At 60.0% G+C, this 56,336-nt stretch carries 53 protein-coding genes (1 of these 53 only partly in view); 35 read left to right on the top strand and 18 right to left on the bottom strand.

All coding sequences use genetic code 11. The features are described from left to right. Positions 1 to 917: the beginning of a transglutaminase family protein gene (locus ACYQ6M_RS01735; protein ID WP_460071772.1), read on the bottom strand. 2,416 nt of this gene lie to the left of the window's left edge; the window shows 917 of its 3,333 coding nt (coding positions 1-917); it begins with the start codon at positions 915 to 917; the stop codon falls past the left edge of the window. 604 nt (positions 918 to 1,521) lie between these two features. On the opposite strand from ACYQ6M_RS01735, the gene ACYQ6M_RS01740 reads away from it, so the two are divergent. The 3 genes from ACYQ6M_RS01740 (at position 1,522) to ACYQ6M_RS01750 (ending at position 4,861) form a co-directional block, all read left to right on the top strand. Next, a complete protein-coding gene (locus ACYQ6M_RS01740) occupies positions 1,522 to 2,613 on the top strand; it encodes an ABC transporter substrate-binding protein (RefSeq protein WP_460071774.1) in 1,092 nt (363 codons plus the stop codon). Between the two features lie 136 nt (positions 2,614 to 2,749). Continuing rightward, positions 2,750 to 3,604, top strand: coding sequence for a tryptophan 2,3-dioxygenase (gene kynA, locus ACYQ6M_RS01745; protein ID WP_460071776.1), 855 nt, complete (start codon positions 2,750 to 2,752; stop codon positions 3,602 to 3,604). Positions 3,605 to 3,724: 120 nt separating this feature from the next. Next, a complete protein-coding gene (locus ACYQ6M_RS01750) occupies positions 3,725 to 4,861 on the top strand; it encodes an ABC transporter substrate-binding protein (RefSeq protein WP_055656303.1) in 1,137 nt (378 codons plus the stop codon). Positions 4,862 to 5,253: 392 nt separating this feature from the next. Here ACYQ6M_RS01750 and ACYQ6M_RS01755 read toward each other — a convergent pair whose 3' ends face one another. Then, positions 5,254 to 6,312 (bottom strand): NAD-dependent epimerase/dehydratase family protein, encoded by a 1,059-nt coding sequence (locus ACYQ6M_RS01755; protein ID WP_460071778.1) that lies wholly within the window; start codon positions 6,310 to 6,312, stop codon positions 5,254 to 5,256. 559 nt (positions 6,313 to 6,871) lie between these two features. Between ACYQ6M_RS01755 and ACYQ6M_RS01760 the strand changes: the two genes are divergently transcribed. The 19 genes from ACYQ6M_RS01760 to hypE all read left to right on the top strand — a co-directional run bounded on the left by ACYQ6M_RS01760 (position 6,872) and on the right by hypE (position 26,475). Continuing rightward, positions 6,872 to 8,611, top strand: a complete 1,740-nt coding sequence (locus ACYQ6M_RS01760) for an ABC transporter substrate-binding protein (protein WP_031270305.1) — start codon at positions 6,872 to 6,874, stop codon at positions 8,609 to 8,611. 175 nt (positions 8,612 to 8,786) lie between these two features. Further along, positions 8,787 to 9,851, top strand: coding sequence for an ABC transporter ATP-binding protein (locus ACYQ6M_RS01765; protein ID WP_460071780.1), 1,065 nt, complete (start codon positions 8,787 to 8,789; stop codon positions 9,849 to 9,851). Between the two features lie 12 nt (positions 9,852 to 9,863). Further along, positions 9,864 to 10,955 (top strand): ABC transporter ATP-binding protein, encoded by a 1,092-nt coding sequence (locus tag ACYQ6M_RS01770; protein ID WP_062487254.1) that lies wholly within the window; start codon positions 9,864 to 9,866, stop codon positions 10,953 to 10,955. After that, positions 10,952 to 11,818 carry a carbohydrate ABC transporter permease gene (locus ACYQ6M_RS01775; protein WP_023003068.1) on the top strand — a complete coding sequence of 289 codons (867 nt, stop codon included), beginning with the start codon at positions 10,952 to 10,954 and terminating at the stop codon, positions 11,816 to 11,818. The genes ACYQ6M_RS01770 and ACYQ6M_RS01775 overlap by 4 nt, the downstream gene beginning before the upstream one ends. An 11-nt stretch (positions 11,819 to 11,829) precedes the next feature. Further along, complete coding sequence (locus ACYQ6M_RS01780; protein WP_023003069.1) at positions 11,830 to 12,627, top strand: carbohydrate ABC transporter permease; 798 nt, start codon at positions 11,830 to 11,832, stop codon at positions 12,625 to 12,627. Continuing rightward, entirely contained in the window at positions 12,624 to 12,905 is a 282-nt protein-coding gene (locus ACYQ6M_RS01785; RefSeq protein ID WP_023003070.1) for a DUF2160 domain-containing protein, read from the top strand. Before ACYQ6M_RS01780 ends, ACYQ6M_RS01785 begins: the two co-directional genes overlap by 4 nt. Positions 12,906 to 13,072: 167 nt before the next feature. Continuing rightward, positions 13,073 to 13,468, top strand: coding sequence for a BlaI/MecI/CopY family transcriptional regulator (locus ACYQ6M_RS01790; RefSeq protein WP_023003071.1), 396 nt, complete (start codon positions 13,073 to 13,075; stop codon positions 13,466 to 13,468). Further along, positions 13,455 to 14,639, top strand: coding sequence for a M56 family metallopeptidase (locus ACYQ6M_RS01795; RefSeq protein WP_023003072.1), 1,185 nt, complete (start codon positions 13,455 to 13,457; stop codon positions 14,637 to 14,639). The genes ACYQ6M_RS01790 and ACYQ6M_RS01795 overlap by 14 nt, the downstream gene beginning before the upstream one ends. Before the next feature lie 225 nt (positions 14,640 to 14,864). Then, positions 14,865 to 17,255 carry a carbamoyltransferase HypF gene (gene hypF / locus ACYQ6M_RS01800; RefSeq protein WP_460071784.1) on the top strand — a complete coding sequence of 797 codons (2,391 nt, stop codon included), beginning with the start codon at positions 14,865 to 14,867 and terminating at the stop codon, positions 17,253 to 17,255. A 309-nt stretch (positions 17,256 to 17,564) separates the two neighbouring features. After that, entirely contained in the window at positions 17,565 to 19,445 is a 1,881-nt protein-coding gene (locus ACYQ6M_RS01805) for an NAD(P)H-dependent oxidoreductase subunit E (protein WP_460071786.1), read from the top strand. Then, complete coding sequence (locus tag ACYQ6M_RS01810; RefSeq protein WP_062487256.1) at positions 19,442 to 20,170, top strand: 2Fe-2S iron-sulfur cluster-binding protein; 729 nt, start codon at positions 19,442 to 19,444, stop codon at positions 20,168 to 20,170. Before ACYQ6M_RS01805 ends, ACYQ6M_RS01810 begins: the two co-directional genes overlap by 4 nt. Further along, complete coding sequence (locus tag ACYQ6M_RS01815) at positions 20,167 to 20,736, top strand: NADH-quinone oxidoreductase subunit B family protein (RefSeq protein WP_055656289.1); 570 nt, start codon at positions 20,167 to 20,169, stop codon at positions 20,734 to 20,736. The genes ACYQ6M_RS01810 and ACYQ6M_RS01815 overlap by 4 nt, the downstream gene beginning before the upstream one ends. An 11-nt stretch (positions 20,737 to 20,747) precedes the next feature. Beyond that, positions 20,748 to 22,190 (top strand): Ni/Fe hydrogenase subunit alpha, encoded by a 1,443-nt coding sequence (locus tag ACYQ6M_RS01820; protein ID WP_082809895.1) that lies wholly within the window; start codon positions 20,748 to 20,750, stop codon positions 22,188 to 22,190. Between the two features lie 207 nt (positions 22,191 to 22,397). Then, complete coding sequence (locus tag ACYQ6M_RS01825; protein ID WP_168685147.1) at positions 22,398 to 22,856, top strand: hydrogenase maturation protease; 459 nt, start codon at positions 22,398 to 22,400, stop codon at positions 22,854 to 22,856. Beyond that, the gene (gene hypA / locus ACYQ6M_RS01830; RefSeq protein WP_460071790.1) at positions 22,849 to 23,190 is read left to right on the top strand and encodes a hydrogenase maturation nickel metallochaperone HypA; all 342 of its coding nucleotides are present in this window, start codon (positions 22,849 to 22,851) and stop codon (positions 23,188 to 23,190) included. The genes ACYQ6M_RS01825 and hypA overlap by 8 nt, the downstream gene beginning before the upstream one ends. Next, positions 23,190 to 24,011 carry a hydrogenase nickel incorporation protein HypB gene (hypB, locus tag ACYQ6M_RS01835; protein WP_460071792.1) on the top strand — a complete coding sequence of 274 codons (822 nt, stop codon included), beginning with the start codon at positions 23,190 to 23,192 and terminating at the stop codon, positions 24,009 to 24,011. Before hypA ends, hypB begins: the two co-directional genes overlap by 1 nt. Before the next feature lie 12 nt (positions 24,012 to 24,023). Then, positions 24,024 to 24,293 carry a HypC/HybG/HupF family hydrogenase formation chaperone gene (locus ACYQ6M_RS01840; protein WP_023003083.1) on the top strand — a complete coding sequence of 90 codons (270 nt, stop codon included), beginning with the start codon at positions 24,024 to 24,026 and terminating at the stop codon, positions 24,291 to 24,293. Further along, the gene (hypD, locus tag ACYQ6M_RS01845; RefSeq protein ID WP_460071794.1) at positions 24,290 to 25,441 is read left to right on the top strand and encodes a hydrogenase formation protein HypD; all 1,152 of its coding nucleotides are present in this window, start codon (positions 24,290 to 24,292) and stop codon (positions 25,439 to 25,441) included. The genes ACYQ6M_RS01840 and hypD overlap by 4 nt, the downstream gene beginning before the upstream one ends. A gap of 44 nt (positions 25,442 to 25,485) precedes the next feature. Then, positions 25,486 to 26,475, top strand: a complete 990-nt coding sequence (gene hypE / locus ACYQ6M_RS01850) for a hydrogenase expression/formation protein HypE (RefSeq protein ID WP_209170159.1) — start codon at positions 25,486 to 25,488, stop codon at positions 26,473 to 26,475. 248 nt (positions 26,476 to 26,723) lie between these two features. Here the strand turns inward: hypE and ACYQ6M_RS01855 are convergent, their stop codons facing one another. From ACYQ6M_RS01855 to ACYQ6M_RS01890, 8 genes are all read right to left on the bottom strand, one after another. Beyond that, positions 26,724 to 26,999, bottom strand: coding sequence for an amphi-Trp domain-containing protein (locus ACYQ6M_RS01855; RefSeq protein WP_152505618.1), 276 nt, complete (start codon positions 26,997 to 26,999; stop codon positions 26,724 to 26,726). Then, positions 26,996 to 28,360, bottom strand: coding sequence for a metallophosphoesterase family protein (locus ACYQ6M_RS01860; RefSeq protein WP_460071796.1), 1,365 nt, complete (start codon positions 28,358 to 28,360; stop codon positions 26,996 to 26,998). The genes ACYQ6M_RS01855 and ACYQ6M_RS01860 overlap by 4 nt, the downstream gene beginning before the upstream one ends. 14 nt (positions 28,361 to 28,374) lie before the next feature. After that, the gene (locus ACYQ6M_RS01865) at positions 28,375 to 29,076 is read right to left on the bottom strand and encodes a histidine phosphatase family protein (RefSeq protein ID WP_460071798.1); all 702 of its coding nucleotides are present in this window, start codon (positions 29,074 to 29,076) and stop codon (positions 28,375 to 28,377) included. Beyond that, positions 29,073 to 30,173, bottom strand: a complete 1,101-nt coding sequence (locus ACYQ6M_RS01870; protein WP_055656270.1) for an HprK-related kinase B — start codon at positions 30,171 to 30,173, stop codon at positions 29,073 to 29,075. The genes ACYQ6M_RS01865 and ACYQ6M_RS01870 overlap by 4 nt, the downstream gene beginning before the upstream one ends. After that, positions 30,170 to 31,060 carry a GAK system ATP-grasp enzyme gene (locus tag ACYQ6M_RS01875; RefSeq protein WP_460071800.1) on the bottom strand — a complete coding sequence of 297 codons (891 nt, stop codon included), beginning with the start codon at positions 31,058 to 31,060 and terminating at the stop codon, positions 30,170 to 30,172. Before ACYQ6M_RS01875 ends, ACYQ6M_RS01870 begins: the two co-directional genes overlap by 4 nt. Next, entirely contained in the window at positions 31,053 to 32,687 is a 1,635-nt protein-coding gene (locus ACYQ6M_RS01880; RefSeq protein WP_460071802.1) for a phosphotransferase, read from the bottom strand. The genes ACYQ6M_RS01875 and ACYQ6M_RS01880 overlap by 8 nt, the downstream gene beginning before the upstream one ends. Next, on the bottom strand, positions 32,680 to 33,138 hold the full coding sequence (locus ACYQ6M_RS01885; RefSeq protein WP_460071804.1) for an NUDIX domain-containing protein: 459 nt from the start codon (positions 33,136 to 33,138) through the stop codon (positions 32,680 to 32,682). Before ACYQ6M_RS01885 ends, ACYQ6M_RS01880 begins: the two co-directional genes overlap by 8 nt. 208 nt (positions 33,139 to 33,346) lie before the next feature. Then, complete coding sequence (locus ACYQ6M_RS01890) at positions 33,347 to 34,216, bottom strand: MurR/RpiR family transcriptional regulator (RefSeq protein WP_023003093.1); 870 nt, start codon at positions 34,214 to 34,216, stop codon at positions 33,347 to 33,349. A gap of 175 nt (positions 34,217 to 34,391) precedes the next feature. Here ACYQ6M_RS01890 and ACYQ6M_RS01895 point away from each other — a divergent pair, with 175 nt between their 5' ends. The 7 genes from ACYQ6M_RS01895 to ACYQ6M_RS01925 all read left to right on the top strand — a co-directional run bounded on the left by ACYQ6M_RS01895 (position 34,392) and on the right by ACYQ6M_RS01925 (position 42,838). Further along, positions 34,392 to 35,162 carry an N-formylglutamate amidohydrolase gene (locus ACYQ6M_RS01895; protein WP_460071806.1) on the top strand — a complete coding sequence of 257 codons (771 nt, stop codon included), beginning with the start codon at positions 34,392 to 34,394 and terminating at the stop codon, positions 35,160 to 35,162. Further along, complete coding sequence (locus tag ACYQ6M_RS01900) at positions 35,155 to 35,751, top strand: TRAP transporter small permease subunit (RefSeq protein WP_460071808.1); 597 nt, start codon at positions 35,155 to 35,157, stop codon at positions 35,749 to 35,751. Before ACYQ6M_RS01895 ends, ACYQ6M_RS01900 begins: the two co-directional genes overlap by 8 nt. Next, the gene (locus ACYQ6M_RS01905; RefSeq protein WP_023003096.1) at positions 35,751 to 37,091 is read left to right on the top strand and encodes a TRAP transporter large permease; all 1,341 of its coding nucleotides are present in this window, start codon (positions 35,751 to 35,753) and stop codon (positions 37,089 to 37,091) included. Before ACYQ6M_RS01900 ends, ACYQ6M_RS01905 begins: the two co-directional genes overlap by 1 nt. A 118-nt stretch (positions 37,092 to 37,209) precedes the next feature. Further along, the gene (locus ACYQ6M_RS01910; RefSeq protein WP_023003097.1) at positions 37,210 to 38,259 is read left to right on the top strand and encodes a TRAP transporter substrate-binding protein; all 1,050 of its coding nucleotides are present in this window, start codon (positions 37,210 to 37,212) and stop codon (positions 38,257 to 38,259) included. Between the two features lie 123 nt (positions 38,260 to 38,382). Beyond that, positions 38,383 to 39,750: a glutamine synthetase family protein gene (locus ACYQ6M_RS01915; RefSeq protein ID WP_062487283.1), complete on the top strand. Its 1,368-nt coding sequence runs from the start codon at positions 38,383 to 38,385 to the stop codon at positions 39,748 to 39,750. 225 nt (positions 39,751 to 39,975) lie between these two features. After that, complete coding sequence (locus ACYQ6M_RS01920; protein ID WP_460071811.1) at positions 39,976 to 41,364, top strand: aldehyde dehydrogenase family protein; 1,389 nt, start codon at positions 39,976 to 39,978, stop codon at positions 41,362 to 41,364. Positions 41,365 to 41,674: 310 nt separating this feature from the next. Next, positions 41,675 to 42,838 carry an iron-containing alcohol dehydrogenase gene (locus ACYQ6M_RS01925; RefSeq protein WP_460071813.1) on the top strand — a complete coding sequence of 388 codons (1,164 nt, stop codon included), beginning with the start codon at positions 41,675 to 41,677 and terminating at the stop codon, positions 42,836 to 42,838. A 275-nt stretch (positions 42,839 to 43,113) separates the two neighbouring features. Here the strand turns inward: ACYQ6M_RS01925 and ACYQ6M_RS01930 are convergent, their stop codons facing one another. Further along, the gene (locus ACYQ6M_RS01930; RefSeq protein WP_460071815.1) at positions 43,114 to 44,151 is read right to left on the bottom strand and encodes a helix-turn-helix domain-containing protein; all 1,038 of its coding nucleotides are present in this window, start codon (positions 44,149 to 44,151) and stop codon (positions 43,114 to 43,116) included. Between the two features lie 134 nt (positions 44,152 to 44,285). Here ACYQ6M_RS01930 and ACYQ6M_RS01935 point away from each other — a divergent pair, with 134 nt between their 5' ends. Next, positions 44,286 to 45,359: an alpha/beta hydrolase family protein gene (locus ACYQ6M_RS01935; RefSeq protein ID WP_460071817.1), complete on the top strand. Its 1,074-nt coding sequence runs from the start codon at positions 44,286 to 44,288 to the stop codon at positions 45,357 to 45,359. Positions 45,360 to 45,453: 94 nt separating this feature from the next. Here ACYQ6M_RS01935 and ACYQ6M_RS01940 read toward each other — a convergent pair whose 3' ends face one another. Continuing rightward, positions 45,454 to 45,972, bottom strand: a complete 519-nt coding sequence (locus ACYQ6M_RS01940) for a hypothetical protein (protein WP_460071819.1) — start codon at positions 45,970 to 45,972, stop codon at positions 45,454 to 45,456. 232 nt (positions 45,973 to 46,204) lie between these two features. Here ACYQ6M_RS01940 and ACYQ6M_RS01945 point away from each other — a divergent pair, with 232 nt between their 5' ends. Then, positions 46,205 to 47,083, top strand: coding sequence for a PhzF family phenazine biosynthesis protein (locus ACYQ6M_RS01945; RefSeq protein ID WP_460071821.1), 879 nt, complete (start codon positions 46,205 to 46,207; stop codon positions 47,081 to 47,083). 22 nt (positions 47,084 to 47,105) lie between these two features. Here ACYQ6M_RS01945 and ACYQ6M_RS01950 read toward each other — a convergent pair whose 3' ends face one another. From ACYQ6M_RS01950 to ACYQ6M_RS01970, 5 genes are all read right to left on the bottom strand, one after another. After that, positions 47,106 to 48,683: a serine hydrolase gene (locus ACYQ6M_RS01950; protein ID WP_460071823.1), complete on the bottom strand. Its 1,578-nt coding sequence runs from the start codon at positions 48,681 to 48,683 to the stop codon at positions 47,106 to 47,108. A gap of 186 nt (positions 48,684 to 48,869) precedes the next feature. Then, positions 48,870 to 49,346, bottom strand: a complete 477-nt coding sequence (locus tag ACYQ6M_RS01955; protein WP_055656246.1) for a DUF6505 family protein — start codon at positions 49,344 to 49,346, stop codon at positions 48,870 to 48,872. Positions 49,347 to 49,350: 4 nt separating this feature from the next. Then, entirely contained in the window at positions 49,351 to 50,052 is a 702-nt protein-coding gene (locus ACYQ6M_RS01960) for a biotin/lipoate--protein ligase family protein (RefSeq protein ID WP_055656245.1), read from the bottom strand. Continuing rightward, the gene (locus ACYQ6M_RS01965; protein WP_055656243.1) at positions 50,049 to 51,158 is read right to left on the bottom strand and encodes an Mrp/NBP35 family ATP-binding protein; all 1,110 of its coding nucleotides are present in this window, start codon (positions 51,156 to 51,158) and stop codon (positions 50,049 to 50,051) included. Before ACYQ6M_RS01965 ends, ACYQ6M_RS01960 begins: the two co-directional genes overlap by 4 nt. A 1-nt stretch (position 51,159) precedes the next feature. Further along, on the bottom strand, positions 51,160 to 51,354 hold the full coding sequence (locus ACYQ6M_RS01970; RefSeq protein ID WP_023003109.1) for a DUF6494 family protein: 195 nt from the start codon (positions 51,352 to 51,354) through the stop codon (positions 51,160 to 51,162). Positions 51,355 to 51,446: 92 nt separating this feature from the next. Between ACYQ6M_RS01970 and ACYQ6M_RS01975 the strand changes: the two genes are divergently transcribed. Then, positions 51,447 to 52,211, top strand: coding sequence for a hypothetical protein (locus ACYQ6M_RS01975; RefSeq protein ID WP_208984239.1), 765 nt, complete (start codon positions 51,447 to 51,449; stop codon positions 52,209 to 52,211). A 16-nt stretch (positions 52,212 to 52,227) separates the two neighbouring features. Here ACYQ6M_RS01975 and ACYQ6M_RS01980 read toward each other — a convergent pair whose 3' ends face one another. Then, a complete protein-coding gene (locus tag ACYQ6M_RS01980) occupies positions 52,228 to 54,192 on the bottom strand; it encodes a 4Fe-4S binding protein (RefSeq protein WP_460071827.1) in 1,965 nt (654 codons plus the stop codon). Positions 54,193 to 54,398: 206 nt separating this feature from the next. Here ACYQ6M_RS01980 and ACYQ6M_RS01985 point away from each other — a divergent pair, with 206 nt between their 5' ends. From ACYQ6M_RS01985 to ACYQ6M_RS01995, 3 genes are all read left to right on the top strand, one after another. Next, complete coding sequence (locus ACYQ6M_RS01985; protein ID WP_208984238.1) at positions 54,399 to 54,968, top strand: DUF3305 domain-containing protein; 570 nt, start codon at positions 54,399 to 54,401, stop codon at positions 54,966 to 54,968. Next, positions 54,965 to 55,639: a DUF3306 domain-containing protein gene (locus ACYQ6M_RS01990; protein WP_460071829.1), complete on the top strand. Its 675-nt coding sequence runs from the start codon at positions 54,965 to 54,967 to the stop codon at positions 55,637 to 55,639. The genes ACYQ6M_RS01985 and ACYQ6M_RS01990 overlap by 4 nt, the downstream gene beginning before the upstream one ends. Positions 55,640 to 55,702: 63 nt before the next feature. Then, positions 55,703 to 56,311, top strand: coding sequence for a TorD/DmsD family molecular chaperone (locus ACYQ6M_RS01995; RefSeq protein ID WP_055656785.1), 609 nt, complete (start codon positions 55,703 to 55,705; stop codon positions 56,309 to 56,311). The last annotated feature ends 25 nt before the right edge of the window (positions 56,312 to 56,336 follow it).

The following is a 56,336-nucleotide window of genomic DNA, read 5'->3' on the forward strand; positions in this document are numbered from 1 at the left end:
CAGGCATCGTCGGAAAACGGCTTGGTGATGCGCGGATGTTCGGCGACGCGGGCCACCTTCATGTCGAAGGCAAAGTCGACCTCCGCCTTGCTTGCCATGCCGACAATCGGGGCGGCGTTGACGTAATGCGGCGTCGCGGCCAGCGGAATGTGGCTTTCGCCTGCCAGAAGGCCGGAGGTCGGATCGAGCCCGATCCAGCCTGCACCCGGCAGGAAGACTTCGGCCCAGGCATGCAGATCGGTGAAATCGTGATCGGTGCCGGAGGGGCCGTCCAGTGCTTCCAGATCCGGCTTCAACTGGATGAGATATCCGGAGACAAACCTTGCGGCAAAACCGAGATGGCGCAGCGCCTGCACCAGCAGCCAGGTGGAATCGCGACAGGACCCGGTTCCTTTCTCGAAGGTTTCTTCCGGTGTCTGTACGCCAGGCTCCATGCGTATGACATAATTGACGGTCTGGGAGACCTTGGCGTTCAGCCCGACGATGAAGTCGACGGTTCTCTGGCGATCCTTCGGGACCGTTTCCAGGAACGCGGTCATGTGCGGGCCGGTCGGGTCGAGGCGACGGTAAATCTGAAGATCTTCGCGAAGTTCCGGCGGATAGTCGAAGGGCCATTCCTCCGCGCTCTCCTCGATGAAGAAATCGAAGGGATTGTAGACGGCCATGTCGGCGACCAGATCCACTTCGATCTTGAATTCGCGTACAGGCTCGGGAAACACGAAGCGGGACAGCCAGTTGCCGTAGGGGTCCTGCTGGTGATTGACGAAGTGTCCTTCGGGCGAAACCTTCAACGAGTGAGACAGGACCCGGGTGCGGCTGTGAGGGGCCGGCCGCAAGCGGATAATCTGCGGGCTTAAGGTAACCGGACGGTCGTATCGGTAATGGGTCAGGTGATAAATGCTTGCACGAATTGACATTTACAGGGCCCCGGTATTTGTCCGTTTCAAAGCGCGAGTGTCAGGTTTTCACAAAATCAAACGCATAACCACGTCTTTCTGTAGGCAGTTTCGCCTCACGAATGGGCTGCAAGCATCTTGTGAAAGGAGAAGACCGGAAATCAGGTGAAATCTCGTGTCGCCGGTCAGGGTTCGTTAAACACGATGCAATCCTTCAGGCGAAGCCGGCTCTGACGAGCGCTTTTCCTGTGCTAATTTCGGATTGATTAACACAATCGGATCAAGGTGCCGGCTGCCAGCGAACGGCCAGCAGGCAGCAGCTCTGTTGCGGCCGGGTTTCAGGCAGGAATGCCTCAGGAGCCGGTTTCTGGCAATCTTTGGATATGCGCCAATAAAATGTGCGTAAGTGGTTGCCACTTCTGCAGAACATATGTGTGGTGGCTAATATGACGCCGGGGGTATGACCAGGCACTGTTTCGGTGCGATCGGCCGGCCCCACGTCAAGGTTCCGTTCGGCTTTCGAACATTCAACCGGTGCTGCGGTGGATGTTCGTGATCTGAAGCGGGGCCGTTCTTGCGTGAAGAGCTGCAAGACGGGTCGGGCAAGGATGAAGAGCGAAGGATAATGATGATCGTCAGACTGCTGTGCATGGTGTGGTTCTGGGTGGCAGCCGGCGTGGTCCAGGCGGCGGATTTCCGCGTGACCTTCATCAATCCGGGTGGCGAGACCGGTTTCTGGGGTGACGTGTCCAGAACCATGATGGCGGCTGCTGCCGATCTGAACGTCGACCTGGAAATCCTGCACGCCGATCGGCGTCCCTACGGTATGGAAGAGCTTCTCAGCCTCCGGCTGGAACAGGGGGAGTTGCCGGACTATTTCATTCTGGTCAACGAGAACCAGGCGGCTGCCCGCCTGATGCAGCTTATGGAGGGCAGGGAGAGCAAGGTTCTTTTCCTGCTCAACAAACTGACGCCGAAGCAACGGGCCGACCTGGAACGCAGGAACATCGATCTTCATGGTATTATCGCCTCGGTCGTTCCGGACAATGAAACGGCCGGTTACGAGATGGCACAGTCGTTGTTTGCCGAAGCGCGGCGGCTCAACCCGGAGGCAGGGGAAATCCGGTTGCTGTCCCTGACTGGCGATTCAACCACCCCTGCCGGATTGCAGCGGGAACTCGGCATGTTGCGGGCTGTGGCAGACAACAGCGACGTCAAACTGGTCCATGCCATTCCGGTCGACTGGAGCGAGGAACTTGCTTTCGCGCGGACGAAAAGCGTTTTGAACCGCACGCGAATTGACGTCGTCTGGGGTGCGAACGATGACATTGCTTTCGGTGCACAGCGTGCTGCAACCGACGTAGGGCTGACCATCGGCAAGGATATATTGTTCGCCGGGTTGAACTGGTCGAACCGCGGCATGAACGCGGTACGGTCCAACGAACTGACCATGACTCATGGCGGGCATTTCTTTGCAGGTGCCTGGGCGATCGTGATGCTGAGGGATCATTTCTTCAGAAGTGTTCAGGGTGAAGTCTTCGTCGATGTCGTGTTCAAGATGTCGCCGATCACCGCGCAGAACGTCGAGCTATATCTCAGCAGGCTTGGTGACGGGAATTGGGACAAGATCGACTTTGCCCGTTTCTGCAAGTCGTCTTCCAATCATAGCCACTACGATTTTTCAGCTGACGCCATTCTGGAAGCTGCCGGCAGTTGACCGGCGTGCCGGCTGGACGTGGACGGCTGTTGTTTCTTTTCTCGTAACACTTTGAATTCTCACCTATCCAAGTCTGCTATCCGGACGGTATAGATGCCTTGGAAGGGCCATTTGAAGAGCCCAGCGGGAGAGAGCCATGAGCGACGAAGCCGAACCGGGCAAAGCCTATAATCCGGAAACGGAAGGCGCCGAGATGCGCTTTGCGGACAAGATGTCCTATGGCGACTATCTGGGGCTGACGCAGATTCTGAATGCACAGGCCCCCTTGTCGGACGCCTCCGACGAACTGCTTTTCATCATTCAGCACCAGACGTCGGAATTGTGGATGAAGCTCATGCTGCATGAGCTGAACGCCGCTCGCGATTCCATTGCCGATGATCACATGCCGCAGGCGATGAAGCTTCTTGCCCGGGTCAGCCGGATCATGGAGCAACTGAATTCTGCCTGGGATGTGCTGCGGACAATGACGCCGAGCGACTATACCCAGTTCCGGGATGCCCTCGGCATGTCCTCGGGCTTCCAGTCGCTGCAGTACCGGCTGATCGAATATGCGCTGGGCAACCGGAACACGGCAATGATCCGGCCGCACGAGCACGACGCGCATAGCGTTGCCCTGCTGAATGCGGAGCTGGCCCGCCCCAGCCTTTACCAGGTCGTGCTGGCCTTTGCCCGCCGCCAGGGTCTCGATGTGCCGGAGGACGCCATTGCGGTACCTGCATCTGCTCCGCATCTTGAAGTTCCCCAGATCATGACGCTCTGGCAGAAGGTTTACCGGGATCCGTCCGCCCATTGGGCCCTTTACGAGGTCGGTGAGAAACTGGTTGATCTGGAAGACTACTTCCGCCGCTGGCGCTTCAATCATGTCACCACCGTGGAACGGGTGATCGGCTTCAAACGTGGCACCGGCGGAACAGGCGGCGTCAGTTACCTGAAGCGCATGCTGGAAGTCGAACTCTTCCCCGAGCTCTGGCATGTGCGCACGGCGCTCTGAAACAGACTGCGTCTCGTCATTCTTGGACGAATTGCATGTTTGCCATCGGCGTTTGTGCCGATAGAGTGTCGTTTCAAGAGCCCCGCAAGCGGGCTCAAGGGACTGAAGAGGGGATTTCCTATGTTGAAACAATTTGCTGCGGCCGCCAGCCTGGTGGCCATTCTGGCGGGAGCGGCACAGGCCGAACCCGTCAAGGTCGGCATGATCACGACCCTGTCCGGCGGTGGTGCAGGTCTTGGCATCGATGCACGTGACGGCTTCATGCTGGCGGTCAAACAGGCCGGCAACAAGGACCTGGAAGTGATCATCGAAGACGACCAGCGCAAGCCGGACGTCGCGGTTCAGCTTGCCGACAAGATGATCCAGTCGGACAAGGTCGACGTCTTGACCGGCATTATCTGGTCGAACCTGGCCATGGCCGTCGTGCCGTCTGTCACGGCCCAGGGCAAGTTCTATCTGTCACCGAACGCCGGTCCGTCCGCTCTGGCCGGCAAGGGCTGCCATCCGAACTATTTCAGTGTTGCCTATCAGAACGACAACCTGCATGAGGCCGCAGGCGCCTACGCCAAGGAAGCCGGTTTCAAGAAGAGTTTCATCCTCGCGCCGAACTATCCGGCCGGCAAGGATTCGCTGACCGGATACAAGCGCTACTACGACGGTGAACTGGCGGGTGAAATCTACACCAAGCTGGGCCAGACCGACTATGCGGCCGAGATTGCCCAGATCCGCGCATCGGGCGCCGATAGCGTGTTCTTCTTCCTGCCTGGCGGCATGGGTATTTCCTTCCTGAAGCAATATGCCGACAGCGGCGTCGGCCTTCCGGTCGTTGGTCCGGCCTTTTCCTTTGATCAGGGTATCCTGCAGGCAGTCGGGGATGCTGCGCTGGGCGTGAAGAACACGAGCCAGTGGAGCAAGGATATCGACAACGATGCCAACAAAGCCTTCGTTGAAAGCTTCCAGGCTGAATACGGTCGCCTGCCGTCGCTTTATGCGGCCCAGGGCTTCGACACGGCCAATCTGCTGCTGTCGGCCATGGCCAAGGCGGATGTGACGGACGCAGACGGCTTCCGCGCAGCGCTTGAAGCAGCTGACTTCCCGTCCGTGCGCGGCAAGTTCAGCTTCGGCCCGAACCATCATCCGATCCAGGACATCTATGTTCGCGAGGTGATCAAGGAAGGTGATGTCTACACCAACAAGATCGTCGGAACGGCCCTGACCGATCACGGTGATGCCTATTCAGCCGAGTGCAAGATGTAAGACCCGGCGGGTTCTCCAAGCTTTGCGAAAGGCGCAGTCTCCGGGCTGCGCCTTTTTCTTTTTTGAAATCGTGGGGCTTCCGGGTCCCGGCTCGCAGGAAGTATGGGGCTGGGTTCAATTACCTTTGCCGGCGAAATTACTCCTCTCCTAACTTCGGTCTTTCCAGGGCTTGCCCCTGTAATCCGCACCTTGACCATGCCAGCCGGGGCTGCGTTTTGGCCCAAGGGCAACGGCATGGATCCCATGGTCGAGCCACGGGATGACGGGGAGCGAGTGGGAGAATAGAGGGCATGGATACGGCGATGCTTTGCCCAGCGTCCGTCATTGCAGGGCTTGACCCTGTAATCCATGCCGTGACCTCAGCGAACGGAGACGGCGTGATCTGAAGCGAGCTACTTCCCGAACACACCTGTATCGATCATCTGCTGGAACATTTCTTCCATGGAGGTTTTCATCGGTCTGTAGGTTACGCCAAGGGCGCGTTTGCTTTTGGAATTGTCGGCGCGCCATTTCACGTCGACGTTGTTGGTGACGAATTTCCGTGAAATACCGCCGACGATCGGCCCGACCAGCCAGACGATCCATTTGGGTAGCGACTGGCGAGGCACCGGATAACGATCGCCGTATTTCTCGATCAAGGCCTTGCCGAGTTCCAGAATGTTGGTGTCGTGGCCGGAGATGATATGCCGTCCCTCGGCCTCTTCCCGGAAGCCGGCCTCCATGTGTGCCCTGGCAAGGTCACGCACATCCACGACGCCAAGGCCAAGTTTCGGAGCGCCCCGTTTCATGGTGCCGTCGCCCATCTGGCGGACGATGTTGAAACTTTCGGATGTCGGCCTGTCGTTAAGGGCCGGACCGATCACCAGCGACGGATTGACGGTGACCAGCTCGAAGCGATCTTGAGCCCTGGCGATCTTCCAGGCTTCCTGTTCCGCAAGCGTCTTGGAATAGCTGTAGGGCTGGTATTCGAGAGAGGCGGTGGTGTTCCAGACCTCCTCCGTCAGTTTGCCACCCGGGGCTTTTAAGCAGTCGACTGCATCCGTGTAGATGGCCGCGCAGGAACTGGTGACGACCACGCGTTTGACACTTGCAGTCCGCGCGGCGGTTTCCAAAACGCTCCGTGTGCCTTTCACTGCGGGCTCGATCAGTTCTCTCTGCGGGTCCTTGACCGATGTGGTGAAAGGGGAGGCCGTGTGGAAGACGATGGCACAGCCTGCCATCGCCTCGGCGTAGGAACCTTCCTCCAGCAGGTCGGCCCTGAAAAAACGCAAGGTGCCCGGAGATCCGGCCGCAATCTCCTGAAGGTGTGCGACCTTGTTCTTGCGGTCCGGGTCACGGACAGCAGCGTGCACCGTAATTCCGGCATCGAGCAATTCCTTCACCAGCCAGCCGGCAACATAGCCCGTGGCACCCGTTACCAAGACCGGTGCATCGGTGGAAAAAGAGGTCATCGGATCGGGTCATCCTTCCTTTGAAGGCCGCTCTTGCGCCGGCAGCTTGTCCAAGCAGTGAGATAGCCGCTGGATGGTGTGCGTCAACACAGGAATTTTTTCTGCCATAGATGCCCGTCCAGCAGCCAATGGGCGACAGACGATCGTGAAGACCTGCCCGGCGGACGTCGTATCCGGGGTGCAGACAGGCTGGGGACACGGGCGAGCAGGTCACGCTGCAGTGCAAAGTCAGTATTCGGATTTCGTTTTGCGATGCAAAACGAACCTCAATAGAAGTATGATGTAGAAAAATATGAAAGACTCGAAACCCGATTTCGTGCTACATCTGATGTCAAAATTGTGCCACACTGACGGTGCTGGTCGACAGGCGACCGGGTTTTCGGGTCGGGTTCAGGGGTCGCTCCTGTTCTTGAAAAGCCTTTGAAACCAATGTTTTGACACTCGTTTGAGTAGGCTTGATTATCTACTAAAAATTTAGTTTGACAACATGGCGATGCTGTGACCATCTATTCGTAGCCGGTTAATGACGGCGTTTAATATCTCACGGGAGGAGATGCAGATGCGTAAGTATCTACTCACCGCAGTCGCAGCTGGTGCTGTGCTTGCGGGGGCAGGGTCCGCTTTTGCCGATGAAGCAGCGGCGCAAAAGTGGATCGACCAGGAATTCCAGCCATCCGTTCTGTCAAAAGATGAGCAGCTTGCAGAAATGCAGTGGTTCATCAATGCGGCCGAACCGTTCAAGGGCATGGAAATCAACGTCTTGTCCGAAGGCATTCCGACGCACTCCTATGAGTCGGAAGTTCTGACCAAGGCCTTCGAAGAAATCACCGGTATCAAGGTCAATCACCAGATCCTCGGCGAAGGGGAAGTGGTGCAGGCCGTGCAGACCCAGATGCAGACCGGCCGGAACCTCTATGACGCCTATGTCAACGACTCCGACCTGATCGGCACCCATTCCCGTCTGCAGCTCGCCTACAACCTGACCGACTGGATGAACGGCGACGCCAAGGATGTCACCAACCCGGGCCTCGACCTGGAAGACTTCATGGGCACCCAGTTCACGACCGGCCCGGACGGCGACCTCTATCAGTTGCCTGACCAGCAGTTCGCGAACCTCTACTGGTTCCGCAAGGACTGGTTCGACCGTGAAGACCTGAAGGCAGCCTTCAAGGAAAAATACGGGTATGAACTCGGCGTGCCGGTCAACTGGTCCGCATATGAGGACATCGCCGAATTCTTCACCAAGGACGTCAAGGAAGTCGACGGCGTCCAGATCTATGGTCACATGGACTACGGCAAGCGCGCACCGGATCTCGGCTGGCGCATGACCGATGCCTGGCTGTCCATGGCGGGTGCGGGCGACAAGGGCGAGCCGAACGGCGTACCGGTTGACGAGTGGGGCATCCGCATGGAAGCCGGTACCTGTAACCCGGTTGGCGCTTCGGTTTCCCGCGGTGGTGCTGCAAACGGCCCGGCGGCCGTCTACGCGATCCGCAAGTGGGACGAATGGCTGCGCAACTACGCGCCTCCGGGTGCTGCCAGCTTCGACTTCTATCAGTCCCTGCCGGCTCTCAGCCAGGGCAACGTTGCCCAGCAGATCTTCTGGTACACCGCGTTCACCGCGGACATGGTGAAGCCGAAGTCCGAAGGCAACAACACGGTTGACGACGAAGGCACGCCGCTGTGGCGCATGGCTCCGAGCCCCCATGGTCCTTACTGGGAAGAAGGCCAGAAGGTCGGCTACCAGGACGTGGGTTCCTGGACCATCCTGAACTCCACTCCGGTGGATCGTGCGAAAGCAGCCTGGCTCTATGCCCAGTTCGTGGTTTCCAAGACGGTTGACGTGAAGAAGAGCCATGTCGGTCTCACCTTCATTCGCGACAGTACCGTGCGTCACGAGTCCTTCACCGAGCGTTCTCCGAAGCTCGGCGGCCTGGTCGAGTTCTATCGCTCGCCGGACCGTGTTGCCTGGTCCCCGACCGGCATCAACGTTCCGGACTATCCGAAGCTGGCCCAGATCTGGTGGCAGCAGATCGGTGACGTGAACTCCGGCGCGTTCACGCCGCAGGAAGCCATGGATCGTCTGGCACAGGAAATGGACATCGTCATGGCCCGCATGCAGCAGGCTGACGAGCGCGCCAACGTCTACGGTGGCTGCGGTCCGCGTCTGAACGAAGAGTCGGATCCGCAAGAATGGCTGAACAAGCCGGGCGCACCGAAGGCAAAGCTCGAAAACGAGAAGCCGCAGGGCCAGACCGTGAACTACGACGAGCTGGTCGCACGCTGGGCTGAAAAGTAAACCTGAGCGCGACGTGCAAGGGCATCGTGTCTGCCATGCAGAACATGATGCCCGGGCACCCATCACCCAACAAACCGGACCGGGGCGTCTCCCCGGTCCACCACCGATCCGAAGCGACAGGGCGCGAAATCGATGTTTCGCCACTTGCACCTGTCCGGACGCGGGCGAAAAATAAATGTCTCTAGAACTTAAGAACGTCAGCAAGCGCGTTGCAGGCATCACCCATGTCAAGGAAACGAGCCTGACGCTGCATCCCGGTCACTTCAATGTTCTGCTTGGGGAAACCGGCTCGGGCAAGACCTCGCTGATCAAGCTGATGGCTGGTCTCGACAGCCTGGCGACAGGGCAGATCGTGCTCAATGGCAAGGACGTGTCCCGCCTGTCCGCGCAAAAGCGCAACATCAGCCTGGTGCACCAGTTTTTCGTCAACTACCCGCATATGTCTGTCTTCGACAACATCGCCTCGCCGCTGAAGGTTGCAGGTGTTGCCAGGTCGGAGATCGAAGGCCGGGTGGAAGAAGCGGCCAAGCTGATGAAGCTGAACCCGTATCTCAACCGCAAGCCGCATGAACTGTCGGGTGGCCAGCAGCAGCGCACCGCGCTGGCGCGGGCCATCGTCAAGGAAAGCGATGCGGTCTTCCTCGACGAACCGCTCGCCAACCTCGACTACAAGCTGCGCGAGGAACTGCGCGACCAGCTTCCGGAACTTTTTGCAGGCCGCGGCGCGGTCGTCGTCTACGCAACGTCCGAACCTGAAGAGGCCCTTCTTCTGGGAGGGCATACGGCCCTCATGACCGACGGCAACGTGGTGCAGTTCGGCCCGACCGCCGACATCTATCGCAAGCCGAAGGATCTGGACGCAGCCAAGGTGTTCTCCAACCCGCCGATCAATGTCGCTCCGGTGACCAAGCGCGGTGACCTGGTGATCCTGAACGAGGTCACGAGCTGGCAGGCCACAGGTGCTGCGTCGGGACTTCAAGATGGCACCTACACCCTTGCCATCCGGCCCAATCACGTGATGCCGGTGGCAAGTGCGCATCATACCGTGAAGCTTGACGGACACGTACTGGTGACGGAGCTCAGCGGTTCGGAAAGCAGTGCCCATTTCGACATGGACGGCAACGCCTGGGTCTCTCTGTCACCCGGTGTTCATCCCTATTCCGTCGGCGAGGTCCACACTTTCTACCTGGATCCGAGCCATTGTTTCTTCTTTGCGCCTGACGGCCAGCTGGTCGCCTGAGGAGAGGACATCATGGCACAAATCAAACTCTCCAATCTGCGTCACAGTTACCAACCCAATCCGGCGAGCGATGCGGATTACGCCCTGAAGAAGATCGACCTGACGTGGGATGACGGCGGCGCCTATGCCCTGCTTGGCCCGTCGGGTTGCGGCAAGTCCACGCTGCTGAACATCATTTCCGGCCTGCTGGTGCCTTCTGAAGGCAAGATCCTGTTCAACGATCAGGACGTTACCTCGCTGCCGCCGGCAAAGCGCAATATCGCGCAGGTGTTCCAGTTTCCGGTCATCTACGACACGATGACCGTCTACGACAATCTGGCCTTTCCGCTCAGAAACCGCGGGCGGGACGAGGACACGGTCAAGCGCCGGGTCGCCGCGATCGCCGAAATGCTGGAAGTCAGCGACATGCTGAAGGTCCGGGCGGCAAATCTTTCGCCGGACAACAAGCAGAAGATCTCCATGGGCCGCGGCCTCATCCGCGAGGACGTCAACGTCGTCATGTTCGACGAGCCTCTGACGGTGATCGACCCGCATCTGAAATGGAAGCTGCGATCCAAGCTGAAAGAGCTTCATCAGCGGGTCAAGGCGACCATGATCTACGTGACGCACGACCAGACCGAAGCGCTGACCTTTGCCGACCAGGTGGTGGTGATGCAGGACGGTGAAGTCGTGCAGATCGGGACGCCAGTGGAGTTGTTCGAACGTCCGGCCCACACTTTCGTCGGTCACTTCATCGGCTCTCCGGGAATGAACGTCCTGCCCTGCGACGTCCAGAACGGGGCCGCGTTCTTCCGCGGTGAAAAGGTCGCGCTGGAAGGCCCGGTGACTGCCGCCGGCGACGGCACGGCGGAGATCGGCGTCCGTCCGGAATTCGTCAAGGTGTCTGCCGACGGTGCAGGCATTGCGGCGAAGGTCCGCAAGGTTGCCGATATCGGCCGCCACAAGGTGGTTGAGGCGATCGCTCATGACATGCGTATCAACGCCATTCTGGAGGGCGAGGCGCCCAATGCCGGAGACGACGTGATGCTCGACTTCAAACAATCCCAGACGCGTCTCTACAAGGACGGCTGGCTGGCGAGCCAGCCTGAGGGAGGGGCCCGATGAAAACGCAAAATCAACGTGCCTGGTTCTTCGTAACCCCGGTGCTCATTCTTGTCGCCTTCAACGCGCTCATCCCGATGATGACCGTGGTGAACTACTCCGTTCAGGAAACCTTCGGCGACAACCTGTTCTTCTGGCAGGGTCTGGACTGGTTCGAGCAGGTGCTTCGCTCGGAGCGCTTTCACAATGCGCTCGGACGGCAGTTCCTGTTCACTTTCCTGATCCTGATTATCGAGGTGCCGCTTGGCGTCGCCATTGCGCTGTCCATGCCCAAGAAGGGCTTCTGGGTGCCGTTCTGCCTCGTCACCATGGCCTTGCCGATGCTGATCCCGTGGAACGTGGTCGGCGCGATGTGGAACATCTTCACCCTGCCGGACATCGGTCTGCTCGGTTACTTCCTGAACCACACCCTGGGCATCTCCTATGACATGACCCAGAACCCGATTGCTGCCTGGGTGACGATCATCGTCATGGATGTCTGGCACTGGACATCGCTGGTGGTGCTCCTGGCCTATGCCGGTCTGGTTTCGATCCCGAACGCCTACTATCAGGCGGCGGAAATCGACGGAGCCTCCCGGTGGGCGGTGTTCCGCTTCATCCAGTTGCCGAAGATGAAAACGGTGCTGACCATTGCCGTGCTGCTGCGCTTCATGGACAGCTTCAACATCTATACGGAGCCTTTCGTGCTGACGGGCGGTGGTCCGGGCAACTCCACGACGCTGCTCTCGATTGATCTTGTGAAGATCGCGCTGGGTCAGTTCGACCTTGGACCGGCAGCCGCCATGTCCCTCATCTACTTCGCCATCACGTTGTTCGCCTCCTGGCTGTTCTACACGCTGATGACGATGAACGATAACAAGTCCTGAGGAGAACCGTCATGCGCCTGAAAAGCCTGGTTCCCATCCTGTACATTCTCTTCCTGATGTTGCCGATCTACTGGCTCGTCGCGATGAGCTTCAAGACCACCAACGAGATCCTGTCCGGGTTCACGCTGTTCCCGCAGACCTGGACCTTCGCCAACTACATCGAGATCTTCACCGATCCGACCTGGTACTGGGGCTACATCAACTCGATCATCTACGTGACCATCAACACGGTCATTTCGATCACCGTCGCGCTGCCGGCAGCCTATGCATTCTCCCGCTATTCCTTCGTGGGCGACAAGCACCTGTTCTTCTGGCTGCTGACAAACCGGATGGCTCCGGCGGCCGTCTTCGCGCTGCCCTTCTTCCAGCTCTATTCCGCCGTCGGCCTGTTCGACACCCATCTTGCCGTTGCACTGGCACACTGCCTGTTCAACGTGCCGCTGGCGGTCTGGATCCTGGAGGGTTTCATGAGCGGGGTGCCGAAGGAACTGGACGAAACCGCCTATGTGGACGGCTATTCCTTTCCGCGCTTCTTCATGACGATCTTCCTGCCGGCCATCAAGTCCGGCGTCGGGGTGGCCGCCTTCTTCTGCTTCATGTTCTCCTGGGTGGAAATGCTGCTGTCCAAGACACTTACCGCCGTCGAGGCGAAACCCATTGCCGCCGTGATGACCCGAACCGCTTCCTCCGCCGGTTACGAACTGGGTCTGCTGGCGGCCGCCGGGACCCTGACCATCATTCCCGGCGCCATCGTCATCTATTTTGTCCGTAACTACATTGCCAAGGGCTTTGCCCTGGGGAGGGTATGATGCTCGGTTGGATGGCCTGGACCCTGCCGACGGCTCTGCTGTTCGTCGGTATATTCTCCGCAATCGGGGTGCTGACTGCTCTGGAAGTGAAATTTCCCGGTGGCGCTGCCCGGCGCGGTGTCCTGGGACTTGAAACGACCCGGGGTGACCGCCTCTTCATCACCTTGCTCGGAACGGCATATATCTTCCTGGCCTGGCTTGGCCTGGTGGGCAACCCACTCTGGTGGCCGCTCGCTCTGAGCATCGGTTGGGGCGTCTTCTGCTTCTGGAAAGTCTGACGTGAATAAAGGCGCGCGGGTTTCCCGCGCGCTTCGTCCATCAGGTGGTCTCGATCAGGGGAGAAACCCGAACACCTTCGTCGACTAAAGACATAGTAATTTCCGATATTCTGGTGCATGAATAGATGCGTAAGCCACATCCATTCCGCAATCGGTGCAGGACTGTAATGAGAAAGCGTAAGAGCAACGAGTTTTTGACCGAAGTCGAACTGGAGTTCATGACCGAACTCTGGAAACTCGGCGAAGGTTCCGTGCGGGACATCCTTGCATGTCTGCCGCCGGAGAGAAAACTCGCCTATACGTCCTGCGCCACCATCATGCGGATCCTGGATGAAAAAGGCTTCGTGGACAGCCGCAAAGAAGGCAAGACATTCATCTATTCCCCTCGGCTGACCAGGGATACCTACCAGTCCCGATCTCTCCGAAACCTTTCAGAAAAACTGTTCGATGGCACGCCGGCGTCCCTCGTGGCCCGACTTGTCGATGAATACGAACTATCGGGAGACGATCTGGAGGAAATCAGAGCGTTGCTGGACAGGAGGAGGACAGATGACGCTACTTAACCAGATTTTCGATATCTATATCGATCTGAACATCACACTGGCCATTACCGCAATGGTGTGGCTGAGCGCCAAACTTCTGCTGGCCCGTTCCGGCAAGAAGGTCGACTTTTCCGTACAGCTTGGGCTGCTGAACGGCTTGTTCGCCCTGATCCTGCTAACACCCTTCGCCGTCATGGGCTACCAGCACATGCTGTCGGCGGAGGTGGTCCCCCGGACCATGTCCGTCAACCTGGCCGATTACGCCGTGTCGCAGTACCTGCGTGGCGGCATCGCCATTTCGGCGGAAGACTTCCAGTCGCTGCTCGGGCTGCGCACGCAGATCAGCGAAACGATCCTGACCCTGTCTACAGGTCTGGGTGCCGGGATTGCTTTGGCTTTCGTGGCCGGATTCAGCTATTTCGCGCTGAAGCTTGTCGTCAGCTTCGTCCGATTGTACCGGGTGCTGGCAACCTGCCATGAATGGCGGAGCAATGGCCGTGTGCTGTTGCTGCTGTCGGATCGCGCAATGGTGCCGTTTTCCGCACGTGGGCTGAGGCGCCACTACGTGGTCATTCCGTCCGACCTGCTGGCCGAGCCGGAAGACCTGAAGCTGGTTCTCAAGCACGAGTTCCAGCATCTTCGCCAGGGCGATGTCACCTGGGAAATCGGGCTTGAACTGCTGCGCCCGCTGTTCTTCTGGAACCCGTTCTTCTACATGTGGAAGTCGGAAGTCGAGCGTCTGCGTGAACTGGCCTGCGATCAAAAGGTCGCCGAAAACGCCCATGTGGACCTGAGGTCCTATTGCATGTGTCTGCTCCGCGCCGCCCAGGCGGGGATCCGCAAGCGCCAGGACAAGGAAGCGCGCAAACGTTCCGTCGGGATCGCAGCCGTTGCCCTTTTGGAGGTGCAGGACAAGCTGCTTCGCCGTTCCCCGGCCGCGAAACTGCGCCGCCGCGTGGAGGCCTTGCTGGAGACCAATCGGGTTCGTCCTCATTGGGGCGTTACCTGCCTGGCCGTGCTGCCCATGGTGGCGGTGGTTTTCCTGTCGGCACTATCGATCCAGAAACCGGCGGACTGGAGCCAGGACCGGCTGATGCTGTCGGCCATCATCAATCTGGAACGCCTGGAAACCAGAAACGGTTCGAACGGGCAGCAAGCCTACAATACTTTTGCGCAGCGCCCGCTTCGCTGAGTGATCCAGCACTGCTCCGGGCGGAAAGTCGTCCGGAGCAGGAGCATTTCCCCTCTGTTCCACAAACCTTGAGGCCTTTCTCCGACAGGCTACCTCGAGCTCCCGTTCGGGCTGCGCGTGCCTCGATTGCGGGTCATTCAATAATATCCATCTGGAAATCATTCGCCATTCAGGGGATTACTGAACCGTGCCTGCACAGGGGCGGTGCCTCGTGGCTGGCGAGAAATGAAGGTCATCGTCGGCGGCGATGTCGGGCAATCCAGAGATCTTGAGCGCGTGCAAGAAACAGGTCCATCCAGGTCAGCCAAATCCATACGGATCAGGGGTCTTGTCCAGGGCGTCGGGTTTCGGCCGTTTGTCTGGCAGCTTGCAAGAGGTCTGGACCTTGCCGGTCATGTGCTGAACGACGGCGAAGGTGTGCTGATCGAAGCAAGTGGTGACGAGCGCTCGCTTGACCTTTTTCTGAGTCGTCTGCAATCGGGTGCGCCACTGCTGGCACGTATCGACCAGATTGTTGTGTCCGATCTGGCAGGTGCGCCCGATGCCAGAGATTTCAGAATTCTGCCGAGTGAAGAAGGCAAGGTCGCCACTGGCGTGGTGCCGGACGCCGCAACATGCCCGGCCTGCCTGGCCGACATCCGAAACCCGGCCGACCGGCGTTACCGCTATGCCTTTGCCAATTGCACCCATTGCGGACCGCGTCTGTCCATCCTGCGGCACATTCCTTATGACCGGGCCTCGACAGCCATGGCGGCCTTCGAAATGTGCCGGGCGTGCCGCATCGAATATGAAAACCCGGCTGACCGACGCTTCCATGCCCAACCGATTGCCTGTCCGCAGTGTGGGCCGAAATTCTGGTTTGAAGACAAAGACGGATGTGCCGTTGATGGCGATCCTGTCGTCCTTGCCGCCGAGCGGCTCGGGCGCGGTGCCATTCTGGCGATCAAGGGTCTTGGCGGGTTTCAGATAGCGTTCGATGCAGGCAATCAGAGCGCCATTGAAAAGCTGAGGTTGCGCAAGCACCGTCCGGTGAAGCCACTCGCCCTAATGGCGCGGGATCTGGACCAGATCCGGGACTTCGCCTTGGCTGATGCAAAAGAGGTGGAGCTGCTGGAAAGCCCGGCGGCACCGATCGTTCTGCTTAAGAAAGCGGCTGCACCACTGGCGCCCGGTATCGCCGGTCCGTTCGACCGCCTGGGTGTCATGCTGCCGAACACCCCATTGCACCATCTGCTGATGGCCGAGCTGAAGGGGCCGATTGTGCTGACCTCCGGAAATCTTTCCGAGAACCCGCAGGAAACACAAAACGCATGTGCCCGGCACAACCTTGCAGGCATTGTCGACGGGTTCCTGATGCACAACCGCGACGTGGTCAACCGGCTGGATGACAGCGTCGTTCGTCAGGATCGATCCGGCGTTTCCATCCTGCGCCGCGCGCGCGGATACGCTCCGTCGCCGATCCGTCTGCCCACTTCTTTCGAGGGGGCGCCGAAGGTTCTTGCTCTTGGGGGAGAGCTGAAAGCGACCTTCTGCCTTCTCGACGGCCGCAACGCAGTCCTGTCGCAGCATATCGGCGATCTTGAAAACGCGCCGACCCTTGCAGACTACAAGAAGATGCTGAGGCTCTATCTGGACCTCTACCAGTTCGAGCCTGATATTGTCGCCGTCGATGCACATCCTCAATATCTGTCGACGCGGACCGGCGAAGACTTTGCCCGGGAGCGTGGCCTGCCGCTGGTTCGGGTGCAGCATCACCATGCGCATCTTGCGGCCTGTCTGGCTGATCAGGGGCAAGACCAGGCGATGCCAGGGACCGTTCATGCCGTTGTTCTGGACGGGCTAGGCTGGGGTGCGGACGGGACGGTCTGGGGCGGTGAAATCCTGCAGGGAGGCTACGGCGGCTTCGTGCGGCGTGGCCATTTCCGGCAAGTGTCGTTGCCGGGAGGAGAGGCCGCAAACCGGGAGCCGTGGCGCAATCTGGCAGCGCAACTGTTTACTGCCTTTGGAGTGAACTACCGCGCCAACCTGGTGGGAACCGGTCTGGAAACCAGGTTTGCCGGCCATCAGGCAAAGCTGCTTGATCAGATGATGCAGAAAGGTGTCAACGCACCGATGACGTCCTCTGCCGGGAGACTGTTTGATGCGGTGGCTGCCGCGCTTGATATTTGTCCGGACAAGCAAGGCTTCGAAGGTGAGGCTGCAATGCAGCTGGAGGTGCTGGCGCGCGCCTCCGTGGCTGGCAAGGAAGGATATCCGGTGGAGGTGACGACGTCGGAGACCGTATTGCTGTCGTTCGACAAGGTCTGGCCTGCGCTTCTTGGCGATCTCAAATCGGGGGTGAAGCATGAGACTATCTCCGCGCGCTTTCACCAAGGCCTGATCGACGGCCTTGCGCGCGGCCTGTCGGCTGCAGGCGCAAGACCATCCGGCAAGGTCGTTCTTTCCGGTGGCGTTTTCCAGAACGCCTTCTTGCGCGACGGCCTGACCGAGAAGCTGGAAGCCGATGGCTACACCGTTCTCAACCACAAAAGTGTGCCCGCCAATGATGGCGGCCTTGCGCTCGGTCAGGCGGTGATCGCAGCAAATTTGCAAGCGCCCTCAACCTTCGATGACTGATTTTTTGCCCTGACTGAAGGTCCTTGAACGCGCCTCGGTCAGCAGGATCGCCTGATAGGCCATCAGGTACCATCTGCCCCGATTTTAAGCAGGTTGATCTTCCTCAAAGACGTTTTCCTGCAAGTCTGGAAGCGTGGAACCACTCGGAAATTTCACAAGTGTATTGCGGGTCGTTGCCATCATGTGCTGCAGTCCGGTTTGATCTCAAATCGATTTAGCGGCAGGGCACAACACCAGCCAATCACGCCGGACGGAACGGTCATCGCCTACGCGGGTGCAATCTGCTTTGGGTATCAGGAGGGAGGGGCCATGGACAACGGGCACAAGACCGGGAACGGGGTCTCCACGGCCATCTGCGGAACCGCGCCTGTTCCTGCCGAAGAGATCGAAGCGATCTGCGCGCAATTCGGCAACGACAAGCACCGAATGCTCGACATCCTGCGCGAGGTGCAGGACCGCTACCGCTGCATCGCCCCGGCCACCATGGACCATGTTGCCGCCTTTACCGGTCTCACCCGGATCGAGGTGGAGGGTGTTGCCAGTTTCTATTCCTTCCTCTCCCTGGCGCCGAAAGGCAGGGTCACCATTCGGCTGTGTGACGATATCGTCGACCGGTTCTCCGGGGTGTCAGAGATTGCCTGTGTTTTTGAAGAGGAGCTTGGGCTTAAAATCGGCGAAACCAGCAACGACGGTGCGTTTTCGCTGGAATACACTCCCTGCATCGGCATGTGCGATCAGGCACCGGCCGCGATGGTCAACGACATCGTCCTGACGAAACTGACGCCGGAGACCGCGCGCAGCGCCGCGCAGGCGCTGAAGGCGGGCCGAAGCCCGGAGCAATTGATCAGCGAAAGGTTCGAGGCGCTGACACCATCCGAACGCGCCTTGCATATGGTCGACAACAACATCCGCCATGCGGGTGAAGTGCTGTTGGGGCCTGTTCCAGAAGACGCCGGGCTTGCCAAGGCGGCCACGATAACACCGACGCAGATCATCTCCGCAATCGAGGAAAGCGGGTTGCGCGGCTGTGGCGGCGCGGGCTTTACCACCGGCCGGAAATGGCGTTTTGCCGCCAGCGAGCGTGCCGAAAAGCATTTCGTCATCTGCAATGCCGATGAAGGCGAGCCGGGCACCTTCAAGGACCGCGTTCTCCTGACCGAACGGCCGCATCTCCTGATCGAAGGCATGACTATAGCGGCAAGGGCTGTCGGTGCGCGCGAGGGCATCCTTTATCTGCGCGGCGAATATGTCTATCTGCGCGAGCTTCTGCTTCAGGTTCTGGAAGAACGACGCCGGCGCGGTCTTCTCGGCAAGGACATTCTAGGCGTTAAGGGCTTTGATTTCGATATCCGCCTGCAGCTTGGCGCCGGCGCTTATATATGCGGCGAGGAAGGTGCGCTTATCAGCTCCTGTGAGGGCTTGCCGGGCGAACCCAAGACACGGCCGCCGTTCCCGGTGAACCGCGGCTATCTCGGGTATCCGACGGTGGTCAACAACGTTGAGACCTTCTGTCATGCCGCGCGCATTCTCGACAAGGGGGCGGCATGGTTCAATGCCATGGGCATGGAAGGCTCGCACGGCACCAAGCTGTTCTCCGTCTGTGGCGATTGCCTGAACCCGGGCATCTATGAACTGCCTTACGGACACACGGTCCGGGAATTGCTGGCGATGGTCGGCGGCGAGGATGCCGCCGCGGTTCAGGTTGGCGGACCGAGCGGGACGATGATTGCCCGCGACAGCTTTCACCGCAAACTGACGTTCGACGACCTTGCGACCGGCGGGGCGATCATCGTCTTCAACGGCGAGCGCAACGTTCTGGAAATCGTCGAATACTACATGTCCTTCTTCGTGCATGAGAGCTGCGGCTATTGCACGCCCTGCCGGGTCGGCAATGTCTTCCTGCAGAAGGCGATCCAGAAGTTCCGCAAGGGCCTCGCGAACCCGGAGGACATCGACTACCTCAAGGACCTCTCCGGTACGATCATCGAGACCAGCCGTTGCGGTCTCGGGATGACGTCTCCCAACCCGGTTCTCACCACCTTGAAGAACTTCCCGCTGGTCTATTCGGCGGTGATCAAGCCGAGCAAGGACGGCATCCGCGATACGTTCGACATCCAGTCGGCCATCGACGGGGCACGCAAGATCGCCAAGCGCCGCTCCTATATCTTCGACAAGGATTTCACCCAATGAGCGGCACGAAGAGAGAGACCGGCTTCACCTTCACCATCGACGGGGTGGAGATCACCGCCTACGCGGGCCAGACCATCATGGAAGCGGCTGACGAGGCCGGGGTCTATATCCCGCGCCTGTGCGACCACGAAGGCCTGCGCCATCAGGGCAGTTGCCGGGTCTGCACGGTGAAGGCGGGCGGGCGCAGCGTTGCCGCCTGCACCCAGCCGGCGGCGCCGGGGCAGGCGGTGGAAAACGAGACACCGCGGCTGACCAAGATGCGCCGCGATCTCGTGGAAATGCTGTTCCATGAGGGCAATCACCTTTGCCCCATTTGCGAAGCCAGCGGCAATTGCGAGCTTCAGGCCATGGCCTACCGGCTCGACATGACGGAAGCCACCAGGTTTCCCTATCTGGAACCGTGCCGGGCGCTGGATGCCTCCCATCCCGACATCGCGCTGGACACCAACCGCTGCATTTCCTGCGGGCGCTGCATTCGCGCCTCCCAGGACGTCGATGGCAAGGGCATCTTCGGTTATGTCGGCCGCGGCATTCATCGTCGGGTCGCGGTCAACGGCGAGAACCTTGCGGATACCGATGCCGAGGTGACCGATCACGCGATTTCGGCGGAGGTCTGCCCGGTTGGCTGCATCATCCGCAAGCGCGTCGGCTTCGCCGTTCCCATCGGCGAGCGGGAATTCGATCATGGCCTGATCGGTCACGACATCGAGGAGAAGCGCAAATGAGCGAGCTGCCCAAGGCCCGGATCGCGACCGCTTCTCTTGCCGGCTGTTTCGGCTGTCACATGGCGATCCTGGATATCGACGAGCGCCTGATCGAGCTGATGCAGCTTGTCGATGTCGACCGCTCGCCGCTTACCGACAAGAAGCGCTTCACCCAGCGGTGCGACATCGGCATCATCGAAGGCGGCTGCTGCAACGAGGAAAACGTGCATGTGCTGCATGACTTCCGGCGCAACTGCGATGTGCTGATCGCGCTCGGCCAATGCGCGATCATGGGTGGGCTGCCGGCTATGCGCAACGCGATCATGCATTCCGACGCGCCGCTGCGCGAATGCCTGGACGAGGCCTATATCACCGGCAAATACATCCGCAACACGACCCACAACGTGCCCAACGACCCGGCTCTGCCGCTGCTTCTGGACGAGGTTTATCCGTGTTCCCAGGTGGTGGAGATCGACTACCAGATCCCCGGCTGTGCACCCAGTGGGGACATCATCTTCGACACGCTTTCCAAGCTGCTGACCGGCAAGTTCCGGGGCTTTGAGCGTGAAATGATCAAGTTCGACTGAGGGTGATGGCGATGACTGAACCCAGACTGATTGAAATCTCTCCCGTCACCCGCGTGGAAGGCCACGGCAAGGTGACGATCCACCTCAATGCGGAAAACGAGGTGGATGAAGCCCGGCTGCACATTGTCGAATTCCGCGGCTTCGAGCGGTTCATTCGAGGCCGGCTGATGTGGGAAGTGCCGGTGATCGTGCAGCGGCTTTGCGGCATCTGCCCTGTCAGCCACCATCTGGCGGCAGCGAAAGCCATGGACATGATCGCCGGTGTCGACCAGTTGACGCCGACGGCGGAAAAGATGCGCCGGCTGATGCATTACGGCCAGGTGATGCAGTCCCACGTGCTGCACTTCTTCCACCTGGCAGCGCCCGATCTCCTGTTCGGCTTCGGTGCGCCTGCGGAAAAGCGCAACATCTTCGAGGTGATCAAGGAGAATCCGGAACTCGGCAAGCGCGCCGTCCTGATGCGCAAATACGGGCAGGAGATCATCGAGGCGACGGCAGGCAAGAAGGTACACGGCACCGGCGCCATTCCCGGTGGTATCAACCGAAACCTGCCCATTGAACGGCGGGATCATTTTCTTGCCTCGGTGGACCAGATGATCGAATGGTCCCTGGATGCGGTGAAACTCGCCAGGAACTACACACTGGAGCATGAAGACCTGGTCGCCGAGTTCGGTTCGTTCCCCTCCAACTACATGTCACTGGTGCGCGAGAGCGACGGAGCTCTCGATCTCTATCACGGCAACCTGCGGGCTCTCAGCTCCACCGGAGACATGATCTTCGATCAGGTGCCTTACACGAAATATCACGAGCTGATTGTCGAGGACGTGCGCTCCTGGTCGTACATGAAATTCCCTTTCATCACGACGCTTGGTCCGGATGTCGGCTGGTATCGGGTCGGGCCGCTGGCGCGCATGAACACGGCAGCCTTCATCGACACGCCTCTTGCCGATGCCGCTCTGAAAGACCTCAAGGCCGTGACGTGCGGTACGCCGAACAATTCCACGCTGGCCAATCACTGGGCGCGGATGATCGAGGTTCTGCATTGTGTGGAGAAGATCCGGGAGCTTCTGAACGACCCGGATCTGCAAGGGACGGACCTGATTGCCAAGGGGGACCGGCGCGAGGAAGGTATCGGGGTGATCGAGGCTCCGCGTGGCAACCTCATCCACCATTACAAGGTCGATGAACATGACCAGGTTACCTATTGCAACCTGATCGTCTCCACGACCCATAACAACGAGGGCATGAACCGCGCGGTGAAGGATGTCGCGGTCAAGCATCTTTCCGGCAAGGAGCAGATCACCGAGGGCATGCTCAACCATGTCGAAGTCGCGATCCGCGCCTATGATCCATGCCTTTCGTGTGCCACCCACGCTCTCGGTCAGATGCCGCTGCAGGTGGAGCTGTTCAATGCGGATGGCGCGTTGGTCGACAGCCGGACGCAGTGTGTGTGAGCGTGGGAGGTTCGACGATATGACAGCCTCTCAGATCGTCCACCCGGACGCAGCAAAGCGGAGATCCGGGATCGGCGAGTTCGATACTCTCTTTCGGGAAATGAATTGCCGAGAAATCTGTGCCTCCCCGATCCCGGCTCGCGCTGCGCTTGGCCGGGATGACGCTGGAAAGGGTTTTTGTAGGAACTCTGAAGAGAGGACGTCTTCATGCTTCTGATCGGATATGGCAATCCCGGGCGGGGCGATGACGGGCTTGGGCCGGCCTTGTCCGAGGCTATCGCCGTGCGCGGATTGCCGGGGTTGGAGGTCGATACCGATTATCAGCTTGTCGCCGAACATGCGCTGGCGGTCTCAGAGCACGATGTGGTGATCTTCGTTGACGCTGAGATCGGTGCCGCGGGACCTTATTCGTTCCGGGAAATCGCGCCGGGTGCACCGGAAGTGCTTGGCAGCCACAGTCTGATTCCGCAGACTGTTCTGGCGCTTTGCGATACCCTTTATGGCGCCCGACCGAAAGCCTTCGTGCTTGGTATCTCAGGCTATGAATTCGGTGAGGTAAAGGAAGGGCTGTCCGACAAGGCAGCTGCCAATCTGGCTGCAGCCGAGGCTTTCTTGCTGGAGTGGCTGCAAAAGGCAGATCAGCAGAGGGAGGCAGCCCATGCATGAAATGTCACTTTGCGAGAGCATACTCGACATTTTGAAGGATCAGGCGGCGAAGGATAGCTTTACCCGGGTGAAGCGGGTCGCGGTCGACATCGGACCGCTGTCTTGCGTCGAACCAGAGGCGCTGAAATTCGGATTCGACGTCGTCATGCGGGGCTCACTCGCCGAAGGCGCCATTCTGGAAATATCCAGGCCTTCAGCCGAGGCGCTGTGTCTTTCCTGTTTCAAGACCGTGCAGGTGAACGCACGGTTCGATTGCTGCCCGAAATGTGGTTCGGAAGCCCTGCAGGTTGTCAGCGGGGAAGAGCTGAAGATCCGGGAACTGGAGGTGGTGTGATGTGTACGGTATGCGGTTGCAGCGGGTCTCACGAACATGACCATGAGCATCACCATGGACACGCCCATTCACATGACGCAGGTCATGTCCATTTCGGCGAAGGGGAAGCCGGCGTTTCCGTTCCGGGCATGAGCCAGGCACGGCTGATCCAGATCGAAACCGATATTCTGGGCAAGAACAATTCCTATGCGGACAACAATCGTGCCTTGCTGGCCGCAAAAGGCGTTCTGGCACTCAATCTTGTTTCAAGCCCCGGCTCCGGCAAGACAACGCTGCTTGTCGAAACCTTGAAGCGGATGGCGGGCAGGATCCCGGCTGCGGTCATCGAAGGTGATCAGCAGACGTCAAACGATGCCGAGCGGATCCGGGAAACGGGAGTACCTGCCATTCAGATCAACACCGGCAAGGGGTGCCATCTGGATGCACATATGGTCGGTCATGCCTTGGAGAAGTTGCCGCTGGACGAAGGCAGCGTGCTTTTCATCGAGAATGTCGGCAACCTGGTCTGCCCTGCGGCATTCGATCTCGGCGAAGCCTTCAAGGTGGTGATCCTTTCGGTAACGGAAGGTGAGGACAAGCCGCTGAAATACCCCGATATCTTCGCCAACGCCGACCTGATGATCCTCAACAAGACCGACCTTCTGCCGCATGTCGATTTTTGCGTCGGCGCGGCGATCCGGAATGCACGACGGGTCAATCACAAGATCCAGATCCTGCAAGTGTCGGCGCGCACTGGCGGTGGCCTGGAAGGCTGGCTAGTCTGGCTGGACGGTGCCTTGAAGACGCAGGCAGCGCACGCACGCGGCCTTGCTGCGGAATAGGAGTTCTCCGTCATGTGTCTCGCCATTCCCGCAAGGGTGGTTTCCGTCGATAGCGACGACATGGCAACTGTCGCTCTGGAAGGGATCCGGAAACCGGTCTCGACAGCTCTCCTGGAGGAGGTTGCCGTTGGCGACTATGTGCTCGTCCATGTCGGCTATGCCCTGCACAAGCTCAGCGAGGAGGAAGCCGAACGGACCCTTCAGCTTATGGCGGAAGCCGGTGTTCTTGCCGAGGAGCTGGAGGAGATGGCGGGCGAGCCGGTGGTGGGGACGGACGCATGAAATACATCAAGGAATTTCGGGACGGCAAACTGGCGCAAAAGCTTGCCCTTGCAATCCGGCAGGAAGCTGATCCGGACCGGCGTTACCATCTGATGGAGTTTTGCGGTGGGCACACTCACGCCATCTTCCGTTACGGGGTGCAGGATCTGGTTCCGCAAAATGTCGAGTATGTGCATGGGCCGGGCTGCCCGGTCTGTGTCTTGCCGGTACGGCGTCTTGATGATGCGATCGAGCTGGCGCTGAAGTCGAATGTGATCCTGACCACCTATGGCGACATGATGCGGGTGCCGGGCACCAAGCAGAAGAGCCTGATCCGGGCCAAGGCCGAAGGCGCCGATATCCGGATGGTCTATTCGACCCAGGATGCCCTGCGGATTGCGCGGGAGAACCCGCAACGGCAGGTGGTCTTTTTCGCCATCGGCTTTGAGACGACGACGCCGCCAACGGCGGTCGCGATCCTGCAGGCAAAGGCGGAAGGCCTGAAGAATTTCTCCGTCTTCTGCAATCACGTTCTGACACCGCCTGCCATCGCCCATATCGTCAACGCTCCGGCGGAGCCGGGGGAGCAGGCGGTTAAGATTGACGGTTTCCTTGGGCCTTCCCACGTCAGCTCGGTCATCGGCTGGGCGCCGTATCAACCGGCGGCGCGGGACTTCAGGAAACCCGTCGTCATTGCCGGCTTTGAGCCGCTCGACGTGATGCAGTCGACCCTGATGCTGATCCGCCAGATCAACGAAGGCCGGCATGAAGTGGAAAACCAGTACACCCGGGTCGTCACGAAGGAAGGCAATCGCAAGGCCCAAAGGCTGGTTGACGACGTTTTGGAGTTGCGCCGGACCTTTGAATGGCGCGGGCTCGGCTATGTTCCTGACAGTGCCCTGAAAATCCGAGAAGCCTATGTCGACTTCGATGCCGAAGAGCGTTTTGCGCTCAGCCCGAAGGAGTCGCGCGAAGTCAAATCCTGCGAATGTCCAGCGATCCTGCGCGGGGTGAAGAAACCGACGGAATGCAATCTGTTCGGCACGGTCTGCACGCCGGACAATCCGATGGGGGCCTGCATGGTTTCCTCTGAAGGTGCCTGCGCCGCATACTGGACCTATGGCCGCAAGCGCGAGGCGATTGCCGCCGCCAAGGGAGCTGCGGCGTGACCAGCATCGATCCGCAGGCAAAATTCCGTACCGGCGCTGTCGATATGACCCATGGCGGCGGCGGCCGGGCCATGGCCGTCCTGATCGAGGACCTGTTTCACCGGCATCTAAAAAATACAATCCTGGACCAGGGCCATGATGCGGCGGTGCTTGAAGTGCCGCCAGGACGGCTCGTCATGTCGACCGATGCCCATGTGATCTCGCCGCTGTTCTTTCCAGGTGGCGATATCGGATCTCTGTCGGTCCATGGCACCTTGAACGATGTGGCCATGGCCGGTGCGAGGCCGGTGTCGCTTACCGCGAGCTTCATACTGGAAGAAGGGTTCCCGCTGGCTGATCTGGAACGGATTGTCATATCCATGGCGCGCGCAGCCCGTGAAGCCGGAGTGCCGGTGGTTTCCGGCGATACCAAGGTGGTTGAAAAGGGGAAGGGCGACGGGGTCTTCATCACAACGACCGGTGTTGGCGTTCTGCCGGAAGGCGTCTCGATTTCTCCTGCTGCGGCCAAGCCAGGTCAGGCGGTTCTCCTGTCCGGCACTATTGGCGATCATGGTGTTGCCATCCTGTCGAAACGGGAAAACCTGACCTTCGAAACCGAAATCCAGTCCGACAGTGCAGCGCTGCATGGCCTCGTCGGTTCGATGGTCGACGCGGTGCCGGGCATTTCGGTTCTGCGGGATCCGACCAGGGGTGGATTGGCAACTGCGCTGAACGAAATCGCTCATGCTTCGAAGGTTGGCGTGATGCTCGACGAGGGTGAGATCCCCGTTCGCCCGGATGTGGAAGGGGCCTGCGAGCTGCTCGGTCTCGACCCGCTTTATGTCGCCAATGAAGGCAAGCTGATCTGCATCTGCGAGGCGTCTGATGCAGACCGGTTGCTGGAGATCATGAAGGCTCACCCGCTGGGGCAGAATGCTGCGAAGATCGGTGAAATCGTGGAGGACACCGATTGCATGGTGGTCATGAAGACCGGCTTCGGCGGCTCCCGTGTTGTCGACTGGCTCTCGGGTGAGCAGCTGCCGCGCATCTGCTAAGAGCGGCACAGGCCCCAAGGCTCTTTCCCAATCCGATGCTTGGCGTCCCGGTTTGGCGCAGCCAGGACCGGGATCCGGTACACACCGGCCTTTGTGTTCCTCCAGGAGAGGCTGCTTTTTTTCTCAGTCAGGGACTTGAGAGGACGCGCTCGCAGCGCAGCTGATGACCGGATTCCGGATCTGCGGGCGGCTGCGCCTTCCTTGTCCGGAATGAGGGGTAGGGGGGCGACCGGTTTTCGGGGCTTGGCCTATCCGCCCTTTACCTTCAGCTTGCCATTGTCCTTCTTGTCCTGGCCGTCGTTGGCCCATGTGATGCGCAGGTCCAGGCGGGACTGGTCGTCTTCCGTGGTGGCTGTCACCCTGATGGCCAACAGACCTTTCGGGTGCAGGGTAATCTCGCCGGTGTCGTCACCGAATTGCAGCTCGCCCTTGGCGATGCCACGCTTGACGGCGTCGAGCAGTTTCTGGATCGATTTCCTGTCCTGCAGGGACTGGTGCCGGAAACGGCCCTTGCGTTCCATCATGACGACAATCCGTGTTGCTGGAGAATGTGCGCCGGATTGAACAGCTTGGCGTGGGGATAATCCCGGCTGATGCCGACGATGTTGCCATCCGGGCAGATGATCGTGGCGCCGGTGCCAATGCCTTCAAGACCTTCGGAGCTTCTGGAATGCCGGTCGAGCGTGATGTCCGCTTCCAGATGCAAGAGGCCGTGCTTGGACGTCAGCTCCTGTCCGCTGTGCCTGTTGACGTGCCCCTGTACCAGCATCCTGATGCCGGCAAGATGGAGATCGTCTACGCCGGTTTCGGTCAGGGGATGGTCCACATCCCGGTATTTCGTGCGCATCAGATTGGCGATGGTGCCGGAGTAGAACACGAAGGGATCTTTCCGGCTTTCCTTCCGAAAGCGGCGATTGACGTGGGCCACACCTTTTGCCGAGATCTGTGCAGCCATGTGATCATCGATACCGGCATGCACGAACAGCAGCGAGCCGCTCTGATGCACGGCCTTGAGACTTTGAAAGAACCAGGCGTAGCGTCCGCCGGGTTCAACGAAGAGTTCCCGGCATTTGAGCGCGGCAGCATACAGCTGACGAATGGTAAGGCCGACTTCGGCGGCGTGTTCCGCGAACTTGTCCGCCTTCTTCTTAAGCCGCTGCATTTCCTTGCGGATGGCCGCGTCACTCAGATAGCGTGAGGCTGCCTTCGGAAATTGTCTGGTCCACTTCTTTCCCGGAACCATCAGCGACAGGCAGGTTTCCTCGTCGGGCAGCATGGCGAGGTCGGCCGAGCTGCCGACATACCGCTCGTGTACTTCCTTCAAGAGCGGCATCACCTTCTTGCCCATGCGAACGAACATATGGGCGTTGAGCGAGCTGCGCTTGACCGTCAGGGCTTCGAGACCGAGGTAAAGCCGCAGGTCGTGGTTGCCGGCGAGGATGACGACATCGGCGCCGGTTTTCAGCAGCGCGCTGAGGCTGTCGAGAAGGTCCAGATTGCTGGGGCCCTTGTCCAGGCAATCGCCGCCGATGATGAACTGGCAGCTTCGGCCGAAGGGCGTCAGGTGAAAGTCGCTCAGACCATCTCCATTGCGCTGGATTGCACGTGCCGCCGTCAGGGATCTCAACAGGCTTTCCGCATCCGCATGCAGGTCGGAAATGAAGATTACCGGCTTTTCCGGCCAGTCCCAGGGACCAAGAGCATTTGCCCGGGCAAGGCTGCCGACAACACCGGGAAGGTTGCTTTCGGTGGTGAACTGGCCGAGGGGCAGATGCCCGATGGGCGCCAGTGGCCAGGGGACACAGCTTTCGGGCAGGCCGAGATCAATGGCTTCCGCCTGGTCCATCGGCGGCAGAAGCGGGGTCAGTGGCAGATGGGTCATCATGGCAGCAATCCGGTTCAATCCGTTGCGGTTTCAAGTGGCTGTCGAAGTTTCCAGTCACCCCGGTGGTGCACCCAGGTGCCGTCCCTCTCAAGTTTCAGGACGACGGCGCGCGCGTGGTGCATGCTGAGCTGGCGGATCTGATCAAACGTCAGCACACCCAGGCAATGGGCGGCATGTCGTATGGAAGCACCGTGGCCGACGAAGATCCGGGCACCAGGTCCTGCCTCGTCATCCAGATCTGCCATCTTCTGATCCAGGAAGGCAGCCACCCGCTGTCCGGCTTCCATCAGGCTCTCAGCGCCCTGAACCGGCAGTCTGTGATGGCTGTTCGACTTCCAGTCTCCCGGCAGCGGGGCGGTGCGTGGATCGTCTGCTATCACCTGCTCGATTTCCCGCAAGGTCAGGTTGGCAAGGGCACCGACACTGCGTTCGGCAAGAGCTTCATCCTCGGTGATCGTGAAGTCCGATCCGAGGACTTCACCAAGCGACTGGCCGAGAAACGCTGCCGTCTGCCAGGCTCTGAGCTGGCGTGAGCACAAGATCTCCGGTGCCAGCCGGATGCCTTCCTGCCGCGCGATGTCTGCAATCTCGGCGCCTAGTTCTTGTGCCTGCACCTTGCCTGCATCGGTCAGGCCATAGGGCTGCAGGGCACTCGGCGTGTCCGGTTTTTGATTGTAAGCGCCATGACGCACCAGGATGGCGAAGCGGTCTGTCATGGCGTTTGTCCCAGAAGCTCTGCACCGGCTTCAAACAGGGCATCGAAATCGATCAGTCCCTTCACTTCCCACACCTGAACACCTTCGAGCGCCCCCAGGTAGGCCTCTGTGTCGAGCGGTGTTTTCATCGGCCAGAACGGGCCTTGCGGCGTCTGGTAGAACGGGCCGGGGTTCTTCATGATCGCCGACAGAAGATCCGGCCGGTCCTTCAGATCCGTCTTGCTTACTTCGGTCGCGTCGGCGCTGTCGCGGGACCAGTTCAACACCCAGAAATCTGTCAGGCGCGCATCGTGGGAAATGCGCCCGGGACCATAGATGTCATCGATGAAGAGGTCGTATTTTTCTTCCAGGTGCCAGAGTTCGTCCGGTTCCAGGTTGCGCAGTTCCTCTTCGCGCTCCTCGTCGATAAGACCGGTCAGCCGTGCATTGGTGACGATGGTGCCCGGGTTGATGCGCGGCAGTTTCGGAATGCCGAGCGCATCGGTACTGTTGCCGGCATTGCGCACGAGAAGGCGGTCGTTGGTGACATACTGCGTGCCGGTGAGCTCCATCAGGCGCAACATCGAGGTGGACTTGCCGCCGCCGGAAAGGCCCGATATCGCAAGCCCCCTGTTGGGGGTGCGGACAGCCGCTGCATGACAGGCGACCCACCCCTGCCGCTGGAAGTGATTGAGAAACTGGGTGTTGATGAAGTTGATCACCTGGTTGGGGTGATCGTCCGTAGGGCCAAAGGCGATCGCCCAGTCGGGGGATTGCAGGAACTGCAGACCCGTGCGGACCTTCAGGATCAGGCGCCCGTTTTCAAGGTCGCAGACCGCATCCTTGCGGCCGGACTTTCCCGTTTCCCGCTCCCAGTCGGTGTACTCCGGGTCGAAGGGCAGTTCCATGGATCCGAGCACATGGACGATCCTGTCCGGTTCGCTCGGCGCGGAAATCACATGCTGGAAATAGCGCAGCAATTCGGCCAGAAGCGCCGAAGAGGTGCATCTTACCTCGACCACATGGCCGCCGACCGTGAGGCACACCGGATCGCAGTTTCGCGTTTCCCGAGCCGGGGAAAGAGCGTCGACAACGTCCTGGACGGTTATGCCGGTCATCCGCGCACCTTTTCAATTACATGGTTGGCGTAAAGCTTGGCAGCGTCGATGCCGGCGCCTTCCAGAGCTCCCTTGAAACCACCGAAGGCCGAGACCTCGAACACGACCGGTCCGTTGTCCGTCAGGCCAACATCCACGGTGGTGAAGTCGAGATCGAACGGTTCCTGCGCGCGGCGCGCCAGTTCGATCAGATCGGCATCCGGTTCGAACGGTTCGTATTTGCCACCGTGAAGAATGGTCGTGTTCCAGCTGTTTGTCTGGGCAACGCGGGCATAGGTGCCGAGATAGGACCCGCCGAGGAAAACCATGCCGAGGTCCCTGCCGGAAAGATTGACCTTCTTCTGCAGGTACATCACCGGATTGTCGGCCTTGAACGCGGCAATCTTGTGCCGGAGGGCTGTTTCGCCTTCAGTGGCATCCATCAGCGTCATGCCGCGGGCCTTTGTCGAAAACAGGGGCTTGAACACCGCACTGCCGAACCGCAGGACGGCGGCCAGGGCTTCGTCTTCGCTTTCGCTCACGCAGGTGGCTGGCATGGGAATGCCTGCATTGGCCAGGGTCACGGTGCAGCTCAGCCGGTTGACCAGGCCGAGAATGGACCTTGTGCTGGAAAAGACCTTGGTGCCGCTGGCCTCGGCAAGGCGCAACATCTCTAGCCGGTCCAGCGTTGCGGGGCTGTAGGTCTGGCTGATCTTCTTGACCACGATGCCGTCGAGGCTGCAAAGATCGATCTGCCCAGCCATCAGCGCCCTGGCTTCCAGATCCAGAACGACGTCGGCCATGTCGACCACGCAGCGAAAACCTGTTTGTGCTTCCAGGGCGTCCGCCAGAACTTCCGTCGACCATTTGCCGGGTATGCCGACAACGCCGATCCTGAGGTCAGTCAACGAAGATCTCCTTCATTTGCAGGCGGAACCGGGCCTCGGCGCCGGGTGGGCAGGCAAGGGCCTGTTCGATCAGGTAGCGGGCACGCAGCCACATGCGCCGGGCATGGGACTTGTCCAGAATGAACCGCGTCGATGTGGCAAAGGACCGGGCAAGGCCAAGGGCAAGCCGATATTCGAACGTGTCGTCACCCTGCTTGCGGGCGAAGGCTCTTACGGATTTGTAGAATGCGAGAGAGACATCGCTGATCCGCCGACGTGTTTCCCTGTCGAGCACCTGAAGCCGGTAGTTCGAAACCATGAACACGGACACGTCCTGAACGTAGTCCATGTAGCGGGAGCGATGCAGATCGACGAAGTGGATCCGGTTCTCGCCGGGGTCGTAGATGATGTTGTCGACGTTGAAGTCACCGTGGATATAGACGGAAAAGGGAGCGGTTACCCTTGCCTCGCGGTCGGCTGCCTCGGTGATCAGGGCGTCGAGCGAGGGAAGGGTTTCTCCTGCGAAATGGATGCCGGTTTCCTTGAATTCCGGGTGAACCCTGCGGACGTCTCCAAGGCGTTTGCAAAGTTGCTGCATGCTGCCGAGATCCGCCGGTTCTGCAGTCCGCGTCTGCTTCCAGACGTCTTTCAGCGTGCGCGAAAGACTGGCAAGTGCCTGAATGCGCAGGGCGTCGCCTTCGTTCAGGACGATGTGCTCGAAGGTCAGGCCAGGCAAATGTTCGATCAGGAGCGCTGCCGACTGGTCGCGTTTGCGGTAGGACAGGATTTTCGGGGCAAGGCCTGGATAGATGGAATGCCAGCTTTTCACCCCCTGGCGCTCTTCCTTGACCTTGCTCTTGTCGCCATCCTTGAAAACGGCCGTAACCGTTTCGGTCTTCTTGTCCTTGATGGCGGAAATGGAGCTTCCCGACCTGGTTTCGGCAATCGTTTCAATGGTGACATCGTCGCTGGCCGTGTCCAGGTCAGACATCAGACTTTGCAGGGCGAAATAGCGTTCGAAATTGACTGCCTGTCCGATGTTGGCGGAAATCAGCGCTTCGCTTATGGCCCGCAGGGATTCACCCATGCGCTGAAATTCGCTGGCGACCAGCAGGCTGTTGGCGATGTCGGCCGGCAACCGGTCCGGGTTGCGCATGTCGCGTGTGTAGGCCTTGAAGAGTTTGCGGTAGTCAGCCTCGATCTTGTTCTGGAGCTGGCCGATCTCTATGGCCTTTTCACTGTCCCTGCTGAGAAGGGCGTCCTCGATGCGGGCAACGCCTTGCCGGACACGACTGACAATCGCGGGATAACGTTCAGGTTCGAGCGTGACAAAGGTCTCGATGCGCTCTGCATGGCGCAAGGATTGGCGCACCAGGTTGGCGATGCGCTGAAGATCGGTGGCGACAAACTCCAGGCTGCGCAGGGTAAGATGTTTGCGATCGTTCTTTCTGGCTCCGGCCATCTGCTGGACACAGGCCGCAAGAATCCGGCTCTTCAGGTTATGGGCGTATCCGGCACGGTCCATGATCCGGCGTGCCGTCGCTGCCGTCGGTTCCTTGAAGAAGGCTTCAAGCTGTATGAGCTGACCATCGATTTCCGCGCACAGAAAACGGAGATTTTCCCGAATGGTCTTTGGGGCATTAATCATTATGGGGTCCGAGATAGACTTCGGGCTCCCGCGTACAGCCAAGTGAAAACAGTTTTGTGACATAAAGCGGACGTAGCTGTTGAGCTTCGTCGAAACCTATCCAGCGTGTCCCGACCTGATGCGGGTCCGGGCGTGGTCCCAATACCGGTTGGTAGTCTTCGGCAACGCTGCAGGCGAAAATGAAATCGAGCTGGTGCTGATATTCTCTTGTGGCCTGTTTGCGCCGATGAACTTCCGCCACATGCATCAGGTGCGACACGGTGATTGCGGCACCGATTTCTTCCACGCATTCGCGCTTCAGGCAGGCTTCAAGCGTTTCGCCCGGGTCCTGCTTGCCGCCGGGCAGAGTGAAGTACCGGCCTTTGACGGGGTGTCGCTTGTCTTGCACCAGCAGCCGGTCACCCCGGCGGATAAAGGCTCTTGGTGTTGAGCGGATGACGGGCCGAAACACGGCACCTTTTAGGGGCGCGTCACTTGCGATGGATCTCGCTCCCTGTTCAGGCCTGCCGGTTCGGGACCTGCCAGACCGGCTGGCGCAGCTTCTGTCAGGGGCCCGCTTCGGCTTTCAGCAGGGCCGTGATGGGGCGAGTATAGGTGAGTCGCTCACCGCGAGCGAACCGATCTTCGACTGTTCACGGTTTCAAGTGGTTCCAGGCCGCTCAGATATCCGGCCCCATGGCGCGGCCTTCTGTCGAGGGGTCGATGTCGTTGCGCAATTTCTCCAGTGCGCGCATGCGCTCCTGGGCCCGCTTCTGGTTCTCACGTGTGACGCCGGTGATAAGCACTTCGGCAATCGCCATGAGTGCCAGCGAGGAGTCCCAAGGGGAGGGGACCGCGACGCGGGCAGGCAGAACGAAGGTTGCGATGCGGCCGACCGGTGACATCCAGCTATCGGTGACAAGGGCCACGGTCGCACCCTGTCGGGCGGCGGCTTCGGCAAACTGGATGATTTCAGCCTGGTAGCGCCGGATATCGAAAACGACGACGACGTCCTTCGGACCGATGCCGATGAGCTGGTCCAGCCAGTTGCCCTGCTGGCCGGCGACGTGATTGACGTTGGCCCGGACGATCCGCAGATGCGCCGCCATGTAACGGGCAAGGCCGTCGGTAAAGCGGCCCCCGATCAGGTGCACATGCTTGCGTTCGTCCGACAGCAGCTTGACGAGGCCGGTGAGTTCGCCTTTCGGCAGATGAGCAAAGGTCTCGCGCACATTTTCCAGAAGCTGGCTGACATGGGGGTCGCCGACCGGGTCGTCTTCCATGTTGGCACTGCGGGCGAGTGGCGAATTCAGCTGGCTTTCCAGTTCGCCGCGGAGTTTTCGCTGAAACTCGGCGAAGCCGGGAAAGCCCAGGCGGCCGACGAAGCGCAAGATGGTGGGGGAACTGACCCCCGCGGCCTCTGCAAACTGGGCGACGGTGCCCAGTCCCTGCATCGGGTAATTGGCCAACAACGCATGCGCCGCCTTCTTTTCCGTGGCGGTGAATTCGTCCAGACGGTCGCGAATATCTTCCAGAAGAGGACGTTCCATGGGCGTCGGCCTTTATGACGGTCCGCGGCACTGAATTTCATTTGACAGCCGCTGCAATCTGCGTATCAAATATTACAGAAGTTAGTTAAGTCGGCAATCCTGTAATAAACATTACAAAATGCAGGGCCGATCTTTCAGGGAGTAGGGAATGGGTTCGAATCCCCAGACCGGAGGAATGACTCGGGCTGTCGCCGTTGAAAATGCGGAGGGAGCGGGGCCTTTCGTTTTTGTCTGCGATCACGCTTCCAACTTCTTTCCGCCCCCCTACGATACATCGCTCGGTATTACCGATGCGGACAAGATTGCGCATATCGCTTGGGACCCGGGAGCGCTCGGCGTTGCCAGGGGGCTGGCCAAGAGCCTTGATGCGCCGCTGGTCCATACCACTGTCTCGCGCCTGATCATCGACTGCAATCGCGAGGAAAACCGGCCTGACCTGATCCCGTGCCTTAGCGAAACCACCAAGATTGCGGGCAACCAGGACCTGTCGGCCGATGAGAAGACCTTCCGTCTGGACCTTGCGCACCGGCCGTTTCACGACGCCATCGACAATGTGATCAGCCAGCGTCTCGAGCGCGGGCTGCCGACAGCGGTGGTCTCCATCCATTCGTTCACGCCGGTCTACAAGGGCCAGTCCCGTCCCTGGGAAATCGGCCTCATCTACGACAAGGACCGGCGTCTTGCGGATCCGGTCCTGGAGGGCTTGAAGGCCAAGTGCGGCCTGACCGTTGGAGACAACGAACCGTACGCTCCGTCCGATGGTGTCTATTATACAATCCGTCGGCACGGCGAGGATCGCAAGCTGCCTTGCCTGATGATTGAAATCCGCAACGACGAAGTGAAGACCTCGGCAGAAGAAGCGCAGTGGAGCGATCTTCTGGCGCCCCTGCTGGAGCACGCCGCGCAAGCCGTTGGCGGGCAGACGCAGGGAGAAGCCCATGCTTAAGGCGGCCCGCGTCTATATCTGCATCGTCGACGGCTTCAATCGGGGTCTCGGCAAGATAATCATGTGGGGGGTCTTCGTCATGGCGGCGATCCTTCTGTGGTCGTCGATCTCCAAGACCTTCTTCAATCCATCGCTCTGGACACTGGAAGTCGCCCAGTTCGCGATGGTTGCCTATTACATTCTGGGCGGGCCCTATTCCATACAGCTCGGCTCCAATGTGCGCATGGATCTGTTCTATGCCGAGTGGAGCGCCAAGAAGAAGGCCTGGTTCGATGCCTTCACGGTGCTGCTGCTGATGCTCTATCTCGGTGTGCTGCTCTATGGCGCGCTGAATTCCACGGCGTACTCGCTTGGCTATTTCGGCAAGGACTCGCTCAGCTTCTGGTGGGACCTGTTCGTTTCCTTCATCACCGGTGGTCCTGACGCGGCAGCTGAAAAGCTCGGCTATATCGAGCGCAGCCCGACGGCCTGGCGGCCCTATCTCTGGCCGGTCAAACTCATAATGATCATTGGATTTGTTTTGATGCTGCTGCAGGCCGTCTCGGAATTCATCAAGGATATCGCCCTGATCAAGGGAGAGACGCTCTGATGTCATACGAGATGATCGCTCTCCTGATGTTCTCGTCGATGATGCTGATGCTCCTGACGGGGCAGCGCGTTTTCGGCGCTATCGGTGGCATTGCCGCAATCGCCGCTCTGGCCCTTTGGGGCACTGGCGGTGGCGACATTCCTTTCTCCGCGGCCATGAAGCTGATGAAGTGGTATCCGCTGCTGACGCTGCCGATGTTCATCTTCATGGGCTATGTGCTGTCGGAAACCAAGATCGCCGACGACCTCTACAAGATGTTCCACGTGTGGATGGGCCCGCTCAATGGCGGTCTGGCTATTGGCACGATCCTGCTGATGGTCCTGATTTCCGCCATGAACGGTCTGTCGGTTGCCGGCATGGCCATCGGTGCGACCATCGCCTTGCCGGAACTCCTGAAACGAAAATACGACAAGCGGATGGTCACGGGGGTAATCCAGGCCGGGTCGTCGCTTGGCATTCTGGTGCCGCCGTCCGTGGTGCTGGTGCTTTATGCGATGATCGCGCGCGCTCCTGTCGGCCAGCTCTGGCTGGCGGGGGTCGTTCCTGGTCTGATGATGGCAGCCATGTTCGTCGTCTACATCGCGATCCGCTGCAAGATCCAACCTGAACTCGGCCCTGCGCTGACGAAAGAAGAGCGCGACGCCTCCAAGGACGAGAAATATCATCTGCTTCTGGCAGGCATCCTGCCGATCATCATCTTTGCGGTGATGATGGTACCGTTCGTCAAGGGCTACACCAGCCTGGTGGAAAGCTCGGCCATTGGTGCTCTGGCCGCCCTGGTGGCTGCCATCATCCGTCGCCGGATGACCTGGGATATCCTGAAGCTTTGCCTGAAGAACACGCTCGGCATTTCGTGCATGTTCATGTGGATCATCCTTGCCGCCCTCGGGTTTGGCGCGGTGTTTGACGGTCTGGGCGCGGTCAAGGCCATCGAGAGCCTCTTCACCGAACAGCTCGGCCTGTCGCCGTGGATGATCCTGATCCTGATGCAGCTGTCCTTCCTGGTGATGGGCACCTTCCTGGACGATACGGCGATGCTGGTCATCGTGGCACCGCTTTACGTGCCTCTGGTCGCAAGCCTTGATCTGGGCATGCCGGCGGGCGAAGTTCTGATCTGGTACGGGGTGCTCTACACGATCACCACGCAGATCGCCTACATGACACCGCCCTTTGGCTACAATCTATTCTTGATGCGGGCGATGGCGCCCAAGGAAATCAGCATGCGCGACATCTACGGCTCGATTACGCCGTTTGTCGCGGTGATGGTCCTGGCGCTCGTCCTCGTCATGGTTTTCCCGCAAATTGCCCTGTGGTTGCCGGATCTGGTTTACGGCAGGTAGCGAGGAACGGGACAAGAAGACAACGTCCGGAGGAAAAACGGAGTTGGACCGCGGACTTACGAGAGCCGGAAAACGGCCGCACCGCTTTAGCTGAATGTGAAACTTAGGGGAACTTGAGATGACCAACAGACGTGAGTTTCTGAAAAAAGCCGGTATCGGCACTGCCGCCGCCGCCGGAGCGACCACCCTTGCGGCTCCGGCCGTGCATGGCCAGTCGCAGATCAAATGGCGCCTCCAGACCTATGCCGGTCCGGCGCTTGCCGAGCACGTGATCAAGCCGCATATCGATGCCTTCAACAAGGCCGCCAACGGCGAGATGGTGATCGAGCTCTACACCGCCGATCAGCTGGTGCCGACGGGCGAACTGTTCCGCGCCATGCAGCAGGGCACGATCGATGCCGTTCAGTCGGATGACGACAGCATGGCGTCCCCGACCGAAGTCACCGTCTTCGGTGGCTACTTCCCGTTCGCTTCCCGTTATTCCCTCGACGTGCCGGTGCTGTTCAACCAGTACGGCCTAAAGGAAATCTGGGAAGAGGAATATGCCAAGGTTGGCGTGAAGCACATTTCCGCAGGTTCCTGGGATCCGTGCCACTTTGCCACCAAGGACCCGATCCGTTCTCTGAAGGATCTTGAAGGCAAGCGCGTCTTCACCTTCCCGACAGCCGGCCGTTTCATGAGCCAGTTCGGCGTCGTGCCGGTCACCCTGCCGTGGGAAGACATCGAGGTTGCCGTTCAGACCGGCGAACTCGACGGCATTGCCTGGTCGGGCATCACCGAGGATTACACCGTCGGCTGGGCGGATGTGACCAACTACTTCCTCACCAACAACATCTCGGGTGCGTGGGCTGGTTCGTTCTTCGCCAACCAGGAGCGCTGGAACGAGCTTCCCGATCACCTGAAGACCATGCTGCAGCTTGCCATGGATGCGTCGCACTACTATCGCCAGTGGTGGTACTGGGGCGGTGAAGCCAACCTGCGCGTCAACGGCACCAAGATGGAGCTGACCTCCATTCCGGACGCCGAATGGGCAACGGTTGAAGAAGCCGCGATGGCCTTCTGGGACGAGATCGCAGCTGAATCCCCGACCAAGGCAAAGGTCGTGGAGATCTTCAAGAAGTACAATCAGGACATGAAGAAGGCCGGCCGGCCTTACCGCTATTCCTGATAGAAACCCGGACCGTGCCGGCCATCGGCAGGCACGGTCAGATCTGCCGGTCCGGAGCGACCCCTCCGGACCGGGATTTTCCGGAATTAAATTCTCGACCGCTCAACCTGGAACAACCATAAAATGCCTGGCAACCTGACCTTTGATGCACTGAAGTCTCTCGTCTCATCCGGCGAGATCGACACGGTGCTGACCTGTATCGTCGACATGCAGGGACGGCTGATGGGCAAGCGTTTCCACGCCCAGCATTTCGTCGACAGTGCCTATCACGAGACCCATTGCTGCAACTATCTGCTGGCAACCGACCTGGAGATGTACACGGTCGAAGGCTATGCGGCGACGAGCTGGTCCGGCGGGTACGGCGACTATGTCATGAAACCGGATCTTTCCTCCCTGCGGCGGGTGCCGTGGCTGGAAGGCACGGCCATGGTGATGTGCGATATCCTCGATCACCACACCCACAAGGAAGTGCCGCATTCCCCGCGCGCGATGCTGAAATCGCAAGTCGCGCGTCTGGAGGAACTTGGGCTGACGCCGATCATGGCGACCGAGCTGGAGTTTTTCCTGTTCGAGAAAAGCTTTGAGGACATGCGCAAGGGCGGCTACCGCGATCTGGAGCCGATTTCCGGTTACAACGAAGATTACCACATCCTGCAGACCACCAAGGAAGAAGATGTGATGCGCCCGGTGCGCAATCACCTCTATGCCGCCGGCATCCCGGTAGAGAACACCAAGGGTGAAGCCGAAGCCGGGCAGGAAGAGCTCAACATCAAGTATGCACCGGCACTCGACACGGCCGAATATCACACCATCGCCAAGCATGCGGTAAAGGAAATTGCTTGGGCAAAAGGGCGTTCCGCGTCGTTCCTTGCCAAGTGGCATCATTCCCGCGTCGGGTCTTCGTCCCATGTGCACCAGTCGCTGTTCGACAAGGACGGCAACAACGTCTTCGTGGATGCCAAGGGCGAATACGGCATGTCCGAGACCATGCGCCACTACATGGCCGGGCTCATCAAGTATGCGCCGGACTATACCTATTTCCTGGCGCCCTACATCAACAGCTACAAGCGGTTCCAGAAGGGCACCTTCGCGCCGACCAAGACCGTGTGGTCGGTCGACAACCGCACCGCCGGCTTCCGGCTCTGCGGCGAAGGCACCAAGGGCCTTCGCGTCGAGTGCCGCATCGGCGGTTCCGACCTCAATCCCTATCTGGCACTGGCGGTTCAGATCGCTGCCGGCATCAAGGGCATGGAAGAGAAGCTGGAACTCGACGCACCGACCACCGGCGACGTCTACGACGCCAAGAAGGCGAGGGAAATTCCGCACACTTTGCGCGAGGCTCGCGAGACCCTGCGCAAGTCGAAATTCCTGCGTGAAGCCTTCTCCGACCAGGTGATCGACCACTATTCCCGCGCCGCTGAATGGGAGCTGGAGGAGTTCGACCGCGTGGTCACCGATTACGAGATTGCCCGCGGCTTCGAGCGGGCGTAAGAGGCGATGAAGCACTAGAAGGCAAGCTGCTTGGTTACCCCTCATCCTGAGGAGGACCTCTAGGTCCGTCTCGAAGGATGGGCGGCACACCGGACAAGCGGCCCATTCTTCGAGACAGCGCTCGCGCGCTTCCTCAGGATGAGGGAGGTGGGTGCTGAAAAACAAGAAATCGGAGCCAACCACTTTCAACAAACCGTCCGTAGAGGCGGTTCTGAGAGGTTCAAAATGTCAGATGTCATCAAGCTGATTTCCCCCATCGACGGTTCGGTCTATGCCGAACGCACGGCGCTGGACGACGCCGCGGTCGACCGGGTCGTTTCCACCGCACGGACCGCACAGGCAAGCTGGGCTGCCGTGCCGGTTGCCGAACGCGTTGCCTATTGCCTCAAGGCGCTGGAAGCGCTGAAGGCGATGAACGAAGAAGTTGTGCCCGAACTGGCCTGGCAGATGGGCCGGCCGATCCGCTTCGGTGGCGAACTCGGCGGCACCATCGAGCGCACCGAATATTGCGCGAAGATCGCTGCTGAAGCGCTGGCCGATGTGGAGCGCACCGACAAGGCGGGCTTCAAGCGCTACCTGCGCCGCGTGCCGCTCGGCATCGTCATGGTGATCGCGCCGTGGAACTATCCGTTCATGACGGCGATCAATACCATCATGCCTGCACTGATGGCAGGCAATGTGGTCGTGCTGAAGCATGCCGCGCAGACCCTTCTGGTCGGTGAGCGCCTCGCCAAGGCCTTCGAGATTGCCGGTCTGCCGAAGGGCGTTTTCCAGAACATCGTCCTGACCCACCAGGGCACGGAAAAACTGCTCGGTTCCGGTCTGATCGACCATGTCAACTTCACAGGTTCCGTCGGCGGCGGACGTGCCATCGAAAAGGCGCTGGCCGGTACCTTCGCGACGCTTGGCCTGGAACTGGGCGGCAAGGACCCGGCATATGTGCGAGCTGATGCAGACCTGAACTATGCGGTTGAGAACCTGGTCGATGGTGCATTCTACAACGCCGGCCAGTGCTGCTGCGGCATCGAGCGCGTCTATGTGCATGAAAGCCTCTACGACCGCTTCGTCGAAGGCTTTGTCGATCTGACCAGCCAGTACAAGCTGGGCAATCCGCTGGATGAAGCGACCACTCTCGGCCCGATGGCCCAGGCGCGTTTTGCCGCCTGGATCCGCGAGCAGACGCAAGAAGCTCTGCGCAAGGGCGCGAAGGCGCACATCGATGCCTCCAAGTTCGAAGCCGACAAGGAAGGCACGCCCTACCTGGCGCCGCAGGTGCTGACGGACGTCAATCACCAGATGTCCGTGATGCGCGAAGAAAGCTTCGGCCCGGTCGTCGGCATCATGAAGGTGAAGGACGACGAGGAAGCGCTGCAGTTCATGAACGACAGCCCCTATGGCCTCACCGCATCGATCTGGACCGAAGACGTTCAGGCCGCTGCCGAGATCGGCGACAAGATCGAGACCGGCACCGTGTTCATGAACCGCTGCGACTATCTCGACCCGGCCCTGGTCTGGACCGGCGTCAAGGACACCGGCAAGGGCGCGGCTCTTTCCGAAATCGGCTTCCACAACCTGACCCGGCCGAAGTCGTTCCACTTCCGTCTGGAACATTGAGGCCGGTCTGACAAACGACCGAGCAAGCCCAGTTTCCTAGTCCCAAATCGGGCAGGGTGATTGAGCTTGCTCCCCTCTCCTCCCTTGAGGGGGAGATGTCTCCGCAAGGAGACAGAGGGGGGGTGCCACCCCCTCGGCAAACTAGGCACCGGAATATACGCAGAGCCCAGTCACCCCCCTCTGTCAGCTTCGCTGACATCTCCCCCGCAAGGGGGAGAGGGGTGCAAGAGGCAATGCCGAGACTTGTAACTGCCTCCCTTGTCGGTGTGGCAGCGACCAGAACCCTGAGTTTCAAGACAACGAGACACCCATGAGCTCACTTCCTTCCGTCAATTGGTCCTATCCGACCTCCGTTCGCTTCGGTGCCGGCCGCATCAAGGAACTTCCCGATGCGGTCAAGGCCACCGGCATGGCCAATCCGCTGCTGGTCACCGACCCGGGCCTTGCCGGCCTGCCGATGGTCGCAGAGGCGATTGCAAGCCTGGAAGCTGCCGGCCTTAAGGCTGCGGTCTTTTTCGACGTCAAGCCGAACCCGGTCGACAGCAACATTGCTGCCGGTGTCGCCGCCTACAAGGCCGGTGGACATGATGGTGTCATCGCTTTTGGTGGCGGTTCGGGCCTCGATGCAGGCAAGCTGATCGCCTTCATGTCCGGCCAGACCCGGCCAATTTGGGACTTTGAAGATATCGGCGACTGGTGGACCCGTGCAGATCCGGCCGGTATTGCGCCGATCGTCGCGGTGCCGACCACTGCCGGAACCGGCTCGGAAGTTGGCCGCGCGGGTGTTGTCACCAACGAAGCGACGCACACCAAGAAGGTTATCTTCCATCCGAAAATGCTGCCGGCCATCGTGATCTGCGATCCGGAACTGACTGTGGGCATGCCGCGCTTCATCACCGTCGGCACCGGTATGGACGCTCTGGCACATTGCCTGGAAGCCTATTCCGCACCGATGTATCACCCGATGTCCGAAGGCATCGCGCTAGAAGGCATGCGGCTGGTGTTTGAAAACCTGCCGAAAGTTGCTGCGGATGCGTCCGATCTTGAAGCACGTGGTCACCTGATGAGCGCCGCCGCCATGGGTGCTGTTGCCTTCCAGAAGGGCCTCGGAGCGATCCACTCGCTGTCTCATCCGGTCGGTGCGCTTTATGACACTCACCACGGCATGACCAACGCGGTCTTCATGCCGTACGTGCTGCAGTTCAACAAACCCGCCATCGAACAGAAATTCGAGCGGCTTGCCGGTTTCCTTGGCATCGCCGGCGGTTATCAGGGTGTGCTCGATGCGATCCTGAAACTGCGTGAAGACCTCGGCGTACCGCACACGCTGGCCGGTCTCAATGTCGATGACAGCAAGCGCGACCTGATTGCCGAAATGGCGATTGTCGACCCGACCGCAGGCGGCAACCCGGTTCCGCTGACCAAGGAAGGCGCATTGGAAATCTTCGACAAGGCTCAGCAGGGTACCGTCTGAAGCAAGACCCCTTGACCTCGAAGGCGCACCGGATACCGGTGCGCCTTTTTTTGTTTTTCAGGCCATCTTTCGCAATCACGGCCAAGCGTAGCCAAGCCGGGCCGGTGTGCCGCGGGGCCTGCAGATGGCCCAGAATTGTTCGCGGACAGCTTTGACGCTCTCCGATCCCTGGTCTTCGCTTCGCTGCGTCGCGGATCACGCTCTCATAGCCTTTGCACTTCAGGTCGCTCTGATCGTTCCCAGGATGAGGTTGGTGGTGCGTGCATTGCTGGCGCTCAGCGCGCCATTCGGTCTTTCTGTTCGAGATCGCTGCTCTCCGCCTTCCGCCACTGATCCGGCGTCATGCCGGTCACCCGCAGGAATTCGCGGTTGAAATTCGACTTGGTCGAAAAACCTGCGCGATACATGGCCTCGGTCACCGTGATGCCGTCCTGGCGCAGCAGCGTGCAGACATCCTTGATCCTGAAATCGTTCACATAGCGTGAGACATTCATGTCGCGCACCCGGTTGATGGCCTGCGAGAGCTGACGGGCGGGCAGACCGGCACGGCGAGCCAGCCTTGAGAGGTTGAGCGTGTCGTCGCGATGAAGGTGCTGTGCCGTCATCAGGGCGTCGACTCGCGCGACGATTTCCGCGTCTTCGGAGGTGGCGGTCTGGGCCGCGGGTTCCGGCTCGGTGTTTGTCTCCGTCTGGGCATGGCCTGCCGTGCGGGCAGCAAGACCGATCAGCAGCAGGCTGACAATATTGGCGTTACTGACCAGAATGGCTGCATGGCTGCCGCCCGAGCGTTCGAAATCGAAAAGGATCACCAGATCGAACAGGGCGGACAGGCACAGACAGAAGGCGGCCAGCCACAGGGCCCGGTGGGCAGCGGCAGCTTCGTCCAGACGGGCAAGTCCGAGGCCGTCCGGTCCGCGCCAGGCGATCCGTGCCAGGGCCACGGCATAGGCCAGGAACAGCAGCACCAGGGCACTATCCAGCAAGATAGGCGCCGCAAGCATCAGACCCAGAATGACGAGTGCGGCCAGTGGCGCCGCTGCCAGGCGAAACCGTCCGGGCGCGGCCTGATCGACGAGACCGCGAAAGCTCTCATAGGCAAGAGGGGGAAGCAGAGCGGCCAGCAGCGGCTGCACGAAGCGCAAAGCGTCGAGGTTATATCCCCAGCGCAGGCCCAGGACGATGGATTGCAGGCAGCACAGAGCAATCAGCATCAGGAAGGCGCGTGTGGCTGTTGCTCCGTTGCTTTTCTTCAGGAACACAAAGACAAGCGCCAGAAGCAACGCGTTGACGAAGGGCAGGGGAACAAACAGCACGGGCAAGGCACCTCGATGGGGCGATGGCGGGGACCTTTATCGCGATCCGGCATGACTGAATCGTGAAAGAGGACGCTTTCCATCACGGCCTTAGCAAGAATTCGGTCATTGCTCCACTGACTGAAAGACCCCTCATGAAAATACAATCTCTTTTCTTGCCGCTGGTTCTCACGCTGGCCGTCACCACACCAGCCAAGGCCCAGGAACCGGTGGGTGTTCGCGAGATCTCGGTAAATTCGAAAGCCAGAGGCGAGGATCTCACTGTTCTGGTCTGGTACCCGGCCAAGTCGGGCGGGGAAGCGGTGCTGATCGGCGATGACAGGATCTTCGAAGGCACGCCAGCATTGGCCGATGCCGCAAGGGCGGAAGGGATGTATCCGCTGATCGTGCTCTCGCACGGGTCGGGAGCGTCAGTCGAAAAGATGGCCTGGATCGCGAGTGAACTTGCCGGCGAAGGCTTTATTGTCGCCGGTGCAAATCACCCCGGCACCACCAGCGGCGATTCCACGCCCGAAGATACGCCGAAGCTCTGGCAACGCACGGACGATCTCGCTACGGTGATCGATGAGTTGCTTGCCGATCCGGACTGGTCGGCGTCAATCGATCGAGGAAATATCGGCGCGCTCGGTTTTTCCCTTGGCGGCGCTGCCGTTCTGGAAAGCGTGGGTGCAACGGCAAGCCTGGAGGCTTATGTCGACTATTGCGACACAAATCCACAGATGCCGGACTGCCAATGGTTCATGGGCGGCAGAGCCTTTGTCGACAGGGAGGAAATCAAGGTCGAGCCGTTTGATCTGCGGACGGTCGACAAGGCTCTTTTCGAACAAAAGAGCCATGATGCCCGGGTCAAGTCTGTTATCGCTGTCGATCCGGCGCTGGCGGCTGCCTTTCAGGAGCAAAGCTTCGCGGGCGTCGGTGTGCCGCTGCATTTCCTCAATCTTGGCGTGGCAGGGCAGATCGATGTCGGTGTGCGTTCTGCGCATCTGGCCGCTGCTGCGCCAGACGCCGATCTGGATCACATCGAGGATGCCGTTCATTTCAGCTTCCTGCCCGTGTGCAAGCAAGACGCGATTGCCTTCATGAAATCCATCGGCGAGACGGACAGCCTGTGCACCGATGGTGGCGGCAGGTCTCGTGCCGAGCTGCACGATCAGATGGCCGAGATGATTGTCGAGGCTTTCCGGGAAGATTTGAAGGCGGCAAACTGACGGCCTGGCCGGGGACACGATCGAGCTTTTTGCTCATCTGGACTGCAGCCTCCCGTGCTTTCGGGGGTGGGAGGCTGCCGGTCGTCTCAAGGTGTCAGGATGAAGCGCCCTGGCTGCGTTCGATCAGCTTCAGCACTGCCACAAGCACGATGCCGTAGAGAACATGGCCAACGAGGGCGACCCAGACGATGCCACTGAAGTTCAGGAAGAAGGGCAGGCCAGCAACCGATGTGATGCCGCCGATGGCGAAGACCCAGAGGCCGAAACCGTAAATTGCCGACGGCAGGAACCAGTGGGTGTTGCCGATCACGCGCTGCCACAACGGCGCGAAGATGAACATCCAGCCGACAGGGTAGCCGATCAGTCCGACGGCGTAGAAATGGACGAAATATCCGCCGAAGTCACCGTTCGGAAGACCCAGGCTGCCAAGCAGGCTTTTTGCGAGGCCGTGCGGTGAAAGGGTCGCGAAACCCAAAGCCGGACTGATGATCTGGCCCCAGAGGTCGAACGCGTTGGTTGCAAAGAAGCCCGAGATGAACATCAGACCGAGCGTATGAAAACTCAGGGCGGGCAGGGTGCCGGCAGTCTGGGCCTGGCTGGAAGTCGTATTCATGACGGGATCACTTTCCTGAGATTGTCTCTTCTGCTGGCAGATACTTGGCTCTGAATGCGATCACATGGAAATAAAATGGCGAGGGTCCTGCGTGACGAATTCGTGATGAAAAATTGACGCCTCGCAGCGGCTGTTTCCAATCTTTGGATAACGCGACGGCGCTGTTGCTACACCTCCTCTTGCATGATCGGATGCGCCCTCTTTGCAACGCCGACAATGTGAGAATGCCGAAATGGATAAGTTGCCCGTCCGCCTCTATGCCGCTTTTGCTGCCGATGAGCGAGGCGGCAACATCGGCGGCGTTGTTTTTGAGGATACGCCGCTGTGGCCGGACGCGCGTCAGCGGATCGCTGCGGATATCGGTGCCCCGACAACGGGTTTTGTCCGCCAGAAGTCTGACAAGAGGATCGAGGTCCGCTTTCACTCGACCCGGGCGGAAATGGATATGTGCGGCCATGTTACCGTTGCGATTTTTGCGGCGTTGCTGGCCGACGGGCGGATTGGGCCTGGAAGCTATGTTCAGGAAACACCCGCGGGGGAAATCGGTGTTGATGTCGCCTCGGACGGTGCCATCACCATGCACCAGCCTTTGCCGAAGTTCGGATTGAACGAGGCAACCGCGGACGAGATAGCTCCGCTGCTCGGCATGGAACCGGCTGGTATTCTCAGCGTTGCGGCGTCCTCGACAGCCCTTCGGCATGTTTTCATCGAAGTGGCAGATGCCGATGCTCTGGCAACCCTTCGTCCGGATGATGACGGGCTGCGCCGTTTCAGCCAGGCACGGTCGATCGACACGATGGGCATCTGGTGCCGGACAGGGCGTGGTCTGGGCAAGGCTAAGGTTCGCCTGCGGGATCTCTGCCACGGTGTCGGCGATCCGGAAGAGGCGGCGAGCGGTACCACCAACGGTGCGTTGGCCTGCCAATTGTTCCGGGCGCAAAAACTTCTGCCTGGCAATGGCGGACAGGCGGTCCTGGTCGCAGAGCAGGGCTTCGAGATGGGCCGTCCAAGCATCGTCAGAACCGTGCTGAACACGGCTGGCGGCGAAGTCACCGGTGTTTCTGTCGGTGGGTATGCGGCCTTGAGGTTGACGGGCGAGTTTCACCTGTGAAACCCGCTGCGCCGGTGTGACGTCAGACCCGTTCGAACAGCGCTGGTCCCGTCTCGCTGAAGAGTTCGATCTCGAGCGACTTGGCCGGACCGGATGATACATCGCCAAAGACGAGCGTCGAACGGGATCCGTCGGGCGCGTTCTCGGTGACGAAATCGAACACCATTACCGGCCCGCTCCAGGGCTTCAGCGGGAAGGGGATCTGTTTCGGTCCTGCCATCAGCACCAGCTTGTCGCCGTCTGCCTTGATTTCGACCTTGCCGAAATACGGGTTGGAATAGGTGCCGGTGAGAAGGTCTTGCGGAGGCGTCGGGCCGGCATCTGCCGGGCGGTCCTGACCGACAGTGCTGCCACGTTTGGTGTAGAAGCCTTCGAACCTGCTCGAATATCCGCCGTACCAGTCCCGGGTGATGTGGCCGAGCTGCGCCAGATCGGTGAAGGACGCCGTGATGGCTTCGGCTGCCCCGACAGGGGCTGCATTGGTGAGGACGACTATGCCCAGGTCGAGCGAGGGGATCATCGCAAAGCAGGTGCCCGCGCCCAGCAGGAATGCGCCGGAATGGCCGATCCGGACACGGCCGGACGGATCAGTGCCGACATTGAAACCGTAACCGTAAAAGCCGGACCTGGCATCGGGGCTGTGGGGGCGATCCGAAAAGCTTTGCGGGCTGATGGCCGGCAGTAGCGCCTCGGGTGCGATAAGCGGAGTTCCCGCGTGGGCGCCGTCTGCAAGCAGCATCTTCAGCCAGATGGCCAGATCGTTGACGGTCGAACTGACGCCACCTGCCGGCGACTGGGCATCGGGCTTGCGCTGGTAAAGCGGAGCAAAACCGTCGCCGTCTCGGCTGTGTGGTATGGCGCGGTTGCTTGCTGCCATGTAGTCGGCAAAGCGTGAGCTGGTCGACGTCATGCCGAGTGGCCTGTAAAGCGCGTCTTCCGAAAGGCTGCTCCAGTCGGTGCCGGCAGCCTTGGCAACGGCCTCCGCGGCGGCAGTCAGGCCGAAGTTGGTATAGGCATAGGAAATTCGGAAAGGTGCCAGCGGCAGAAGCTTCAATCTTTGCAGGATTTCCTTGCGGTCGTAACCCAGATCTTCCAGATCGTCGCCTGCGTGGTCCGGCAGACCGGAGCGATGGCTGTAGAGGTCACCTATGGTCAGCTTTTCGGTGCGGTCGGGATCGGACAATTCGAACCAGGGCAACAGTTCGCGCATCCGGCTGTCCCAGCCGACGACGCCCTTGCTGACCTGGCTCGCAACGACGGTCGCTCCCACCGGTTTGGAGAGGGACGCAAGCTGAAACACGGTGTCCGGTGTGATGGTTTCCGGTCCGCCAAGGCGGCGCACGCCGAAGCCCTTGGAATAGACGGTTTCGCCCCGATGAACGGCGGCAACGGCCAGTCCCGGGATTTTGCTGCGCGTCATCACGTCGGCCACGATTGCGTCAAGCTCGGCGACTGCCTTTGCAATCTGCTCGGGCGAGGCTTCAACACCTGGAGTCTGGGCGGGAGAAAGCTCCTGCGCAAACCCACGCAGCGGCAGTGTAGTCAGTGCAGCGGTCGCAGTGCCGAGAAACAGACGGCGGGAGAGTGTGTGCCGGGGCATATGCAAATTCCTTGGGGAGATACTGAAATCAAAACAAGCATATGCATGATGCGCGAAACGCACCTGAGAGATCAACTTAACGACGTGTAATGCGGGTTTGTTGAAACTTCTTGGTTAAGCAACCGTGTCTTGAACGTAGCAGCAAGTGGCCGGCTCCAGAACGGCATCCGGCTGGCAGGTCGGGTGCTATTCGATGTCGCCGTGGACGGCGACCATATCCAGTTTTGCTTCCGGCGCGGCAATGGTTCTGAAGGCTTCCCGCACACCGTCTTCGGTCAGGTCGCGCTGAACGGCGATCAGCGTGTTTTCCGGATGCTCCTCGCAAAGCTCTGCCATATAGGCCAGCTCCTGACGGGCAACACCAAGCGCCGCCTCCACGGAAGGTGCGCCGTAAATGTCGACAAAATGCTGAGCAAGCCGCTCGGCGAGGGTGGCAAGCTCGGTTTCTTCGATCGGGGTGACGGCAACGAAGGTTGCTCTGCCGAAGGTTTCCAGCCCCAGCCAGCCGTTGGCAAAGGCCTGACGTGCCTTTCCGGTCAGGTCGGCTTCGGTCCAGTCGGAAAACTCGAAGCCGCCGGACAGGCACCATTCGCCGGTACGAGCCGGGGAAAAGAAGACGTTGCGGTCGCTGTCATCCAGGTGAATGGCACGAGCGAGTTTCATCCGGTTATCCCTCAAGACGGCTGGAAAGCGGGATCAAGGTCGTGTCCTCACCCGTTCTCAGCAACATACCAAAATTTTCATCGACACCGACGAAAGTGCCGGAGGTTCCGTCAACCTCCACCGTTTCACCCAGCGTCGGAACAAGACCGCGCCAGTCGGAATGGACGGGGCGCGGGCCGTCGTCCAGCCAGCGATTGAGCCAGTAAAGGCTATGGCGCACCCAGCACTCCAGGAGCTGGTCGGGGGTAATCTCGCCGCAGCCTTCTTCGGACAACCAGGTTCGGTCAGGATCCTTGCCTGGGTTTGATTTCCGGCTTGTCATGCTGAGTTCCAGGCCGAGGATCAGCCAGTCCGGGGTCGCCTCGGGATCCTGCGTAGACGCCTTGACGCGCATGCGCCCGCAGACCGCGCCGTTGACGCGAATCCGGCCATCCCATTCCAGATGGACTGCCACCTCCGGCGGGGCGAGCGTGCCGAGCGCTGCCTGAAAGCCGAGGCCGCACACGGGCAGGATGGCCATGGCCTCCTCCAGCGGGACTTCCGGCGCAAAGATCAGAGCCGCCCGCAGACGTTCCCCGCCAAGGTTATAGATGACTGTTCCAGGATCCGTGCCGGTGATTGCAAGCGCCAATGCACGTTCGAAGGGGTCTGCCTGTCCGGTCAGCGCCTCGCCCTGAAAAAGCGGCGGAAACTGCACTTCGCTCATGCATTGCCCTCCGCGATCAAAGTTCGGGCGAGCTGACGGAACACGGAAGCTTCCGGCGCTTCAGGTGTCTTGATCGAAATCGGCGTGCCGCCATCGCCGGCAAGGCGGATGTTGAGATGCAGCGGCACTTCGGCCAACAGGGGAACACCGAGCTTTTCCGCTTCCGCAGCAACGCCGCCATGGCCAAAGACGTGTTCCTCATGACCGCAGTTGGAGCAGATGTGGGTCGACATGTTCTCGATCATGCCGATAAGCGGAACCTGCATCTGCTCGAACATGCTGATGCCCTTGCGGGCATCGATCAGGGCAACGTCCTGCGGTGTCGAAACGATGATGGCGCCGTCGACGGCGAACTTCTGGCAAAGTGTCATCTGGACATCGCCGGTGCCGGGCGGCAGATCGACGATCAGCGCATCGAGCGCGCCCCATTGCACCTGGGTCATCATCTGCTGCAGAGCACCCATCAGCATCGGCCCGCGCCAGGCAACTGCCTCGTCGCCAGATGTCATCAGGCCGATGGACATCATGGTGACGCCGTGGTTGCGCAGCGGCAGGATCATCTGGCCATCCGGCGAGGTCGGCCGGCCGGAGATGCCAAGCATCTTGGGCTGCGACGGACCATAGACATCGGCATCCAGCAGACCCACCTTGCGGCCTTCGGCGGCCAGCGCACAGGCAAGATTGGCAGCCACGGTCGACTTGCCGACGCCGCCCTTGCCCGAGGCAACCGCGATTACCCGGTCGATGCCAGGCACCTTCTGCGGCCCGGTTGCGCCCGGTGCTGCCGGTTTCGCCCGGATCGGCTGCGGTTCGGACGGTTTGGGCGCTGCAGGTTTGGCGGCCTGTGCGGCCGGCTGGTCCGCATGGGACGTCAGGATCACCTGAACGCTTTCGCAGCCTACCAGCGCTTCAAGCTTCGTTTCCGCTTCGCTTTTCAGAACTTCCATCTCGGCCATGCGCCGCGGGTCGATCTCCAGAACGAAGCGGACCGTACCGCCATTGACCTGCAGTGCCCGCATCATGCCCGAGGCGGCAATGTCCTCGCCGGAGGCCGGATCCTTGATCGTCTTCAGAACCGACAGGGCGGTTTCGCGCGTCAGTGACACGTTAGTCCTGCCCCTCGATTTCTCCGGTGACCACGTGCTCGAGACCGAGTTCCTCGATCGTCACGACAGCTTTCACCTTGAAGGATTTTCCCGCATTCGGGCCTGCTTCGCGCACCGCATTTTCGATGGCCTGCTGCGAGGTCACACCGACCTGCTTCAGGAACTTGCGCATGGACATGTTGAAATCTTCGCTCATCTTATTCTCCTGTTGAATGCGGCGCACATTGACGGCTCGCCCGATTGAAACCTACCCTAGCGGATCTGGCCAGCAACGTGAGGGAGGAGCGCGTGGGCTGCCGTGCCTTGATATTTCTTGCCGTTGCCCTGTCGGCCGGCATCCTGTTCCATAAACCGGGGATCGCGCAATCGCGGTCTTTCCGGATGGGCGTGCCAAACGCGATTGCGGAAACCGGCTTCCTCCAGTATCTGCTGCCGCGCTTTTCGCTCAAGACCGGGATCCGCATTGAAATCGTGGGTGACACAGAATCCTCCGAACTCAGTCTTTCGGAAGGCGCTTCCGGGGTTGCCGTGTTCTCCGGACTTGGCAAGACCTGGTTCCTCATGACCCATGAGGAAACCAACGAACACGCGATCCGCTTTCGGGACTGGCTGACCGGGGACATCGGCAGGCGCACGGTTGATGCTTTCGAGGAAGACGGCAAGCAGGTGTTCACCGCAGCGCTCGAACAGGTGGAGGACGATGGTCCGGTCGTCCTGTCCGGCGATGCGATCCGGGGTGAGGAACTGGCCGTTCTCCATTGCGGACGGTGCCACATGGTCAACGAGGCGACGCGCCTTACGACCATAGGTTCATCGCCTTCCTTCGCGGTGATGCGCAGTTTCTCCGACTGGCAAATGCGGTTCGAGGCGTTTTTTGCCCTCAATCCGCATCCCGCTTTCACGGTGATCGACGGCGTTACCGAACCCTTCGACATTAGCCGGCCATCGCCGATCGTGCCGGTGCAGATGACGCTTGAAGAACTCGAAGCGATCCTTGCGTTCGTTTCCCGCATTCCGCCGGCCGACCTCGGAGCCCCCATACAGTACCAGTGATCTTGTCTCATGCGGTTCAATGATCGCGCCGCTTGCTGATGTAGTCGTCCGTCGTGCGAACACGTGGGCGCTCGGCGGAGGCGAACGGGTTGTTTTCCGAATGGTAGACGGCGTTCACCCGGCAGTCGTCGCACATCTGTATGAGCTGTATGGCCTTGTTGTCCTGGAACATGGCGTGTTTGCCGGCGAGCTTTTCCGTCAGTCTCATCACTGTTGACCGGACACCGAATGGCTTGCCGCATTCAACACAGTTGAACGGCTCTTCTTCCTTCAGCACCCTGGCGCGCAATGCGTCGTCCGAAAGATCCAGCCTCGGATCCAGTGTCAGGGCCTTTTCCGGGCAGATTGTCGTGCAGATGCCGCACTGCAGGCAGGCATCCTCCTGAAAGCGCAGCTGCGGCGCATCGGGATTTTCCTTCAGTGCGCCGGACGGGCAGAGCGACACGCAGGACAGGCACAGCGTGCAGGCGTCCTGGTCAAGGACAACCGAGCCATAGGGGGCTCCTTCCGGAAGCGGGATGACCTTGCCCGGCTCGTTGAGCGATTTGGCGGCAAGGCGCGTGATTTGCCGGCGGGAGCCAAGGGGCAGGATCGGCTGCTTCGCGGTCACCGGAGACTGTTCGCGGTAGAGGATTTCTTCCAGCTCGTCCGGATCGGACGGGGTGATGAGGCAGACGCGGTCTTCGCCGGCGATCGCATTGGAGAGTTCTGCCTGGAAGGGCATGCCTTCCTTTTCCGTGGCTGGTGATAGCAACACGGTCACGTCGGCGAAGCCGCAGGCAAGTGCTGCCAGGCTTTCCGTATGGCCGAAACTGGCAATGGCTTCCATCTCCAGCGGAATGACGTCTGCCGGCAAGCCCTTGCCGTAGCGCGCGCCCAGGCGGATCAGTTCTGCGCCGTGGCTGCTGTCGTGAACGAGCAGGCGCGGTGCGTCGGAGCTGAGCTTGCGCCAGGTTGCCGCCAGCGTTTGCAGTCGCTGGAAGGTGTGGCTGACGGGAGGAGCGTCGTAGCTGATGGCGCCGGACGGACAGACCGCCGAACAGCTTCCACAGCCGGCGCAGACCATCGTATCGACCGCAACACTGTCGCCGCCGGGGCTGATGGCACCGGTTGGGCAAAGATCCAAACAGCGCGTGCAGCCTGTTTTGCGGGCCCTGGAGTGAGCGCAGAGCTGCTCGTCCAGACGAACGTAGAGCGGCTTTTCGAAGGTGCCGACAAGTTGTGAGGCATCCAGGAGCACCTTGGTGAACGCGCCCGTATTGCCCGGGTCTGCCCGCAGGTAGCCTTCCCGCTTTTCCGGTGCGGGAAAGAGCGGCTGCCCCCGGCGGAGGTCCAGCACGATGTCGCATTCCGTGCGCCCACCGCTCTTGGGATCTGTCCAGTTGAACGCGCCCCGCCCGCCGGGAATGCGCTCCTGCAGGGCATCGAAACCGACCTTGAAGTGGCCAAGCGCACCGGTTGCTGTTGTTACCCGACCGCGCACGATGTCGAACCGCCGGTCGTCGGCAAGAGGCAATTCGTCGGCAGGGTCGAGAACGACTGTAACGCTCAGGAGCTCGCAAAGATGGTCTGCCGCGGTAAGCGCAGCTTCGCTGTCGCCAAGGATGAGGCAGGTGCCCTCCGAGGTAACGTCCACGACCTTTGCACCGGGTGTCGGCAAGATCGATTCGGCGAGCAGCGCGGCCATCTTGGGAGAAGTGCTGCGGGTGTCGGCGGTCCAACCGGCTCGGTCGCGCAGATCGACAAAAAGAGGTTCGTCCGCTTCAAGGTCTGCGGCCAGATCCTCGAATGCCTGGCGTTCCTGCTGACACGCAATGATGACATTGCCCGCCTGAAGCGCTTCGGCAGCCTGCGCTGCTTCGCCGCGGCAAAGTTGCGTGTGGATTTTCGAACAGGTCAGTCCCGTTGCCTGTTCGATAAGCCCGGCGTCAATAGCCTGTGTATTCAGGCAATCGCAAAGCAGAAGCCTTGGTTGCGTCATTGTGTGCGCGTCCTCTCCCCCGGATCGTCCGAAACCGATTCTCTTGTGATTTGTCAGACAATACCGAACCCCATAACAAGGGCGCTGAAAGGCGCGCGTCAAGTTCGACTTCTGCGGGGCTTGAAATTTATGTCGCTTGCTACAGCATTTTACGTAACATCAAAACAGAGTCGGATTGAACCGGCGGACGGGGAGGTAGGTGGTTCGTGACTAGGGAAAGAACGCGCGTCATGCCGGTCGGGGTTGTGGTGCGCAGGCTGCCTGGCGTAACGCGCTGGCAGAAGTGGACCTGGTTGCCGGTGTCCCTGCTGCCGGGGGCCGCGCCTGCGGACTGGAAAATGCTGCGGGCCGAAGGCGATGCGATCGAATACCATGCGACGACCTTGAGCCTGGAGCTGCATCACACCCAGACCGAAGCCTATCTGATTGCCCTGTCCGACAAGGTTCCCTCCGTCTACGTTGTGATGCGGGCTGCCCCGGAGCTGGCTCCGGCGATCCCCATTGAGGTGCTGCACATGACAGCGTCTGCCCATGAAGGCCTGGATTACGCGGATTCCGCCGAGGTCTTTGTCGAGAAGGTGCCAATGCCGCCAGGGCTGATTGCCTGGGTCCGGGAATTCATTGACATGCACCACGAAGAGGAAATCTTCTACAAGCGTCAGCGTGACAAGCACCGGATCGACCTGGAGGAAGAAGGCATCGGTGATCCACGCATCCGGCAGCTCGCCGACGTTTACCGGGCGCCCGGCACCCGAAAGAAGGACACACTGCAGTGAACTCCGGCGACGACAAGCCAATGGATTTCTGGTCAAGGCGCAAGGCTGCGGTTCGTGAGGCCGAAGCCGCGGAGGTCGAGCGCCGGGACGCTGAGCTTGAAACCGCGAAACGGGTCGAGCTGGAAGAAAAGACCGACGCGGAAATCCTGGAAGAACTTGGATTGCCTGATCCCGACAGCCTGCAGAAGGACGACGATTTCACGCAGTTCCTGGCCAAGACCGTGCCGGAGCGTCTGCGCCGGAGGGCATTGCGCCGTTTGTGGCTGTCCAACCCCGTTCTCGCCAATCTCGATGGCCTGAACGATTATGACGATGATTTTACCGATGCATCGACCGCCAGTCAGGTGGTGAAGACCGCCTATGAAGTTGGTCGTGGATTCTTGAAAAAAATCTCTGAAACGGCGCCGGACGAAAACTCGGACGCTACGCTGGCCGGAGAAGGTGAAGTACTTTCCGGGCAAAGTGATTCTGCTGCGCCGCAATCGGAACAACTTGCTGCAGCGCAGCATACTTATGTCGAAAATGGAAAAACATCTATTCGATTGACGCAAAGAGACGAGAAGGTGCAAATTAGTGAAATTGGAACTATTGTGTCTGATGAAACAGCACTGGTCGAAACCGAAGAAGAGCGCCTGCCGAAGCGGCGCCGAATGCGTTTCGACTTTGATTAATACTAAAGTCTAAGAAGTTTTTGCGCCAGAAAAGCACCGCGTGTGTGGGAGGAAAAGGCTCGAATGGCCGTTGTGGCGAGGGAATTCATTATCGAACCGGAAGATCAGGCCCGGTCCGAATTGTACGACTTTCTGGCACTGGTGCTTGCGCGCCCGGCCGGAGCCGAACTGCTCGAGCAGATTGCAGGCCTGCAGGGCGGTGACACGCCTCTGGGCAATGCTCTCAATGTGCTTGCCAGAATTGCGGCAGTGACGACGCCGGAGACGGCCGAGCGTGAATTCAATGCCCTTTTCGTCGGTCTCGGGCGCGGCGAACTGCTGCCATACGCCAGCTATTACCTGACAGGGTTCCTCAACGAAAAGCCTCTCGCAAAGCTGCGCCAAGACATGGCGGAGCGCGGGATCGAGCGCGCTGAAGACAAGCACGAGCCGGAAGACAACATCGCATCGCTGATGGAGATGATGGCGGGGATGATCCTCGGCCGTTTCGGCAAGGTGACGTCTCTCAGCGAACAGAAGAGTTTCTTCAACGCCCACGTGGAACCCTGGGCGATACATTTCTTCACTGATCTGGAAGCGGCCGGAACATCGGTGTTCTACGGTGCTGTCGGATCGTTGGGGCGCCAGTTCATGGAAATCGAGGCACAGGGCTTCGACATGATCTCGAACTGACGGTTGCATCTGAAATGGGGTGGCT

The organism is Roseibium sp. ROS1 (assembly GCF_054658215.1).

Bases quoted from the DNA above. Each gene is read 5' to 3' on its own strand.
- ACYQ6M_RS01740 (WP_460071774.1), top strand. From the start codon at position 1,522: ATGATGATCGTCAGACTGCTGTGCATGGTGTGGTTCTGGGTGGCAGCC.
- kynA (WP_460071776.1), top strand. From the start codon at position 2,750: ATGAGCGACGAAGCCGAACCGGGCAAAGCCTATAATCCGGAAACGGAA.
- ACYQ6M_RS01750 (WP_055656303.1), top strand. From the start codon at position 3,725: ATGTTGAAACAATTTGCTGCGGCCGCCAGCCTGGTGGCCATTCTGGCG.
- ACYQ6M_RS01755 (WP_460071778.1), bottom strand. From the start codon at position 6,312: ATGACCTCTTTTTCCACCGATGCACCGGTCTTGGTAACGGGTGCCACG.
- ACYQ6M_RS01760 (WP_031270305.1), top strand. From the start codon at position 6,872: ATGCGTAAGTATCTACTCACCGCAGTCGCAGCTGGTGCTGTGCTTGCG.
- ACYQ6M_RS01765 (WP_460071780.1), top strand. From the start codon at position 8,787: ATGTCTCTAGAACTTAAGAACGTCAGCAAGCGCGTTGCAGGCATCACC.
- ACYQ6M_RS01770 (WP_062487254.1), top strand. From the start codon at position 9,864: ATGGCACAAATCAAACTCTCCAATCTGCGTCACAGTTACCAACCCAAT.
- ACYQ6M_RS01775 (WP_023003068.1), top strand. From the start codon at position 10,952: ATGAAAACGCAAAATCAACGTGCCTGGTTCTTCGTAACCCCGGTGCTC.
- ACYQ6M_RS01780 (WP_023003069.1), top strand. From the start codon at position 11,830: ATGCGCCTGAAAAGCCTGGTTCCCATCCTGTACATTCTCTTCCTGATG.
- ACYQ6M_RS01785 (WP_023003070.1), top strand. From the start codon at position 12,624: ATGATGCTCGGTTGGATGGCCTGGACCCTGCCGACGGCTCTGCTGTTC.
- ACYQ6M_RS01790 (WP_023003071.1), top strand. From the start codon at position 13,073: ATGAGAAAGCGTAAGAGCAACGAGTTTTTGACCGAAGTCGAACTGGAG.
- ACYQ6M_RS01795 (WP_023003072.1), top strand. From the start codon at position 13,455: ATGACGCTACTTAACCAGATTTTCGATATCTATATCGATCTGAACATC.
- hypF (WP_460071784.1), top strand. From the start codon at position 14,865: ATGAAGGTCATCGTCGGCGGCGATGTCGGGCAATCCAGAGATCTTGAG.
- ACYQ6M_RS01805 (WP_460071786.1), top strand. From the start codon at position 17,565: ATGGACAACGGGCACAAGACCGGGAACGGGGTCTCCACGGCCATCTGC.
- ACYQ6M_RS01810 (WP_062487256.1), top strand. From the start codon at position 19,442: ATGAGCGGCACGAAGAGAGAGACCGGCTTCACCTTCACCATCGACGGG.
- ACYQ6M_RS01815 (WP_055656289.1), top strand. From the start codon at position 20,167: ATGAGCGAGCTGCCCAAGGCCCGGATCGCGACCGCTTCTCTTGCCGGC.
- ACYQ6M_RS01820 (WP_082809895.1), top strand. From the start codon at position 20,748: ATGACTGAACCCAGACTGATTGAAATCTCTCCCGTCACCCGCGTGGAA.
- ACYQ6M_RS01825 (WP_168685147.1), top strand. From the start codon at position 22,398: ATGCTTCTGATCGGATATGGCAATCCCGGGCGGGGCGATGACGGGCTT.
- hypA (WP_460071790.1), top strand. From the start codon at position 22,849: ATGCATGAAATGTCACTTTGCGAGAGCATACTCGACATTTTGAAGGAT.
- hypB (WP_460071792.1), top strand. From the start codon at position 23,190: ATGTGTACGGTATGCGGTTGCAGCGGGTCTCACGAACATGACCATGAG.
- ACYQ6M_RS01840 (WP_023003083.1), top strand. From the start codon at position 24,024: ATGTGTCTCGCCATTCCCGCAAGGGTGGTTTCCGTCGATAGCGACGAC.
- hypD (WP_460071794.1), top strand. From the start codon at position 24,290: ATGAAATACATCAAGGAATTTCGGGACGGCAAACTGGCGCAAAAGCTT.
- hypE (WP_209170159.1), top strand. From the start codon at position 25,486: ATGACCCATGGCGGCGGCGGCCGGGCCATGGCCGTCCTGATCGAGGAC.
- ACYQ6M_RS01855 (WP_152505618.1), bottom strand. From the start codon at position 26,999: ATGATGGAACGCAAGGGCCGTTTCCGGCACCAGTCCCTGCAGGACAGG.
- ACYQ6M_RS01860 (WP_460071796.1), bottom strand. From the start codon at position 28,360: ATGATGACCCATCTGCCACTGACCCCGCTTCTGCCGCCGATGGACCAG.
- ACYQ6M_RS01865 (WP_460071798.1), bottom strand. From the start codon at position 29,076: ATGACAGACCGCTTCGCCATCCTGGTGCGTCATGGCGCTTACAATCAA.
- ACYQ6M_RS01870 (WP_055656270.1), bottom strand. From the start codon at position 30,173: ATGACCGGCATAACCGTCCAGGACGTTGTCGACGCTCTTTCCCCGGCT.
- ACYQ6M_RS01880 (WP_460071802.1), bottom strand. From the start codon at position 32,687: ATGATTAATGCCCCAAAGACCATTCGGGAAAATCTCCGTTTTCTGTGC.
- ACYQ6M_RS01890 (WP_023003093.1), bottom strand. From the start codon at position 34,216: ATGGAACGTCCTCTTCTGGAAGATATTCGCGACCGTCTGGACGAATTC.
- ACYQ6M_RS01895 (WP_460071806.1), top strand. From the start codon at position 34,392: ATGACTCGGGCTGTCGCCGTTGAAAATGCGGAGGGAGCGGGGCCTTTC.
- ACYQ6M_RS01900 (WP_460071808.1), top strand. From the start codon at position 35,155: ATGCTTAAGGCGGCCCGCGTCTATATCTGCATCGTCGACGGCTTCAAT.
- ACYQ6M_RS01905 (WP_023003096.1), top strand. From the start codon at position 35,751: ATGTCATACGAGATGATCGCTCTCCTGATGTTCTCGTCGATGATGCTG.
- ACYQ6M_RS01910 (WP_023003097.1), top strand. From the start codon at position 37,210: ATGACCAACAGACGTGAGTTTCTGAAAAAAGCCGGTATCGGCACTGCC.
- ACYQ6M_RS01915 (WP_062487283.1), top strand. From the start codon at position 38,383: ATGCCTGGCAACCTGACCTTTGATGCACTGAAGTCTCTCGTCTCATCC.
- ACYQ6M_RS01920 (WP_460071811.1), top strand. From the start codon at position 39,976: ATGTCAGATGTCATCAAGCTGATTTCCCCCATCGACGGTTCGGTCTAT.
- ACYQ6M_RS01925 (WP_460071813.1), top strand. From the start codon at position 41,675: ATGAGCTCACTTCCTTCCGTCAATTGGTCCTATCCGACCTCCGTTCGC.
- ACYQ6M_RS01935 (WP_460071817.1), top strand. From the start codon at position 44,286: ATGAAAATACAATCTCTTTTCTTGCCGCTGGTTCTCACGCTGGCCGTC.
- ACYQ6M_RS01940 (WP_460071819.1), bottom strand. From the start codon at position 45,972: ATGAATACGACTTCCAGCCAGGCCCAGACTGCCGGCACCCTGCCCGCC.
- ACYQ6M_RS01945 (WP_460071821.1), top strand. From the start codon at position 46,205: ATGGATAAGTTGCCCGTCCGCCTCTATGCCGCTTTTGCTGCCGATGAG.
- ACYQ6M_RS01950 (WP_460071823.1), bottom strand. From the start codon at position 48,683: ATGCCCCGGCACACACTCTCCCGCCGTCTGTTTCTCGGCACTGCGACC.
- ACYQ6M_RS01955 (WP_055656246.1), bottom strand. From the start codon at position 49,346: ATGAAACTCGCTCGTGCCATTCACCTGGATGACAGCGACCGCAACGTC.
- ACYQ6M_RS01960 (WP_055656245.1), bottom strand. From the start codon at position 50,052: ATGAGCGAAGTGCAGTTTCCGCCGCTTTTTCAGGGCGAGGCGCTGACC.
- ACYQ6M_RS01970 (WP_023003109.1), bottom strand. From the start codon at position 51,354: ATGAGCGAAGATTTCAACATGTCCATGCGCAAGTTCCTGAAGCAGGTC.
- ACYQ6M_RS01980 (WP_460071827.1), bottom strand. From the start codon at position 54,192: ATGACGCAACCAAGGCTTCTGCTTTGCGATTGCCTGAATACACAGGCT.
- ACYQ6M_RS01995 (WP_055656785.1), top strand. From the start codon at position 55,703: ATGGCCGTTGTGGCGAGGGAATTCATTATCGAACCGGAAGATCAGGCC.